At 75.4% G+C, this 49,445-nt stretch carries 41 protein-coding genes and 1 pseudogene (2 of these 42 running past the window's edge); 19 read left to right on the top strand and 23 right to left on the bottom strand.

Annotated features, from left to right (window positions below; translation table 11 throughout):
* The 5 genes from HCK00_RS04285 to HCK00_RS04265 all read right to left on the bottom strand — a co-directional run.
* Positions 1-658 carry the 5' portion of a hypothetical protein gene (locus HCK00_RS04285; protein WP_311765133.1) on the bottom strand. Its footprint begins 596 nt before the window's first position, so the window shows 658 of its 1,254 coding nt (coding positions 1-658); it begins with the start codon at positions 656-658; its stop codon lies off the left edge, out of view.
* Positions 659-739: 81 nt separating this feature from the next.
* A complete protein-coding gene (locus HCK00_RS04280; RefSeq protein ID WP_311765132.1) occupies positions 740-1,765 on the bottom strand; it encodes a C40 family peptidase in 1,026 nt (341 codons plus the stop codon).
* 206 nt (positions 1,766-1,971) lie between these two features.
* Complete coding sequence (locus HCK00_RS04275; protein WP_168100362.1) at positions 1,972-3,000, bottom strand: C40 family peptidase; 1,029 nt, start codon at positions 2,998-3,000, stop codon at positions 1,972-1,974.
* Between the two features lie 458 nt (positions 3,001-3,458).
* Positions 3,459-4,823, bottom strand: a complete 1,365-nt coding sequence (locus tag HCK00_RS04270; protein ID WP_168100361.1) for an NYN domain-containing protein — start codon at positions 4,821-4,823, stop codon at positions 3,459-3,461.
* A gap of 17 nt (positions 4,824-4,840) precedes the next feature.
* Positions 4,841-5,080: a hypothetical protein gene (locus HCK00_RS04265; protein ID WP_168100360.1), complete on the bottom strand. Its 240-nt coding sequence runs from the start codon at positions 5,078-5,080 to the stop codon at positions 4,841-4,843.
* Positions 5,081-5,449: 369 nt separating this feature from the next.
* Between HCK00_RS04265 and HCK00_RS04260 the strand changes: the two genes are divergently transcribed.
* Positions 5,450-6,223, top strand: coding sequence for a rhomboid family intramembrane serine protease (locus HCK00_RS04260; RefSeq protein ID WP_168100359.1), 774 nt, complete (start codon positions 5,450-5,452; stop codon positions 6,221-6,223).
* Positions 6,220-6,501, top strand: a complete 282-nt coding sequence (locus tag HCK00_RS04255; protein WP_168100358.1) for an Lrp/AsnC family transcriptional regulator — start codon at positions 6,220-6,222, stop codon at positions 6,499-6,501. The genes HCK00_RS04260 and HCK00_RS04255 overlap by 4 nt, the downstream gene beginning before the upstream one ends.
* A 177-nt stretch (positions 6,502-6,678) precedes the next feature.
* On the opposite strand, the gene trpD is transcribed toward HCK00_RS04255, so the two are convergent.
* The 5 genes from trpD to ctaE all read right to left on the bottom strand — a co-directional run bounded on the left by trpD (position 6,679) and on the right by ctaE (position 12,144).
* A complete protein-coding gene (gene trpD, locus HCK00_RS04250) occupies positions 6,679-7,743 on the bottom strand; it encodes an anthranilate phosphoribosyltransferase (protein WP_168100357.1) in 1,065 nt (354 codons plus the stop codon).
* Between the two features lie 211 nt (positions 7,744-7,954).
* Positions 7,955-9,586: a cytochrome bc1 complex cytochrome b subunit gene (qcrB, locus tag HCK00_RS04245; RefSeq protein WP_168100356.1), complete on the bottom strand. Its 1,632-nt coding sequence runs from the start codon at positions 9,584-9,586 to the stop codon at positions 7,955-7,957.
* Positions 9,583-10,647, bottom strand: coding sequence for a cytochrome bc1 complex Rieske iron-sulfur subunit (gene qcrA, locus HCK00_RS04240; protein ID WP_168100355.1), 1,065 nt, complete (start codon positions 10,645-10,647; stop codon positions 9,583-9,585). The genes qcrB and qcrA overlap by 4 nt, the downstream gene beginning before the upstream one ends.
* A complete protein-coding gene (gene qcrC, locus HCK00_RS04235) occupies positions 10,644-11,453 on the bottom strand; it encodes a cytochrome bc1 complex diheme cytochrome c subunit (RefSeq protein WP_168100354.1) in 810 nt (269 codons plus the stop codon). Before qcrC ends, qcrA begins: the two co-directional genes overlap by 4 nt.
* A 70-nt stretch (positions 11,454-11,523) precedes the next feature.
* Complete coding sequence (gene ctaE / locus HCK00_RS04230) at positions 11,524-12,144, bottom strand: aa3-type cytochrome oxidase subunit III (RefSeq protein ID WP_168100353.1); 621 nt, start codon at positions 12,142-12,144, stop codon at positions 11,524-11,526.
* 334 nt (positions 12,145-12,478) lie between these two features.
* On the opposite strand from ctaE, the gene HCK00_RS04225 reads away from it, so the two are divergent.
* Positions 12,479-12,880 (top strand): response regulator transcription factor, encoded by a 402-nt coding sequence (locus HCK00_RS04225; RefSeq protein ID WP_168100352.1) that lies wholly within the window; start codon positions 12,479-12,481, stop codon positions 12,878-12,880.
* A 48-nt stretch (positions 12,881-12,928) separates the two neighbouring features.
* Here HCK00_RS04225 and HCK00_RS04220 read toward each other — a convergent pair whose 3' ends face one another.
* The 4 genes from HCK00_RS04220 to ctaC all read right to left on the bottom strand — a co-directional run bounded on the left by HCK00_RS04220 (position 12,929) and on the right by ctaC (position 17,412).
* Positions 12,929-14,209: a L,D-transpeptidase gene (locus HCK00_RS04220; RefSeq protein WP_168100351.1), complete on the bottom strand. Its 1,281-nt coding sequence runs from the start codon at positions 14,207-14,209 to the stop codon at positions 12,929-12,931.
* Positions 14,210-14,330: 121 nt separating this feature from the next.
* Complete coding sequence (locus tag HCK00_RS04215; RefSeq protein WP_168100350.1) at positions 14,331-14,729, bottom strand: cytochrome c oxidase subunit 4; 399 nt, start codon at positions 14,727-14,729, stop codon at positions 14,331-14,333.
* Complete coding sequence (gene ctaD / locus HCK00_RS04210; protein ID WP_168100349.1) at positions 14,726-16,453, bottom strand: aa3-type cytochrome oxidase subunit I; 1,728 nt, start codon at positions 16,451-16,453, stop codon at positions 14,726-14,728. Before ctaD ends, HCK00_RS04215 begins: the two co-directional genes overlap by 4 nt.
* Positions 16,450-17,412 carry an aa3-type cytochrome oxidase subunit II gene (gene ctaC, locus HCK00_RS04205; protein WP_168100348.1) on the bottom strand — a complete coding sequence of 321 codons (963 nt, stop codon included), beginning with the start codon at positions 17,410-17,412 and terminating at the stop codon, positions 16,450-16,452. The genes ctaD and ctaC overlap by 4 nt, the downstream gene beginning before the upstream one ends.
* 239 nt (positions 17,413-17,651) lie before the next feature.
* On the opposite strand from ctaC, the gene HCK00_RS04200 reads away from it, so the two are divergent.
* Positions 17,652-19,082 carry a cysteine desulfurase/sulfurtransferase TusA family protein gene (locus tag HCK00_RS04200; RefSeq protein ID WP_168100347.1) on the top strand — a complete coding sequence of 477 codons (1,431 nt, stop codon included), beginning with the start codon at positions 17,652-17,654 and terminating at the stop codon, positions 19,080-19,082.
* A gap of 342 nt (positions 19,083-19,424) precedes the next feature.
* Here the strand turns inward: HCK00_RS04200 and HCK00_RS04195 are convergent, their stop codons facing one another.
* Positions 19,425-20,399 carry a carbohydrate kinase family protein gene (locus HCK00_RS04195; RefSeq protein WP_168100346.1) on the bottom strand — a complete coding sequence of 325 codons (975 nt, stop codon included), beginning with the start codon at positions 20,397-20,399 and terminating at the stop codon, positions 19,425-19,427.
* 180 nt (positions 20,400-20,579) lie between these two features.
* Here HCK00_RS04195 and HCK00_RS04190 point away from each other — a divergent pair, with 180 nt between their 5' ends.
* Together HCK00_RS04190 and HCK00_RS04185 are read left to right on the top strand one after the other, a co-directional pair.
* On the top strand, positions 20,580-20,837 hold the full coding sequence (locus HCK00_RS04190; protein WP_168100345.1) for a hypothetical protein: 258 nt from the start codon (positions 20,580-20,582) through the stop codon (positions 20,835-20,837).
* A gap of 256 nt (positions 20,838-21,093) precedes the next feature.
* Positions 21,094-22,842: a hypothetical protein gene (locus HCK00_RS04185; protein WP_168100344.1), complete on the top strand. Its 1,749-nt coding sequence runs from the start codon at positions 21,094-21,096 to the stop codon at positions 22,840-22,842.
* A gap of 353 nt (positions 22,843-23,195) precedes the next feature.
* Here the strand turns inward: HCK00_RS04185 and HCK00_RS04180 are convergent, their stop codons facing one another.
* Positions 23,196-23,552, bottom strand: a complete 357-nt coding sequence (locus tag HCK00_RS04180; RefSeq protein ID WP_168100343.1) for a HesB/IscA family protein — start codon at positions 23,550-23,552, stop codon at positions 23,196-23,198.
* A 267-nt stretch (positions 23,553-23,819) separates the two neighbouring features.
* On the opposite strand from HCK00_RS04180, the gene nadA reads away from it, so the two are divergent.
* Positions 23,820-24,998 (top strand): quinolinate synthase NadA, encoded by a 1,179-nt coding sequence (gene nadA / locus HCK00_RS04175; protein WP_168100342.1) that lies wholly within the window; start codon positions 23,820-23,822, stop codon positions 24,996-24,998.
* Positions 24,999-25,093: 95 nt separating this feature from the next.
* Here nadA and HCK00_RS04170 read toward each other — a convergent pair whose 3' ends face one another.
* The 4 genes from HCK00_RS04170 to HCK00_RS04155 all read right to left on the bottom strand — a co-directional run bounded on the left by HCK00_RS04170 (position 25,094) and on the right by HCK00_RS04155 (position 29,032).
* The gene (locus HCK00_RS04170) at positions 25,094-25,849 is read right to left on the bottom strand and encodes a response regulator transcription factor (protein ID WP_168100341.1); all 756 of its coding nucleotides are present in this window, start codon (positions 25,847-25,849) and stop codon (positions 25,094-25,096) included.
* Positions 25,846-27,276: a sensor histidine kinase gene (locus tag HCK00_RS04165; protein WP_311765131.1), complete on the bottom strand. Its 1,431-nt coding sequence runs from the start codon at positions 27,274-27,276 to the stop codon at positions 25,846-25,848. The genes HCK00_RS04170 and HCK00_RS04165 overlap by 4 nt, the downstream gene beginning before the upstream one ends.
* A 442-nt stretch (positions 27,277-27,718) precedes the next feature.
* Positions 27,719-27,997 carry a PspA-associated protein PspAA gene (gene pspAA, locus HCK00_RS04160; RefSeq protein ID WP_168100340.1) on the bottom strand — a complete coding sequence of 93 codons (279 nt, stop codon included), beginning with the start codon at positions 27,995-27,997 and terminating at the stop codon, positions 27,719-27,721.
* Positions 27,998-28,204: 207 nt separating this feature from the next.
* Positions 28,205-29,032 carry a PspA/IM30 family protein gene (locus tag HCK00_RS04155; protein WP_240965202.1) on the bottom strand — a complete coding sequence of 276 codons (828 nt, stop codon included), beginning with the start codon at positions 29,030-29,032 and terminating at the stop codon, positions 28,205-28,207.
* A 411-nt stretch (positions 29,033-29,443) separates the two neighbouring features.
* On the opposite strand from HCK00_RS04155, the gene HCK00_RS04150 reads away from it, so the two are divergent.
* Both HCK00_RS04150 and HCK00_RS04145 read left to right on the top strand, forming a co-directional pair.
* Positions 29,444-30,040, top strand: coding sequence for a DUF3043 domain-containing protein (locus HCK00_RS04150; RefSeq protein ID WP_206319865.1), 597 nt, complete (start codon positions 29,444-29,446; stop codon positions 30,038-30,040).
* Between the two features lie 116 nt (positions 30,041-30,156).
* Positions 30,157-30,915 (top strand): methyltransferase domain-containing protein, encoded by a 759-nt coding sequence (locus HCK00_RS04145; RefSeq protein ID WP_168100338.1) that lies wholly within the window; start codon positions 30,157-30,159, stop codon positions 30,913-30,915.
* Positions 30,916-30,997: 82 nt separating this feature from the next.
* On the opposite strand, the gene bla is transcribed toward HCK00_RS04145, so the two are convergent.
* Both bla and HCK00_RS04135 read right to left on the bottom strand, forming a co-directional pair.
* Positions 30,998-31,963: a class A beta-lactamase gene (bla, locus tag HCK00_RS04140; RefSeq protein ID WP_168100337.1), complete on the bottom strand. Its 966-nt coding sequence runs from the start codon at positions 31,961-31,963 to the stop codon at positions 30,998-31,000.
* Positions 31,964-32,311: 348 nt separating this feature from the next.
* Positions 32,312-32,521, bottom strand: coding sequence for a hypothetical protein (locus HCK00_RS04135; protein ID WP_168100336.1), 210 nt, complete (start codon positions 32,519-32,521; stop codon positions 32,312-32,314).
* A gap of 358 nt (positions 32,522-32,879) precedes the next feature.
* On the opposite strand from HCK00_RS04135, the gene HCK00_RS04130 reads away from it, so the two are divergent.
* From HCK00_RS04130 to HCK00_RS04100, 7 genes and pseudogenes are all read left to right on the top strand, one after another.
* Positions 32,880-34,085, top strand: a complete 1,206-nt coding sequence (locus HCK00_RS04130; RefSeq protein WP_168100335.1) for a bifunctional adenosylcobinamide kinase/adenosylcobinamide-phosphate guanylyltransferase — start codon at positions 32,880-32,882, stop codon at positions 34,083-34,085.
* A 439-nt stretch (positions 34,086-34,524) separates the two neighbouring features.
* Positions 34,525-35,568: pseudogene (gene cobT, locus HCK00_RS04125) on the top strand (nicotinate-nucleotide--dimethylbenzimidazole phosphoribosyltransferase); the annotation flags it as partial.
* Positions 35,569-36,309: 741 nt separating this feature from the next.
* On the top strand, positions 36,310-37,113 hold the full coding sequence (locus HCK00_RS04120) for an adenosylcobinamide-GDP ribazoletransferase (protein ID WP_168100334.1): 804 nt from the start codon (positions 36,310-36,312) through the stop codon (positions 37,111-37,113).
* 741 nt (positions 37,114-37,854) lie between these two features.
* Positions 37,855-39,384: a leucyl aminopeptidase gene (locus HCK00_RS04115; protein WP_168100333.1), complete on the top strand. Its 1,530-nt coding sequence runs from the start codon at positions 37,855-37,857 to the stop codon at positions 39,382-39,384.
* 542 nt (positions 39,385-39,926) lie between these two features.
* On the top strand, positions 39,927-41,315 hold the full coding sequence (lpdA, locus tag HCK00_RS04110) for a dihydrolipoyl dehydrogenase (protein ID WP_168100332.1): 1,389 nt from the start codon (positions 39,927-39,929) through the stop codon (positions 41,313-41,315).
* A 48-nt stretch (positions 41,316-41,363) separates the two neighbouring features.
* A complete protein-coding gene (gene sucB / locus HCK00_RS04105; RefSeq protein ID WP_168100331.1) occupies positions 41,364-43,142 on the top strand; it encodes a 2-oxoglutarate dehydrogenase, E2 component, dihydrolipoamide succinyltransferase in 1,779 nt (592 codons plus the stop codon).
* Positions 43,143-43,479: 337 nt separating this feature from the next.
* Positions 43,480-44,664 carry a helix-turn-helix transcriptional regulator gene (locus HCK00_RS04100; protein ID WP_168100330.1) on the top strand — a complete coding sequence of 395 codons (1,185 nt, stop codon included), beginning with the start codon at positions 43,480-43,482 and terminating at the stop codon, positions 44,662-44,664.
* A gap of 40 nt (positions 44,665-44,704) precedes the next feature.
* Here the strand turns inward: HCK00_RS04100 and HCK00_RS04095 are convergent, their stop codons facing one another.
* On the bottom strand, positions 44,705-45,628 hold the full coding sequence (locus tag HCK00_RS04095) for an SDR family oxidoreductase (protein ID WP_311765129.1): 924 nt from the start codon (positions 45,626-45,628) through the stop codon (positions 44,705-44,707).
* 384 nt (positions 45,629-46,012) lie between these two features.
* Between HCK00_RS04095 and HCK00_RS04090 the strand changes: the two genes are divergently transcribed.
* The 3 genes from HCK00_RS04090 to HCK00_RS04080 form a co-directional block, all read left to right on the top strand.
* Positions 46,013-46,558, top strand: coding sequence for a DUF4240 domain-containing protein (locus HCK00_RS04090; RefSeq protein ID WP_206319936.1), 546 nt, complete (start codon positions 46,013-46,015; stop codon positions 46,556-46,558).
* 141 nt (positions 46,559-46,699) lie between these two features.
* Positions 46,700-47,593, top strand: coding sequence for a TIGR01777 family oxidoreductase (locus HCK00_RS04085; RefSeq protein ID WP_168100327.1), 894 nt, complete (start codon positions 46,700-46,702; stop codon positions 47,591-47,593).
* 566 nt (positions 47,594-48,159) lie between these two features.
* Positions 48,160-49,445, top strand: the 5' portion of a protein-coding gene (locus HCK00_RS04080; protein ID WP_168100411.1) for an FAD-dependent oxidoreductase. The gene runs 10 nt beyond the window's last position; 1,286 of the gene's 1,296 nt are visible here — the first part of the coding sequence; it begins with the start codon at positions 48,160-48,162; its stop codon lies beyond the right edge, outside the window.

The following is a 49,445-nucleotide window of genomic DNA, read 5'->3' as shown; positions in this document are numbered from 1 at the left end:
CCGGTGAGCGCGGGACGAGCACGACGACCCGGCGTTCCCAGGCGCCGCGCCAGGCGGCGTCCACGGCCGGCACGGCCCGGCCGGCCGTCCGCGCCACCTCCGTCAGCCGCCGCTCCGGCTGGCCGACGCCCAGCACCAGGCTGTGCGGGCCGCGGACGGCCGTCACCCGGCCCTGTTCCCACAGGAGTTCGGGTCCGTCCGGGGCAGGCTCCTCGGCGGCCAGGTACCAGCGGCCGCCGCGCTCGGCGAGGGTCAGCCACCGGTCGGCGGTCGCCGGTCCGGCGTCGTGGCCCGCGAGCCGGTAGCTCAGCCGGGCCCGTACCGCGAGGCGGCGCCCCTCGCCCGCGGCGGGCGGGAAGCCTCCGGTGCCGGTGAGTTCGTAGCCGAGGGAGGCGAGGGGCACCTCGGAGAGGTTGCGCAGGGTCTCCCGCTGCCGGGCGCGGAGCCGGGTCGCGGAGGGCTCGACATCGGCCAGCAGCGCCCGCTCGTCCTTGCCGAGGAGGGCGGCCGACCGCCGGTCCAGCAGCCGCGCCACGTCCCCTTCGTCCGCCCGGGGGCCGCCGCAGCCGGGGAGCAGCGCCAGCAGCGCCGTGACCGCGAGCGCCACGGCCGTGCCGGTGGCCGCGCGCCGCGTCCCGTACGGCCCCGGAGGTGTCACGCCCCGATCGTACGGCGGCGCGGCGGCGACCGGGGTGTTCGGCGGGGGACGCCCGCGCGGGGCCGCGGTGGCCGGCCGCGCTCAGATCCGGGTGACCGTGGCGTTCGGCAGCATGCCCACCGGGTCGTACCGGACGCGTCCCCCGGGGCGCGGGGCGTGCACGACCTGCCCGCCGCCGACGTACATGCCGACATGGCTGGCGTCGGTGCGGTAGGTGACCAGGTCCCCGGGGCGGGCCTGGCTCAGCGGCACCCGGTGGCCCGCGAACCGCTGGGACTGGGAGGTGCGCGGAATGGCCACCCCCGCCTGCCGGTACGCCCACTGGGTCAGCCCGGAGCAGTCGAAGGCGGACGGGCCGCCCGCGCCCCACACGTAGGGCCGCCCGACGGCGCTCCGGGCGGCGGCCACCGCGGCGGCGGCGTGGCGCGAGGCGGCGGGGGCGCCGCCGAGGGCGCCGGGGCGCCCCAGCGAGCGGGCGGCGCGCGCCTCTTCGGCGCGCTGCCCGGGGGTGAGCCCGGCGAGCAGCCGCTCGGCGCGGGCCAGCCTGCTCTCCACGGCGCGCTGGTGGCGCCGGAGGGCCGTCCGGCTGCGTTCGGCCTCCGCCACCTTCCACGCCGCGCGCGTGCGCTGGGCCCGCAGCGCGGCCTGGGCCCGCCGCAGCGAGCGCAGTTCGGCCGCCTGGTGCGTGCCGATCCGGTTCAGGGTGGCGGCCTTCGCGAGATAGCTCTCCGGGTCGGAGGAGAGCAGCAGGCGCACCGCCGGGTCCACCCCGCCGGAGCGGTACTCGGCCCCGGCGAGCGAGCCGATGACCCCTCGCAGCCGGTTGACCCGGTCCTGTTCGCGTGCGACGCGGTCCCGCAGCCGCTCCGCCTCGGCGGTCAGCCGCCGGTGCCGCTCCCCCGCCGCGTTGTAGCGCTCGGTGGCCCGCTCGGCCTGGACGTGGAGCCGGCCGACCGCGGCCCGTACCTCCGCCGGGCCGTCCTGCGGCTCGGCGGTGGCGGGGGCCATGGGGACGACGGCGAGCGCCGCGGCGGCCGCCGCGGGAAGCACCGCGATCCTGCCGCGCTGGGTGAGGCCGGTCCTCCCGGCCCGGCGATGAGGTACCACTGCCGGACGCGCTCCCTTCCGCTGAGGTCCCGGACCGGTCGGGCCGGGACGCTGGAACTGCGCGGCAGAGAGTAGCCATCCACACGCGGAGGGTAAAGGCGGGGGCGCGGCGCGATGAAACGACCGCCCCACCTCAGACGCAGGTCACCCGGTGGGGCGGCGGAAGTCGGGGCTCACCCGATTCGCTCGATCGGGCGGTGTTGCGGCTAGCCGACGCGCACGCCGAACTGGAACGGCATGTTGTTGATCGACTCGTAGCGCACGCTGGCGCCGGGCTTCGGGGAGTGCAGGATCTGGCCGTTGCCCGCGTAGAGGCCCACATGGTGCAGGTCGCCGTAGAAGAAGACCAGGTCACCGGGTTTGAGGGCGCCCTGGCCGATCCGGGCGCCGTCACCGGCCTGCGCCTGGGAGGTACGGGAGATCCCCACCCCCGCCTGCGCGTAGGCCCAGGAGGTCAGCCCGGAGCAGTCGAAGGAGCTCGGGCCGGTCGCGCCCCAGACGTACGGGGAACCGATCTTGGACTGGGCGGCGGAGAGCGCGGCGGAGGCCCGCTGCGAGCCGGGGAGGGCGCTGCCGAGGTCCACCCGGCCGGCGGTGGCGCGGTCGGCGCGCTTCTCCTTCTCGGCGAGCGCGGCGCGCTCCTTCTCCGTCAGGGTGTTGAGCAGGGAGCGGGCCGCGGCGAGCTTCCCCTGGATCTCCCGCTTCTTCTCGCCGAGCGACTCGCGGGTGGTGGAGAGGTCCTCCAGCTTCCCGGCGGCCTCGGCGCGCTGCTGCTGCAGCGTGCGCTGCTTCTCGGCGATCTTGGTGAGCGCCTCGGCCTGCTTGCCGCTCACCTGGTCCAGCGTGGCGGCCCGTTCGAGGTACTCGTCCGGGTCCGAGGAGAGCAGGAGCTGCACGGCGGGGTCGATGCCGCCGGAGCGGTACTGGGCGGTGGCCATCGCGCCGAGGCTGTCGCGCAGGTCGTTCAGCTCCTCCTGACCGCGCGCCACCTTGTCCTGGATCGTGGAGACCTCACGTTCCAGCTTCCGCTGCTTCTCCTTGGCCCCGTTGTACTTCTCGGTGGCGACCTCCGCCTCCTCGTACAACTTGTCGACCTTGGCCTTGACCTCGCTCTTGGAGGGCTGCGGGTCGGCCTGGGCGGACTGGGACGTGAGGGCGACGGCGGCAGCGGCGGTGGCCGTGAGCACGCTGACGCGCGCTCGGCCCGGCTGTCTGGGACGACGGTGGGACGCCACGGAGGCGGACTCCTTCTCCTCCAGCCGCCTGCCGGGCGGGGTCGCCGACCCCGGCTCCGGCTGCCCGGTCCCCCGTCCTGCCCGGACAAGCCGGCTTCGGCGGTGCCTCCGCGGACACCCCGGATGGATGGTCGACCGCGCGGAAGGTCGAGCCCGACAGTAGTGAGATGACGTGATCGGTTCAAACGCTGGTGAGAAAAAATACCCGGGTGGAGGGAGTTTTTACCGAACGGCACACTTCCCGTCATCATCGCCCGGCGCCCGGGCACCCGGGCACCCCGGCGCCGGCTCCCGGGCCGTGACGGACCGCCGGCGGCGTTCCGCGGAGGCGGCGCCCGGCGGATCCGCCCACCGGAGGGCTCCGGAGCCCCGGTTCCGCCGGTGACTCCGGCGGGCGGCACCGGCCCGGCGCCGGGGACGGGCAGGCCCGGGGCGCCAGGTGCGGGCCCGCCCCGGCGTCAGGTGCGGGCGAGACGCTTCAGCAGCAGCGTCGAGGCGACCGGGCGCGCCCCGGCGCGCGCCACGCCGTCCGCCACCTCCCGGTCGGCCGAGACCACCACCACCGGGCGCCCGGGCGGTTCGGCGCGCACCAGGCGCCGGATGAGCTCGTCGGCGGTCTCCCCGGGCTTGCTGAAGAGGACCCGCACCCCGCGCGGCGGCGCCAGCAGGACCGGCGCGGCCAGTTCGGCGCCGTCGAACACGCAGGTCATCTCCGCACCGGTCTGCGCGGCCAGTACCGCCAGCCCGCCCAGCAGCCGGAGCCGCTGCTTCTCCAGCGGGAGCGTCGGATAGCCCGTCTTGGTGACGTTGTAGCCGTCCACCACCAGATGCGCCTGAGGGAGCGCCAGCAACTGGTCCAGCAGGGCAGGGTCGGTGTCCGACAGCGCCCGGGTGGCCACGTCCCGGGGGTTCATCCGGCCCGGCTCGACCGCCTCCACGGTGTCGGCCGGGCGCTGCGCGGCGGGCGGCAGCGCCAGTTCGCGGCGGAGCCCCTGCGCCGCGTCGAGCACCGTGTCCAGCAGCAGCCGCAACCGCATGTCCTCCACGCTGCGGCCCTCGCGCACCGAGCGGCGGCTGGCCTCCAGGGCCGACTCGGCCTCCGTGAGCCGGGCCCGCAGCCGGCGGGCCTCGCTCTCCGCCGCGGCCTTCTCCGCCGCTCCCGCGGCCCGTACGGACTCCAGCTCCGCCGCGGCCTTGCGGAGCGCGGCCTCGCCCCGGCGCACGTCGCTCACCGCGCTGCGGAGCTTGCGGTGGAGGACGTCCGCCTCCTTGCGGGCGCTCTCCAGTTCGGCGCGCGCCCGGTCCGCCTCGGCCCGCGCCGCCGAACGCGCCTCGGCGAGTTCCTGGCGCAGCCGCCGCACCTCGCGCCCGGCCTCCTCCTCGGCCTGCTCGGCCCGGGCCCGCTGCGCCTCCTCACCGGCCGCGGCCACCAGCTTGGGCCATCCCGCGGGCCGCAGGACGTACGCCAGCGCGGCCACCTCGGCGGGGTCCGCCGCGGCGGGCGGCGCGCCCGCGTCCAGGGCACCGGCCAGCTCCGGCTGCGCCTCGGCCAGCAGTTCGCCCACCCGCCGGCGGAACGCCGGGTGACTCTCCAGGGCGGCCGCCATGGCGTTCCCGGCGAACCGCGCCCGCCGGGTGGGGGTGAAGCGGGCGTACTGCCGGAGCTGCGGCGGGAGTTCGGCCATCGTCAGACCGCCGAACACCTCCGCGACAAGGGTGACGACCCGGCGCCGCACCCCTTCCGGCAGCGGCCGGTCGAGCACCTCGTCGGCGCCGGCGGCCCGCTCCGCGTCCTCGGGGCCGCCGCCTGTGTGCTCCACCACCTGTTCCCGCTCCGCTCTCAGCCGCTCGCGCCGGGACGGTCCACCAGTTCGACCTGGTCCACCGCGTCGCACCACCGGCAGCGGACCGAGTCGATGTTCTCGTCGAGTACCTTGCGCTCCTCGACCCGGGGCTCGCCCGCCAGGTCCAGGTGCACGTACTCGACCGCTCTGCTGGAGCGGGTCACGTCGAACCGGGTGAGATTGCCGCACAGGGTGCAGCGCCACCGGGTGCCGTCCGTCGGCCGGGGAACGCCCATCGTGTCGACCTCGCCTTTCTTCCGCTTCCGCCGGGTCCGCCGCGCGGGCCGGTCTGTGCTGTCTCCGTCCGGACCGGCCGGGGGTACCGTCCGGCCGGGACATCCCGGCCGGGCCGGGCCGGACGTCCTGACCGGGGCCGGGGCGGGCCGGCGGCGCCGGTGATTCCGGGTGGTGCGTTCTGCGTGTTCCCGCTTCCGCGGCCGCCTTCGCATACCGGAATACCGGGTGCCACGGCGCGCCCTCGGGCCGCGGGATGTTCGCACGCCACCCTACGGCCTCCCCGCCGGGCGGCGCCGGGCCCGCCCGCCCGGTGGACGCCCCGGCGAGGCGTTCCGCGCGCGCCCCGCCCGTTACGTCATGATCTGCCCATGTTGCGAAAGGCGCGCGGGGAGCCCGGGGAGCGTCCGGGCTCCCCGGGACCGCCCCCGCCGCCCGGGGACGGAGAAGCCCCGGCGGGTCCCGCGCCGCTGGTGACCCGGACGCTGATCACCCTGTGCGGCCTGGCCTTCGTGCTCGGCCCCGTCTCCGGTCTCAACCCCGCGCACGGCACCGGAGCGCGGCCGGCCGCAGCGCAGCAGGCGCACTTCCACCGCTGGGGCGTCGTCCCGGACGAACTCCTCAGCGGCGCGCCGGAGGCGCTGCTCACCCCGCTGACCGCCTTCTTCGTCCACGGGAGCTGGCTCCACCTGCTGGGCAACCTGCTCTTCCTGCACGTCTTCGGCCGGATGGTGGAGACCCGGCTGGGTGGGGCGCGCTATCTGCTGCTGCACGCCGGCACGGGCTATGTCGCGCTCCTCGCCTTCGCCCTCGCCGATCCCTCCTCGGGCCAGGCGCTGGTGGGGGCGTCGGGGGCGGTCTCGGGGGTGCTCGGCGCCTTTCTGGTGCTCTTCCCGCGGGCCCGGGTCACCAGCTTGTTCCCCTTCCTCCTCTTCCTTCCGCTGCGCTTCCCGGCCTGGCTGGTGCTGCCCTTCTGGTTCGCCTTGCAGTGGCCCGCAGCGCGGGGCGCCGAATCCGCGGGGGTGGCGCATCTGGCCCATCTCACCGGCTTCCTCGCCGGGTTCCTCTGGACGTGGGCCCGCCGGGGGCGGACGGCTAGAGTGAACGGCGCACACCGGGCGACCGAGGGAGAGAGCCAGCCGTGATCACCGCGATCGTGCTCATCAAGACCAGCGTGGACCGCATCCCCGAGATCGCCGAGTCGATCGCCGCCCTGGAGGGCGTCAGCGAGGTGTACTCCGTGACCGGCGGCTACGACCTGGTGGCGATGGTGCGGGTGGCCCGCCACGACGACCTGGCCGAGGTGATCCCCGGGCGGATCAGCAAGATCCCCGGGGTCGAGGTCACCGACACGCATGTGGCGTTCCGTACCTACTCCCAGCACGACCTGGAGGCGGCGTTCGCCATCGGGCTCGATTCCTGAGCGCGCCCCGCCGGGCGCCGGCTCCCCGGCCGGGCCTCCGGCGGCGCCCCCGGGAAGGCGGCAGGACCGGCCCGCCCCGGCCTCCGGGCCGTCCGGATCCGGCGCCCGGCCGGACGGGGCCGTGGCGGCGGGGCGCCGGCCTTCCGGACCCCGCCACCGGCCGGCGCCGGGCTCCGGTCAGGCGTTGCTGGCCGTGACCCAGCGCTCCAGCGTGCGCCGGGCCGCGCCGGAGTCGATGGACTCCGCGGCCTCGGCCATGCCCTCCGCGATCCGCTTGGTCAGCGGCTGCTCCGAGGGGCGGAGCGCGGCCAGCGCGGCCGCCGAGTTCAGCAGCACCGCGTCCCGGACGGGGCCCGTCTCGCCCGCCAGCAGCCGGCGCGCGACGTCCGCGTTGTAGGAGGCGTCCGCACCCCGCAGCGCCTCCACGGGCACCAGTTCCAGCCCCACGTCCCGCGGGTCGAAGGGCTCCTGCCGGACCGTGCCGTCCCGGACGATCCACACCTGCGAGGTGCTGGTGACCGTCAGCTCGTCCAGGCCGTCGTCGCCCCGGAAGACCAGCGCGGACGAACCGCGCTCGGCGAGCACACCGGCGACGACCGGTGCCATCGCCGCGCTCGCCACGCCGGTGGCCTGCGCCGTCACCCGGGCCGGGTTGGTGAGCGGGCCGAGGAAGTTGAACGGGGTGGCGATGCCCAGCTCCCGCCGGGCGGGGGCCACATGACGCAGCGCCGGGTGGAACTTCACCGCGAAGCAGAAGGTGATGCCGGCCTCCTCGGCCACCTCCACCACCCGCCGCGGGGTGAGTTCCAGGTTGACCCCCAGCTTCTCCAGCACGTCGGAGGCGCCGCTGGCGGAGGACGCGGCCCGGTTGCCGTGTTTGACGACCCTGGCGCCCGTGCCCGCGACGACGATCGCGGACATGGTGGAGATGTTCACCGTGCGGGCGCGGTCGCCGCCGGTGCCGACGATGTCGACGCTCTCGCCGGGCACGTCGATGAGGCGGGCGTGCCCGTACATGGCCCGCACCAGACCCGACATCTCGGCGACCGTCTCGCCCTTGGCCCGGAGGGCCACCGCGAAGCCGGCGACCTGGGCGTCGGTGGCCTCGCCGCGCATGATCCGGTCCATGGCCCAGGCGGTCTCGTCGGCGCTCAGGTCCACGCCGTCGAGCAGCGTGGTGAGCAGATCGGGCCAGGTACGCGCCGCCACGCTGCCGCCGCCTGCCGGGGTCACGACGTTCATGGTCCGCTCCTGGGGTCCACGGGACGGGGAAGAGGGGGCCGGCCGCGGCGGGCCCCGGCCCAGCCTAACGGGGCGGGAGCCCGCGTACGGGCCCGGTGGACCGGACCGGGCGGAACGGGCCGGGCGGACGGGCGGAACGGGCCGGGCCCCGGCCGTCCCGCGAGGGGGACGGCCGGGGCCCGGGTGGCGACGGCCGGCGTGTGCCGGGGCGTCAGTGGTGACCGTGGCCGCTCTGGATCTCCTTGAACTCCTCCGGGGTGGCCTTGGGGATCTGCGTCCCCTCGCCGTACCAGGCGCGGGAGAGCCGTGCCCGGAGCTTCTGGCTCCGGGGCACCTTGCGGCGCACCCCGTTCTCGTCGGTCTCCGCGGCGGGCTCGATCGGCTTGCGCTGCTCGTGCTGGGTGAGGGTGTGCAGCTGCTCCTGCGAGAGCGGCTCGTGCACCTCGACGAACTCGCCGTGCGGCAGGCGCTTGATGATGCCGGCCTCGCGGCCGTGCAGCACCTTCTCCCGGTCGCGGCGCTGGAGGCCCAGGCAGATCCGCTTGGTGACGATGAAGACGAGCACCGGGACCGCGAAGAAGGCGATCCGCACGAACCAGGTGACCGCGTTGATCGACATGTCGAAGTGGATGGCGAAGATGTCGTTGCCGCCACCGAGCAGCATCACCAGGTACCAGCTGATCCACGCGGCGCCGATCCCGGTCCGGGTCGGGGCGTTGCGCGGACGGTCCAGGATGTGGTGCTCCCGCTTGTCGCCCGTGATCCACGACTCCAGGAACGGGTAGACCGCGATGACCGTCAGCACCAGCGGGAAGACCACCACCAGCGGGATGGCCACGCCCAGGTTGAGCGTGTAGCCGCCCGGGATCACGAACTCCCAGGCGGGCATCGCCCGGATCAGCCCCTCGGAGAAGCCCATGTACCAGTCGGGCTGCGCGCCGGTGGAGACCTGGTCGGGCCGGTAGGGGCCCAGCGCCCAGATGGGGTTGATGGTGAAGAGCGCGGAGAGGATCGCGATCACACCGAAGACCAGGAAGAAGAAGCCTCCCGCCTTGGCCATGTAGACCGGCAGCAGCGGCATGCCGACCACGTTGGTGTTGGTCTTGCCGGGGCCCGGGAACTGCGTGTGCTTGTGGTAGAAGACCAGGATCAGGTGCGCCACCAGCAGCCCGAGCATGATGCCCGGCAGCAGCAGGACGTGCGCGGCGAAGAACCGCGGGATCACGTCGTGGCCCGGGAACTCCCCGCCGAACAGGAACATCGACAGGTAGGTGCCGACGACGGGCACCGCGAGGATCGCGCCCTCCATGAAGCGGACGCCCGTGCCGGAGAGCAGGTCGTCCGGGAGCGAGTAGCCGGTGAACCCGGTGAACATGCCGAGCACGAACAGCAGGAAGCCGAACAGCCAGTTGATCTCGCGCGGCTTGCGGAACGCGCCGGTGAAGAACACCCGCATCATGTGCACGAACATGGAGGCCAGGAAGATCAGGGCCGCCCAGTGGTGGATCTGCCGGATGAGCAGACCGCCGCGCACCTCGAAGCTGATGTCCAGCGTCGAGGCGTAGGCCTCGGACATCCGGACGCCCTGCATCGGGACGTAGGCGCCGTGGTACTCCACCTCACCCATGCTGGGCACGAAGAACAGCGTCAGATACACACCCGTGAGGATGATGATGATGAAGCTGTAGAGCGCGACCTCGCCCAGCATGAAGGACCAGTGGTCCGGGAAGATCTTGCGCATGTTGGCCTTGGCCAGGCTGTAGATGCCCAGCCGGCCGTCCGCCCAGTCGGCGATCCGCTCTCCAGCGGGCGCCTTGCGCCGGTTGTCGGTCGCAGTACTCATCCGCGCTCCCAGAAGCTCGGGCCGACGGGTTCCGAGAAGTCCCCGAGTGCTTCGAGGTAGCCGTCCTGGTTGACGCCGATCCGCAGCTGCGGCAGGGCGTGACCGGCCGGGCCGAAGATCACCCGGGCCCCGTCGGAGAGGTCGAAGGTGGACTGGTGGCACGGGCACAGCACGTGGTGCGTGTTCTGCTCGTACAGGGTGACGGGGCAGCCGACGTGGGTGCAGATCCGCGAGTAGGCGACGATCCCGTCGTGCGACCACTCCAGTTCCTGCTTGTCCTTGATGTCCTCCGGCTGGAGCCGGACGATCATCAGGGCGGCCTTGGCGATCTCCGTCTGGAAGTCGTGCGCGTCGTCCTCCAGGCCCTCGGGCTTGGCGAAGGTCAGCGACCCCACCGGGATGTCCTCCGGGCGCAGCGGCTGGTTGGTGTTCTGGTTGACCAGCAGCTTGCCCTTGCCCCACAGCGTGTGACGGAGCTTGTCCCCCGGCAGCGGGCCGAGGTCACGCAGGAGCACCACGCCGGAGAGCGGCACCATGGCCATCGCGCCGAACATGGTGTTGCGGATCAGCTTCCGGCGGCCGAAGCCGGACTCCGCGGCGCCCTGCCGGAAGTCCTCCATGACCTTGGACCGGACCTCGGGCGTCGCTTCGATCGGGTGACGCTCGTCGGCGACCTCCACGTCCGACATCAGCGTGCGGGCCCAGTGGACCGCGCCGGCGCCGATGCAGAACAGCGCGACGCCGAGGGTGAGGCCCAGCGCGAAGTTCAACGCGCTGACGTGCCCGAACGGCCAGATGTAGACGAGCTTGTCGATCGGCAGGACCACATAGCTGGCGATGAAGCCGACGGTGGCCAGCATCGACACGACGAAGAGCAGCGCGATGGTGCGCTCGGAGCGCTTGGCGGCCCGCTCGTCGATGTCCTGGATGCGGTGCTGGTGCGGCGGCAGACCCGGGTCCGCGAACGGGTTGTCCGTGGTGTCCACGGCGGAGCCGTGAGCAGCCGGCTCACCCGGCAGGGATGCGTGGGACACGTCTTTGTTGGATCCAGTCTGACTCATGACTTCCTGGCCTTTGCGGTCCGGGCGGCGACCCAGACGGCGACGGCGATCATCGCGCCGAGGCCGAAGGTCCAGGCGAACAGTCCCTCGCTGACGGGGCCGAACCCTCCGAGGTCCAGGCCACCCGGGCTGGCGGACTTCTCGCTGTTGACCTCGCCGAGGTAGGCGATGATGTCCTTCTTGTCCTGCTCGGTCACCGTGGTGTCCGGGAAGACGGGCATCGCCTGCGGGCCGGTCAGCATCGCCTCGTAGATGTGCTTCGGGGTGACGTCCTCCAGCGCGGGGGCGTACTTGCCGCTGGTCAGGGCGCCACCCTTACCGGTGAAGTTGTGGCACTGCGCGCAGTTGGTGCGGAAGAGCTCCCCGCCCTTGGCGATGTCCGCGCCCTCGGGGTTGTACTGGTCCTCGCTCGGCACGGCGGGGCCGGGGCCGAGGGAGGCGATGTACGCGGCCATCTGGTCGATCTCGGCCTGCGTGTAGACGACCGGCTTCTTCGGCGCCTGGGCGCCCTGCTGCTGCAGGGGCATCCGGCCGGTGCCGACCTGGAAGTCGACGGCGGCGGCGCCGACCCCGACCAGGCTGGGGCCGTCACTCGTGCCCTGACCGCCGGTGCCGTGGCAACTCGCGCAGCCGGTGGTGTAGAGCTGCTTGCCCTCCTTGATGGCAAGCGACTGGGCGGTGGTGTCGGCCTGGGCCTTGTCCGCGGGTGCGAACGCCGCGTACAGCCCCCCGGTGACCGCCAGCGCGAAAAGTAGGACGACAAGCGCCGCCAGCGGATGGCGCCGTCGTGCGGAGAGCTTTTTCACGGATTACCCCGGTGTCAGGATCTTCTGCTCGATGCTTCTGGCTTGGTGTAACGCGGTCCGGCGGGACCGGCTACTTGATCAGGTAGATCGTGGCGAAGAGGCCGATCCAGACGACGTCGACGAAGTGCCAGTAGTAGGACACAACGATGGCCGACGTGGCCTGTTCGTGGGTGAACCTCTTGGCCGCGTAGGTCCGGGCCAGGACCAGCAGGAAGGCGATGAGCCCGCCCGTCACGTGCAGTCCGTGGAAACCGGTGGTGAGGTAGAACGCCGAGCCGTAGGGGTCGGAGGAGAGGGAGATGCCCTCGTGCTTGACCAGCTCGGTGTACTCGAAGATCTGGCCGCCGATGAAGACCGCGCCCATGATGAAGGTGATCACGAACCAGCTGCGGAGCTTCTTGACGTCTCCGCGCTCGGCGGCGAAGACGCCGAGCTGGCAGGTGAGCGAGGAGAGCACCAGAATCGTGGTGTTGGTCGCCGCGAACGGGAAGTTCAGCGTGTCGGCCTTCTCCCCCCAGAACTCGGCGCCGGTCACCGATCGCAGGGTGAAGTACATCGCGAAGAGGGCCGCGAAGAACATCAGCTCGGAACTCAGCCAGATGATGGTTCCGACGCTGGTGAGATTCGGTCGGTTGACCGACGGGTGCGCGTGCCCGGTGTCTACTGTCGTTGCTGTCGCCACGCCCGACATTATGTCGGTCGCCCTCCCGGCCCTCACCACGGGGGTGGGGTTCGGTGTGTCCGCCCCGTCCGCCCCGGTGACGGGGGTGGTGCGGCGGCTCCCCCGCGAGGTGCCCCCGGGGCCCGTCCCGCCCGGCCGGGGCCGCCGGGGGGCGCCGCCCGGCGGCGTGGGGGCGATGCCGGTCGCGGCGCCCGGCGGGCACTCCCGCCCGGATCACCCCGCGGCCGGGGCCGGACGGATCTTGACTGTCCGGACCCTCCTCGCCGGGGCCCCGCGCGGAGTAGCATCCGGCAGACGGCTCACACCCACCGTGCCGCCCTCACGCCGCAAGCCTGGAGGAACGATGCAGCCGACCGCCACGGTCCTGGTCTACAGCGACAACGCGACCACGCGGGAGCAGGTGCGCCTGGCGGCCGGGCGCCGTCCGGCGGCCGACGTGCCGCCGGTGGAGTTCGTCGAGTGCGCCACGCTGCCCGCGGTGCTCTCCGCCCTGGAGGCGGGCGGGATCGACATCTGCGTCCTGGACGGCGAGACGGCTCCCGTCGGGGGCATGGGCGTCTGCCGGCAGATCAAGGACGAGATCTTCCACTGCCCGCCGGTGCTGCTGCTCATCGGCCGGCCCCAGGACGCCTGGCTGGCCACCTGGAGCCGGGCCGAGGCCGCCGTCACCCACCCGGTGGACCCGGTGGAGTTCGCCGGCGCCCTGGCGGGGCTGCTGCGGAGCCGGACCGCCGTGGGCGCCTGACGCCCCGGGCCATCGGGGGCCCCGGGCGGGGCCCCGCCCGGGTTCAGGTCACAGCTGCGGGCGGAGCCGGGCCGGCTGCGCCGGGCCGGCCTGCTGCCGCCGCACGGGGCCGCGGAGGGCGCTGCCCTCGGACCACTTGGCCCAGGTGAGGTTCCAGTCGCCGAAGCCGTTGTCGAAGGGCGTCATGTCCTCGCCCTCGCTGCCCACGACCCGCACGATGTCGCCGGGGCGCACCGCGTCGAAGAACCACTTGGCGTTCTCCATGCTCATGCCGGTGCAGCCGTGACTGACGTTGGCCGAGCCGTGGGAGCCCACGGACCAGGGCGCCGCGTGGACGTACTCGCCGCTCCAGGTGAGCCGCACGGCCCACTGCACCGGCAGGTCGTAGGACTCGGAGCTGCCGGCGGCGATGCCCACGGTGGTCGAGCGCATCCGGACGAACGGCTCCTTGGCGAGCACGATCTTCGTGCCGTTCCGGGTCTCGAATCCGGGCTTGCCCGTGGTGACCGGCACCGTCTTGACCACCTTGCCGTCCCGCCTGAGGGTCAGGGTGTGGTTGCGGGCGTCGGTGACGACCTCCACCCGGGGCCCGGTGCGGATGCGCAGCGGCTTGGACGCCCCGCCGCGGGAGCCGCGGCCGGTGTCCACCCCGTCGAGGGTGCTGCGCGCCTCGATGGTGGCGCGGGCGGGCCAGAACGCGCGGGGCCGGTAGTGCAGGGTCTTGTCGTCCACCCAGTGCCAGGCGCCGGAGACGGCGGGGCGCGAGCTGACGCGCAGGGAACTCTCCACCCGGGCGCGGGCGGCGCGGTCCTTGACGGGCCGGCTGAGTTCGGCGGTGATGGGCTGCCCGACGCCGTAGGTGCCCTTCTCGGGGCCGAAGGTGACGCGCAGCCGCCGTTCCGCCGAGGCGGTCCGGAAGTCGATGACCCGGAGGCCGGGGGCCCCGTCGCCGTCCTCGGTGCTCACCCGGAGGGTGTAGCGGACCCCGGCGGCGAGCCGGGAGGTGCTGCGCCAGCGGGAGCCGTCCTCGCTGAGCTCGCCGCGTATTCGGTGGCCCGCGGTGTCGCCGGCGGTGACGTCGGTGATCCGTCCGCCGCTCTTGGCCGTCAGCTCCAGCGGCCTGTCCGGGTCGAGGGCGCGCTCGGCGTCCCCGTCGCCGTCACCGCTGAAGGCTATCTGCCCGGTGGCGTCGTACGGCTTGGCGCTCAGGGGGTGGCCCGAGCCGCCGCAGGCGGCCGCGCCGGTGACGAGGCCGCCTATCAGCAGCCCACTGCCCAGGACGGTGCGTATGCGCGTTCCGTGGTGCTGCGCGCGGGTCAGAGGAGTCATGGGCTCAACGTACGAAATGCCGGAATCCCCGGCGTGGTCTGAGTGGGCCGAACGGGTGGGGGCCCGGAAGCGGATGCTTCCGGGCCCCCACCCGTTCAGGTGATTCCGGGGTCGCCGGTGCTTACTGCGTGGCGTTCTCGCCCCGGTAGTACTCGAACACCCAGCCGAAGAGTCCGATGAGGAGGATCGGCAGGGAGAAGTACAGCAGCCACCAGCCGAACACCACGCCCAGGAAGGCCAGCGCGCTGCCGATGCCCAGCGCGAGCGGCTGCCAGCTGTGCGGGGAGAAGAAGCCCAGCTCACCGGCGTCGTCCGCGACATCCGCCGTCTCGTTGTCCTGAGCCCCGGTGTCCACCCGGCGCGCGGTGAACGCCAGGTAGAAGCCGACCATCAGGCAGAGCCCGAAGGTGAGGAAGAGCGCCGTGGTGCCCACCGGCTCCTTCGACCACAGGCCGTAGACGGCACAGGTGGCGAGGAAGAAGAGCGCCAGCCAGAGGAAGATGTGTCCCTGGACCTTCACTTCGCGGCCTCCTTGTCCCCGGCCAGGGCCTTGCCGGCCAGCGCCTCACGGGCTTCGAGCTGGTCGATCTCCGCGATCTCCGGGTGGTGCAGGTCGAAGGCCGGGGATTCGGAGCGGATGCGCGGCAGGCTGAGGAAGTTGTGCCGCGGCGGCGGGCAGGCGGTCGCCCATTCGAGGGACCGGCCGTACCCCCACGGGTCGTCCACCTCGACCTTCGGCGCGTAGCGCGCCGTCTTCCAGACGTTGTAGAGGAACGGCAGGATCGACAGGCCGAGCAGGAAGGACGCGATCGTCGAGACGGTGTTCAGCGCGGTGAAGCCGTCGGCGGCGAGGTAGTCCGCGTAGCGGCGCGGCATGCCCTCGACACCCAGCCAGTGCTGGACGAGGAAGGTGCCGTGGAAGCCGGTGAACAGCGTCCAGAAGGTGATCTTGCCGAGCCGCTCGTCCAGCATCTTGCCGGTGAACTTGGGCCACCAGAAGTGGAAGCCCGCGAACATCGCGAACACCACGGTGCCGAAGACCACGTAGTGGAAGTGGGCCACCACGAAGTAGGAGTCGGAGACGTGGAAGTCCAGCGGCGGCGAGGCCAGGATGACACCGGTCAGACCACCGAAGACGAAGGTGATCAGGAAGCCGACGGTCCACAGCATCGGCGTCTCGAAGCTGAGACTGCCCTGCCACATCGTGCCGAGCCAGTTGAAGAACTTCACCCCGGTCGGGACCGCGATGAGGAAGGTCATGAACGAGAAGAACGGCAGCAGCACACCGCCGGTGACGTACATGTGGTGCGCCCAGACGGTCACCGACAGGCCGGCGATCGCGATCGTCGCGCCGATCAGGCCGATGTAGCCGAACATCGGCTTGCGGCTGAAGACCGGGATGATCTCCGAGACGATGCCGAAGAACGGCAGCGCGATGATGTACACCTCGGGATGGCCGAAGAACCAGAAGAGGTGCTGCCACAGCAGGGGCCCGCCGTTGGCCGCGTTGAAGATGTGCGCCCCGAACTGCCGGTCGGCCTCCAGCGCCAGGAGCGCGGCGGCGAGCACCGGGAAGGCGAGCAGGACCAGCACACCGGTCAGCAGGACGTTCCAGGTGAAGATCGGCATCCGGAACATCGTCATGCCGGGGGCGCGCATGCAGATGATCGTGGTGATGAAGTTGACCGAGCCCATGATCGTGCCGAAGCCCGAGAGGGCCAGGCCCATGATCCACAGGTCACCGCCGACACCCGGCGAGCGGACGGCGTCCGACAGCGGGGTGTAGGCGAACCAGCCGAAGTCGGCCGCGCCCTGCGGGGTGAGGAAGCCGGCCACGGCGATCAGCGAGCCGAAGAGGTACAGCCAGTACGCGAGCATGTTCAGCCGCGGGAACGCCACGTCGGGCGCGCCGATCTGGAGCGGCATGATCCAGTTCGCGAATCCGGCGAACAGCGGCGTCGCGAACATCAGCAGCATGATCGTGCCATGCATCGTGAACGCCTGGTTGAACTGCTCGTTCGACATCAACTGCGTGCCCGGCCGGGCCAGCTCGGCGCGCATGAAGAGCGCCAGGACCCCGCCGATGATGAAGAAGAGGAAGGAGGTGACGAGGTACAGCGTCCCGATGGTCTTGTGGTCGGTGGTCGTCAGCCACTTCACGACCTGACTGCCGGGGCTCCTCCGGCGCACGGGCGGAGCGGCGTCGACCGCCGCGGCACCCCGGGGTTCGTTGAGGATGCTCATGGGTTGTTCGTCTCCGCATTCTTGGCGGCATCACTCTGCGGGATGCCCGCGGGGATGTAGCCGGTCTGGCCCTTGTCCGCCAGGTCCTGAAGGTGCTTCTGGTACCGCTCCGGGGAAACCACCTTCACGTTGAAGAGCATCCGGGCGTGGTCGGTGCCGCACAGCTCGGCGCACTTGCCCATGAACGTGCCCTCCTTCTCAGGAGTGACCTCGAAGACATTGGTGTGTCCGGGGATGACGTCCATCTTCATCAGGAACGGCACCACCCAGAAGGAGTGGATGACGTCCCGGGAGGTCAGGACGAACTTGACCGACTCGCCCTTCGGCAGCCACAGGGTCGGCCCCGGGTTGCCGTTCTGCGGGTTGCGGTCCCCGGGGACGCCGGCGTCGTAGACGCCCTCGGCGCCCTCCGGGACCCCTTCCAGCTTCTTGTCCGCGATGGAGGCGACCTCCTTGGGCAGCTTGCCGGGCGTCGCCGGGTCGCCGTCCACGTCCTCCATGTAGTTGAAGCCCCAGCTCCACTGGTAGCCCACCACGTTGATCACGTGGTCGGGCCGTTCGGAGGTCTTGAGGAGCGCGCTCTGGTCCCGCGCGGTGAAGTAGAAGAGGACCGAGACGATGATCAGCGGGACCACCGTGTAGAGGGTCTCGATCGGCATGTTGTACCGGGTCTGCCGGGGGATCTCGACCTTGGTCCGGGACCGCCGGTGGAAGATGACACTCCACAGGATCAGGCCCCAGACGAGCACGCCCACGGCGAGCGCGGCGGCCCAGGACCCCTGCCAGAGGGCGAGGATCCGGGGCGCCTCCTCCGTGACGGGGGTGGGCATTCCGAGGCGGGGGAAGTCCTCGGATGTGCAACCGGTGGCGGTCACCAGGACCAGGCCCGCGGCAAGCGCCTGCGGCAGCTTCCGCCGCATCGGGCGCCGCGACGAGCGGTCGGAGCCGTTGGGACTCACGTAGCGCCTTCCCGAGAGTCTCGCCCGCCGACCTGCGCCCGCTCTGCGTTCGGTCGCCGGCCCTTGTCGCGGGCAGGGGTTTGGATGTTTATGCGGTCCAAACCCTACTGGACGCCATTTGGGGTCGCGCGAGGAGGGTACCCAACGCGCCGCGCGTCTTCCCGGAGACGCGGAACGGGCGCGGGACGGCGGACTCCGGCCCGCCCGGCGCACCCCGCGCGAGGGGTTAGCGTGCGGGCGTGGCCTACTTCGACTCCGCGTCCTCCGCGCCCCTCCACCCCGTCGCCCGCCAGGCCCTGCTCGCCGCGCTCGACGAGGGCTGGGCGGACCCCGCACGGCTGTACCGCGAGGGGCGGCGGGCCCGCCTGCTGCTCGACGCGGCCCGGGAAACCGCCGCGGAGGCCGCCGGCTGCCGCCCCGACGAGCTGGTCTTCACCTCCTCCGGCACCCGCGCCGTGCACGACGGGATCGCCGGGGCCCTCGCCGGCCGCCGGCGCGTGGGCCGGCATCTGGTGGTGTCGGCCGTGGAGCACTCCTGCGTCCTGCAATCCGCCGCGGCCCACGCGGCGGACGGCGGCACGGTGACGGAGGTCGGGACCGACCGCGCCGGGCGTGTCGCCCCCGGCGCGTACGCGGCCGCGCTGCGCCCGGACACCGCCCTGGCCTGCCTGCAATCCGCCAACCACGAGGTGGGGACGGAACAGCCGGTCGCCCAGAGCGCCCAGGACTGCCGGGCCGCCGGGGTGCCGCTGCTGGTCGACGCGGCCCAGTCGCTGGCCTGGGGACCGGTGCCGGGCGACTGGTCGCTGCTGACGGCGAGCGCGCACAAGTGGGGCGGGCCCCCCGGGGTGGGACTGCTGGCCGTTCGCAAGGGTGTGCGGTTCGCCCCGCGCGGCCCGGCGGACGAGCGGGAGTCCGGGCGCGCCCCGGGGTTCCCGGACGTCCCGGCCGTGGTGGCCGCCGCCGCCGCGCTGCGCGCCGTGCGCCAGGAGGCGGAGCGCGAGGCGGCACGGCTGCGGGCGCTGGTGGAGCGGATCCGGGCCCGGGTGCCGGAGCTGGTGCCGGAGACCGAGGTGGTGGGCGATCCGGTGCGGCGGCTGCCGCATCTGGTCACCTTCTCCTGCCTGTACGTGGACGGCGAGGCGCTGCTGCACGAGCTGGACCGGGCGGGCTTCTCCGTCTCCTCCGGCTCCTCCTGCACGGCGTCCACACTGGTGCCGAGCCATGTGCTGCGCGCGATGGGGGTGCTGTCCGAGGGCAACGTGCGGGTGTCGCTGCCGCCGGGGACGGCGGAGGCCGAGGTGGAACGCTTCCTCGGTGTGCTGCCCGGCGCGGTGGCGGAGGTCCGCGCCCGGCTGGGCGCGCCCGCCCCGGCGGACGGCGCTCCCGGGGGCAGGCGGTCCCCCGCCGCCCGGCCCGGAGGGGAGGAGTCCGCGGGGGACGAGCCGGTGCTGACCGTCGACGCGCTCGGCCGGCGCTGTCCCGTCCCCGTGATCGAGCTGGCGAAGGTGATCGGGGACGTACCGGACGGGGCGGTGATCGCCGTCCTCGCCGACGACGCGGCGGCGCGGCTGGACATCCCGGCCTGGTGTGCGATGCGCGGACAGGAGTATCTGGGCGAGCGCCCGGCGGAGGGCGGGACGTCCTACCGGGTGCGCCGCCGGGCGTGACCCGCCGGACGGGAGATGCCCCGGCCCCGGCGTGTCGCGGTCCGGGGAGCCGCCCGGGTGGCACCCACGGGCGGCGCTCCGGGCCGCGACGCCTCACCGGCGCGGCCCCGCGCGGCGGGAGGGCGGCCCCCTGGAGCCGGGCAGGCGCTCCGGGGCGGCGGGCGGGACCGCCCCGGGCGGGCGGGCCCCCGCCTCTCCTCCGTCCACGGAGGCCCGGGGCCGGGGCCGGGCCGGAAGCGGTACTGATCGAGGCCCCGGGGCGGCACAGAGTCTGCGCGGCCCGGGGCGGCGGGAGAGCGGCCGCCGGAGCCGGGCAGGCCCCGGGGCCCCCTTCCGGGCGGCTCAGGCCAGGTGGCTCCGTACCTCGGCCGCCGCCTCGTGGCCGTAGGCCTTGGTGAAGCGGTCCAGGAAGTGGCCGCGGCGCAGCTCGTACTCCTGGGTGCCGACCGTCTCGATGACCAGGGTGGCCAGCATGCAGCCGACCTGCGCGGCGCGTTCGGTCGTGACACCCCAGGCGAGGCCGGAGAGGAAGCCGGCGCGGAAGGCGTCGCCGACGCCGGTCGGGTCGGCCTTCCTCTCCTCCTCCGCGGTGCCGACCTCGATCGTCTCCCCGTCCTTCCGCTCGATCCGCACCCCGGCGGGGCCGAGCGTGGTGATCCGGCTGCCGACCCGGTCGAGGATCTCCTCCGCGCTCCACCCGGTCTTGGACTCGATGAGGCCCTTCTCGTACTCGTTGGAGAAGAGGTACGCGGCTCCGTCCACCAGGACGCGGATCTCCTCACCGTTCATGCGGGAGATCTGCTGGGAGAAGTCCGCGGCGAACGGGATCTTCCGGGTCCGGCACTCCTCGGTGTGGCGGAGCATCGCCTCGGGGTCGTCGGCGCCGATGAGGACGAGGTCGAGCCCGCCGACCCGGTCGGCCACGGCCTTCAGCTCGATCAGCCGGGCCTCGCTCATGGCACCGGTGTAGAAGGAGCCGATCTGGTTGTGGTCGGCGTCCGTGGTGCAGATGAAGCGGGCGGTGTGCAGTATCTCGGAGATCCGCACCGAGGCGGTGTCCACGCCGTGCCGCTCCAGCCAGGCCCGGTACTCCTCGAAGTCCGCGCCGGCGGCCCCGACGAGCACGGGACGGACCCCCAGCTGGCCCATGCCGAAGGCGATGTTGGCGCCGACCCCGCCGCGCCGTACCTCCAGACCGTCGACCAGGAAGGAGAGCGAGACCGTGTGGAGCTGGTCGCCGACGAGCTGGTCGGCGAAGCGGCCGGGGAAGGTCATCAGGTGGTCGGTGGCGATGGAGCCGGTGACAGCGATACGCATCGGAGGGCATCTCCTGCGGGCAGTGGAAAGCGGACGTTTCACGCTACCGGTTCCCGGGCCCTGCCCCGGCAGCCGAGAACTACCCGATAGTAGGGCTTTCTCCGCCCGTCGCGGGACGCATACGGTGCCGGTGGCAGGCATTCCGCCTCTCCGCCGCCCCCGGCCCCTTCAGGAGTTCTCATGCCCCTCGCCCCGCTGCCCGGCGGTTCCGTGCCGCCGCGCACCGCCGATTCCGCCCCGCTGGAGCTGGACGGCGGCCTGGCCGAACTGCGGGGTGACTGCTTGCGGATGGCGCCGCACTGGAGGACGTCCGGACCCGGCCCGGAGGCCGCCGAGCCGGTTCCGCCGTCCCGCATCCGCGGGGTGCGGGTGCCGTCGTCCTCGGCGCGCCTCGTGGCCGGCATGTCCGAGTACGGGGAGCCGGCTCCCCGGTCGTGAACGGCCGGCTCGCCGGCTCGCCGGCTCGGCCGGTCCCACGGGTTCAGCCGGTCCCACCGGTTCCTGCCCGCCCGCACGGCGGGCCTCCGCACCGGAGAGCCCGGCCCGGCCCGGATGGCGGTGACCGTCCGGACGACGTGGGAACCGTACACGCGTGCGCTCCGTCCCATCGGCGTGTCCCGGTCAAGGGGCATGACCGACGCGTGAATCCGCGCGGGTCCCCGGATCCGCGGGGCGGAGTGATGGGAGCGATGCGGTGACCACCGAGCGATCTCCGGAGGACACACCCGAGCCGGACGCCCCCGGCACGGCCCGCAGGCGGCGTTCCGTGCTCGTCGCCGCCTCGGTCGCGGCGGCGGTGCTGGCGGCCGGGGGCGGCGGCGCCTACTGGGCCTCGACCGCGGGCGGTGGCGGCTCCGGCCCCGCCGCCGATCCGCCGCCCCTGCGCCTCGACGGCTGGAGCGGGGCGGAGACCGGGGCGGATGTCGCCCCGGGCGAGCCCGGTCCGGTGCCCGGCGCCGAGTACGCGGCCGCGGGCGACCTGCCGGACGGCCCGGACAGCGCCCCCGTGTACCGGCCGCGCGGGGAGGTCCCGCGCGCCGCCGCCGAACGGCTGGCCCGCGCCCTCGACGTGGACGGCAAGGCCCGTCTCGCCGGGGACACCTGGCAGTTCGGCCCCCGCAAGGACCCCTCGGGGCCCCGGCTGGACGTCGCCCGGCAGGCGGCCGGCACCTGGACCTTCCACGCCTACGGCCCCGGCGGCGGCTGCGGCGGCACCGGCGAGCCGTCCCCGGGCGGTGGGACGAGCGGGGCGGAGAAGGCCCCCGACGGCACCACGAGCTCCGCCCCGTCCTGCTCCTCCTCCGCCGGCGACCCGCCGGAGAAGGGCGCGGGGAAGACGGAGGACGGCCCCGGTGACCCGCTCTCCGCCGCGGCGGCGGAGAAGGCCGCCGCGCCCGTGCTGAAGGCCCTCGGCCTGGCCGGCGCCGCACTGGACTCCTCCGCCACCACGGGCGCCGTCCGCACCGTGAACGCGGCCCCCGTGCTGGACGGCCACCCGACCTACGGCTTCCACACCGCCCTGCGGATCGGCCCGGACGGGGCGGTCGTGGACGGCAGCGGGCACCTGGCGGAGCTGCGGAAGGGCGCGGAGTACCCGCTCCTGGGCGCCGGGGAGGCCCTGAAGCGGCTCAACGCGGCCGGTGACGCCGGGCGGTCCGGCAGCGGTGGCGGGGACTGCGCCTCGGCCGTCCCGCACCGGGACGGCGACGGCCCGGCGGCCCCGCCCTGCGCGGGGCCCGGCGCGCCCGAGACGCTGCCGGCACCGGAACGGGGGGCGGCCGGACGGGAGCCCGGGGCGGCTCCGGAGGGCGACCCGGGAGAAACCGAGCCGACCGGGCAGAGCGAGCAGACGGAGCAGCAGGGGAAACAGGGGAAGCGGACGGAGCCGGGGGACGGCCCGGCCGGTGAGGGAGCGGAACGGTCCCGGGTGACGGTGCGCGAGGCCGAGTTCGGCTACGCCGCCCAGTTCGTCGACGGCGCGCAGGCCCTGGTGCCGTCCTGGCTGTTCCGGGTGGAGCCGGCCGGCGCCGGTGACCCCTACACCGTGAGCCATCCCGCCGTGCGGCCGGAGTTCGTCGCCGGGGACGCCCCGGGCTCCCGCCCCTCCGCCCCCGGCGACCGGCCGACGTCCGGGCCGGCCGAGCCCGCGGAGCCCGGTGAGCCCGGCGGCGACACCTCACTGACGCAGGTGACGAGCTACGAGGCGGACGGCCGCACCCTCACCGTGCGGTTCTGGGGCGGGGTGTGCACCGACTACACGGTGACCGCCGAACCCCGCGGCGAGCGGGTGGAGGTCCGGATCGAGGGCACCGAGAAGGAACCGGGCCGGATGTGCGTGAAGAAGGCGGAGCGCATGACGGAGAAGGTGACGCTCGACGAACCGCTGGGTGACCGGGCCGTGGTGGACGCCCGCAGCGGCGACCGGGTGCCCGAGGGGAAGTGACGCGGCCGCCGTCGCCCGGCGGCCCGGCCGGACGCGGGGCCGGCGGCCGTGACCAGGGGAGCGCGGGCCCCTGTCACAGGGCGCCGCTGAGGCCACGGCGGTGAGAGCGGCGGCGCCGGTGCCCCCGCACGGCGGCCCCGGGACCGGCCGGGGACGCGGAGCCGGCACGGCGCCGGCCCAGAGCGCGCACGGAGCGGACACAGCACAGCCCGGACATGGCGGAGGCGGCGAACCTCAGGGTTCGCCGCCTCCGCCATGTCACGGTTCAGGCCACCGGCCCGGCCACCGGGGGCCGGGCCCGCCGGTCCGGGGCCCGGTGCCCTCCGGTCCGCGGGCCGCCGGGGGCCGGCCGGTCAGCTGAAGGAGTCGCCGCAGGCGCAGGAGCCGGTGGCGTTGGGGTTGTCGATGGTGAAGCCCTGCTTCTCGATGGTGTCGACGAAGTCGATGGAGGCGCCGCCCAGGTACGGGGCGCTCATCCGGTCGGTGACGACCTTGACGCCGTCGAAGTCCTTCACGACGTCCCCGTCGAGGGAGCGCTCGTCGAAGAAGAGCTGGTAGCGGAGACCGGAGCAGCCGCCCGGCTGGACCGCGACCCGCAGCGCGAGGTCGTCCCGCCCTTCCTGCTCCAGCAGCGCCTTGACCTTGCCCGCGGCCGCGTCGGACAGGAGGATGCCGTCGCTCGTGGTGGTCTTCTCGTCCTGCACGGACATCTGCTCTCTCCCGGGTTGTACGGATCGCTTGCCGTCGGCTCAACCCACGGCGCCCCGGATTCATTCCGGGTGGCGGTGCGCTTTCTCCGTTCATGCTCGCACACCCCGCCCGGACGGGGCAGCCTCACCGTTCGCGGGCGCGGGGCCGGGCGGACGGATGCGTCACATCGACACGATCCCCATCGTCAATCTGACGTGAAGCAGCTATGATGAATAGCGTCAATCAGACGAAAAGGGTGTCTGCCGAACAGGAAAAAGGTGCGCGCAGTGACCACCGCACAGCCTCTCGACGTCTCTCCGACACCGCTCGCGCTCCTGTTGCTCGGCCGCGAGGCCGACCCCAGGAGCGAGCGCGGTGTGGAGTGCCCCGGCGACCTGCCCGCGCCGTCCGACCCGGACCTGGTGGAGCGCGCCCGGGCGGCCAAGGCGCGGCTCGGGGAGAAGGTCTTCGTCCTCGGCCACCACTACCAGCGGGACGAGGTGATCCAGTTCGCCGATGTCACCGGGGACTCCTTCAAGCTCGCCCGGGAGGCCGCGGCCCGCCCGGAGGCCGAGTACATCGTCTTCTGCGGTGTCCACTTCATGGCCGAGTCGGCGGACATCCTCACCTCGGACGCGCAGCGCGTCGTCCTCCCCGACCTCGCGGCCGGCTGCTCCATGGCCGACATGGCCACCGCCGAGCAGGTCGCCGAGTGCTGGGACGTCCTGACGGAGGCGGGGGTGGCCGGCTCCACGGTGCCCGTCTCGTACATGAACTCCTCCGCCGACATCAAGGCGTTCACCGGCCGGCACGGGGGCACCATCTGCACCTCCTCCAACGCCCGGCGGGCGCTGGAGTGGGCGTTCGGCGAGGGTGAGCGGGTGCTCTTCCTCCCCGACCAGCACCTCGGCCGCAACACCGCGGTCCGGGACCTGGGCCTCTCCCTGGACGACTGCGTGGTCTACAACCCGCACAAGCCGAACGGCGGGCTCACCGCCGGCGAGCTGCGGGCGGCGAAGATGATCCTGTGGCGCGGCCACTGCTCGGTGCACGGCCGGTTCTCCCTGGACTCCGTGAACGAGGTGCGGGAACGGATACCGGGCGTCAACGTCCTGGTGCACCCGGAGTGCCGGCACGAGGTGGTCGCGGCGGCCGACCACGTCGGCTCCACGGAGCACATCATCCAGACCCTGGAGGCGGCGCCCGCGGGTTCGAAGTGGGCGATCGGCACGGAGCTGAACCTGGTCCGCCGGCTCGCGGCCCGCTACGCGCCCGAGGGCAAGGAGATCTCCTTCCTCGACCGGACGGTCTGCTTCTGCTCCACGATGAACCGGATCGACCTGCCGCACCTGGTGTGGGCGCTGGAGTCGCTGGCGGACGGGAAGGTCGTCAACCGGATCGAGGTGGACCCGGAGACGGAGACGTACGCGAAGGCCGCGCTGGAGCGGATGCTCGCCCTGCCGTAGCCGGCGCCGTCGCCCGAGCAGGGCACCCGTCACCGGCAGGGGCCGTCGCGCGCCGCGGCGGCCCTTTGCCGGTGACGGGCCGAGCCCGTCGCGCGTCAGGGCGGGGGCAGCGGCCGGGCCCCGCCCCGGTGCACCGGCCGGACCAGACCGGACCGGTAGGCCACGACGACCAGCTGGGCCCGGTCCCGGGCGCCGACCTTGGTCATCGTGCGGTTGACATGGGTCTTGACCGTCAGCGGACTGACGGAGAGCCGTTCGCCGATGTCCCGGTTGGACAGCCCCTCCGCGACCAGGGCCAGCACCTCCCGCTCGCGGGAGGTGAGGGCGTCCAGCCCGCCGCCGTCCGCCCCGTCCCCGCTCCCGCCGTCCCCACTCCCGCCGTCCCGGCCGCCCCGGCCGTCCCCGTCCGCGGCCGGGCGGTCCTGGGCGAGGAAGGAGGCGATGAGCGCGGTGGTCGCGACCGGGGAGAGCAGCGACTCCCCCGCGGCGACGGTGCGGATCGCCGTCAGCAGTTCCACCGGTTCGGCCCCCTTGCCGAGAAAGCCGGAGGCACCGGCGCGGAGGGCGGCCACGACGTACTCGTCCGCCTCGAACGTCGTCAGGACCAGGACGCGCACCCCGGCCAGGTCCGGGTCGGCGCCGATCAGCCGGGTGGCGGCGAGCCCGTCCGTGCCGGGCATGCGGATGTCCATCAGCACCACGTCGGCGCGGCGTTCCCGGGCCAGCCGGACGGCCTCCGCGCCGTCGGACGCCTCTCCCACCACCTCCAGGCCGGGGTCGGAGTCGATGAGCACCCGGAAGGCGCTGCGCAGCAGGGCCTGGTCGTCGGCGAGCAGCACCCGGATCGTCATGACGCGCTCCTGGGCCGCCGGCGCTCCGGCGCGCCCACCCGGCCGGGGCCGTCACCGGCGGCGGGGAGCCCGCCCGCGGTGAGCGGAAGCCGGACGCGGACCCGGAAGCCGCCGCCGCGGCACGGGCCCGCCTCGCACGCCCCGCCGAGCGCCGCCACCCGCTCCCGCATCCCGAGCAGGCCGTGACCGCCCACCGGCCCGGCGGAGTCCCCGCCGGTCCCGGCCCCTCCCAGCCCTCCGGCGGCTTCCGTGCCTCCGGAGGACCCGGTGGCCGCGCCGCCGTCCCCGGCCGGGCCGCCCCCGCCGCCGTCGTCCACCACACCGATCTCCAGCACGCCCTCGCCGCGCGCGATCCGCACCGTGGCCGTGGCTCCCTCCCCCGCGTGCTTGTGGGCGTTGGTCAGCGCCTCCTGCACCACCCGGTAGGCGGTGAGGTCCACCGCGGCGGGCAGGTCCCCGGCCACCTCCGCGGCCTGGTCGGGACGGCGGCTGAACCAGGGGCCACGGGACCCGTCGGAGGACACCTCGACCTCCACGGGCAGCCCGCTGCGGGTGAACCCCTCCACGAGCTGGTCGAGCACCCCCAGCCCCGGCGCGGGTTCGGTCGGCGCCTCGGGGTCGCCGTACTGGCGCAGCAGGCCGACGGTGGCGCGGAGTTCGTCCAGCGCGGACCGGCTCGCCTCACGGACGTGCGCCAGCGCCTCGCGGGCCTGGTCGGGGCGGCTGTCCATGACGTGCGCGGCCACCCCCGCCTGCACGTTGACCAGGGCTATGTGGTGGGCCACGACGTCGTGCAGCTCCCGGGCGATCCGCATCCGCTCCTCCGCGACCCGGCGCCGCGCCTCCTCCTCCCGGGTCCGCTCGGCCCGTTCGGCACGCTCCCGGATCGCGTCGACGACGGCGCGGCGGCTGCGCATGGCGTCCCCGGCCGCCGCGGCCATGCCCATCCAGGCGAGCACGGCCAGGTTCTGCTGCCCGTACCAGGGCCGGGGACCGCAGAGCATCGCGGCGGCGCCGAGCAGGACCACCGCGGGGAGGCCGAAGCGGAGGGTGGTGGAACGGTCCGTGCGGCTCGCCAGGGTGTAGAGGGCGACGGCCGAGGTGGCCGCCATCGGGACGCCGTGCTCCCCGGCCCCGGCGGCCAGCTCCAGCAGGCTGAGGACGACGGTGGCGGTGAGGACCCGGGCGGGCGCGCGGCGGCGGAGGACCAGCGCCGCGCAGGCGGCCACGGCGAGGACCACGCTGAGCGCCCCGGGCTCACGCCCGCCGAACCGTGGCTTCCCGTACGGCTGGTGCTCCACCGACAGCGCGAAGAGGATCAGCACCAGCAGCGCGACCGCGAGCACCGCGTCGAGGAGCAGGGGGTGCGGGCGGGGCAGCCGGCTCCGCGCGGGGGCCGGCCCCGGACCGGCGGCGAGGGTCGTCACGGCGGGAACGGTACGGCGGCCGCCGCCCGGCGGCGGGCGGGCCCGCCCCGGTGGGACGGGCGGGGGCGGAGGGCCGGGGCGGCGCGTCGCGCGGCGGCCGGCCCCGCGCACCGGGCCGGTGCCGCTCCCGCGGAACGCCGGACCGCGCGCGGGCACCCGGGCTCCCCGGCGCGGGCCCGCACGGCGGCCCGTACGGGGAACGGCCCCACTGCCGGTGTCCCGGCGGCCCGCGCCGGGGCGGCGCGGAACTCCGGGACGGCCGGGACGGCGGCGGACTCCGGGACGGCCGGGAGCTCCGGGGCGGCGCGAAGCGGCGCCGGGGCCCCGCCGGGGCACCGGCGCGCGGGCACAGCGGCGGAGCGCGGGCCGTGCCCGCGGCGCGAAAGCCGCGAGCGGCGGGTCAGCCCCGTTGTCAGGGCCGGGATGGGCGCGGACACAGGCGTTACGTGGGGATGAGGCCCTCGTCGCCCAGCATGTCCCTGACCTCGTCCAGGCTCGCCTCGGGCGACGGCAGGATCAGCTCGGACGGCTCCAGGGCGTCGTCGGGCAGCGGCTCGCCGAACTCCCGCACGGCGTCCAGGAGGGCGTGGAGGGTGCGCCGGAAACCGGCCTCGTCACCGCTCTCGACCTCCGCGAGCAGTTCGTCGTCCAGCCGGTCGAGTCGGGCGAAGTGGTGGTCGGCCAGTTTCACCTGCCCCTCGCCCATGATCCGTACGATCACGACGACCTCCTCCGATGGTGCGATGGTGCCGGCGCGCCTGGTGCCGCCGCTGAAGGCCGGCAGGTGCCGCCGAGTGCTGACAGATGGCTCACGGATGGTGACGGGTACTCAAGGGTGCTGCTGAGGTGACGGCCGGGGGCCGCCGGCCCGCCGTGGGCCCGGACGGCGGTGCCGGGGCCCGGCTCGCACGGCCGGGCCGCCGCCCGGTCAGTGCTTGCCGAAGTCCGGCCCGCTCCGCTGCGGGTTCTCCGGCTGCTGCGCGGGCTGCGCCTGGGGCGCGGACTGACCGGGCTGGCCGGACTGCCCGCTCTCGATCGCCTGCTGCGGGGAGGAGCCGGCCAGCTCGGCCTTCATCCGCTGGAGCTCCAGCTCCACGTCCGAACCGCCGGAGAGCCGGTCCAGCTCGGCCTGGATGTCGTCCTTGGCCATGCCGCTGGGGTCCTCCAGGGCGCCGGAGGCCATCAGCTCGTCGATCGCGCCGGCCCGCGCCTGGAGCTGCGCGGTCTTGTCCTCGGCCCGCTGGATCGCCAGGCCGACGTCGCCCATCTCCTCGGAGATGCCGGAGAAGGCCTCGCCGATCCGGGTCTGGGCCTGGGCGGCGGTGTAAGTGGCCTTGATCGTCTCCTTGCGGGTGCGGAAGGCGTCGACCTTGGCCTGGAGCCGCTGGGCGGCGAGGGTGAGCTTCTCCTCCTCGCTCTGGAGCGTCTGGTGCTGGGTCTCCAGGTCCGTCACCTGCTGCTGGAGCGCCGCCCGGCGGGAGAGCGCCTCGCGGGCGAGATCCTCACGGCCCAGGGCGAGCGCCTTGCGGCCCTGCTCCTCCAGCTTGCCGGACTGGTTGCGCAACTGGCCGAGCTGGAGCTCCAGCCGCTTGCGGGAGGTGGCCACGTCGGCGACGCCGCGCCGGACCTTCTGCAACAGCTCCAGTTGCTTCTGGTACGAGTAGTCGAGGGTCTCGCGCGGGTCCTCCGCCCGGTCCAGGGCCTTGTTCGCCTTCGCGCGGAACATCATCCCCATCCGCTTCATGACACCGCTCATGGGTCTCGCGCGCCCCCTTCTCCGGGCTCGTCCTCGGACAGTCCTCAGGACCCAACAGTACGGGCCCTGCCTCCATTACCGCATTGATCGGCCGCCGATGCGCTCATCCTGCAGGACGATCACAGGACGGGCCTCTCCGGCGCAGGGAGTAGGCGCCGGCCCCGGGAGCGGCCACCGCGACCGGCCAGGCGGGCCCCGGCGGGCGGCGGCCGGCCGGAACACGGGCCCCTCCGTCACGCCGTCACGGCCCCGCCGCCGCCCCGCCGCCCGCTCCTCCCACCGCCCTGCCACCCGCCCCGCTCACCGGCCCGCCACCGCCCGCCCACGCGCCCGGCCGGTGACGCGCCGCCGGTGACCGTTGCGGGATCGTGCCCGGGACGGGCTGGGGCTCGTCCGGGACACCCCGTACCCTTGGGTCCCGTGTTCCGTAGCCGTTCGAAGGATGAGCAGGCCGCCACCGCCACGGTGGCCGCGAGCTCCCAGCAGCCCCGTGACCCGCAGGCCCCGAAGGGTCGTCCGACGCCGAAGCGTTCGGACTCCCAGGCGCGGCGCCGGACCCTGGCCACCAAGCCCGGCGACCGCAAGGAAGCGGCCCGCCGCGCCCGCGAGGCCCGCCGCGCCGACCTGGCGCGCCAGCGGGAGGCGCTGGCCAAGGGGGACGAGCGCTATCTGCCGGCCCGTGACAAGGGCCCGGTGCGCCGCTTCGCCCGGGACTTCGTCGACTCCCGGTTCTGTGTGGCGGAGTTCTTCCTGCCGATGGCCGTGGTCCTGCTCGTGCTGTCCATGCTGCCGTCGATGCAGGCCACGGTGACCCTGGTGTGGATGGGCATGATCGTGATGATCGTGACCGACTCCATCGGCCTGGGGATCCGGTTGCGGAAGCAGCTCTCCGTGCGCTTCCCCGAGGAGTCCCGCCGCGGTGTCGTCTTCTACGCCGTGATGCGCAGCCTGCAGATGCGGCGGCTGCGTCTGCCGAAGCCGCAGGTCAAGCGCGGAGAGCGGCCCTGAGCACGGAGAGTGCCCAGGATCCCGGCCGGACCGCCGGGGACACCTGGCATCCCGAAGCGGCCACGAGCTGGCTCGGCGGGCCGGAGGGGGTCCGCACCATCGTCCGCCGGGAGCTGGTGGCCCGGCAGCTCGAGGAGCAGATAGCCGCGCGCTTTCCCGTCGGGCAGCGCCTGCGCGTCCTCGACGTCGGCCTCGGGCACGGCACGCAGGCGCTGCGGCTGGCCCGCGCGGGGCACCGCATCACCGGGCTGGAGTCGCACGCGCCGCTGGTCAAGGCCGTCCGCACCGCGCTGGCCGCCGAACCGGAGGGCATCCGGGAACGCTTCCAGCTGATCGAGGGCGACAGCCGGGAGACCGGGGTGCACTTCCTGCCCGGCAGCTTCGACGTGGTCCTCTGCCACGGTGTGCTGATGTACACCGAGCACCCGGACGCCTTACTCGCGGGGCTCGCCCGCGTCCTGGCCCCGGGCGGCCTGCTCTCCCTCCTCGTCCGGAACGCCGACGCGCTGGCCATGCGCCCCGGCCTGGCGGGCGACTGGAACACGGCGCTCGCCTCCTTCGGCGCCACCGCCTACCGCAACCCGTCCGGCCGCGCCGCCCGTGCCGACCGGCTGGACGCCCTGACCACCACCCTCACCGGCATCGGGGCACCGCTGCACGTCTGGTACGGCGTCCGGGTCCTCACCGACCAGATGGCCGACACCGCGCAACCCGCCGATGTGCGCCAGCTCGAACTCATGCTCGCCGCCGAGGACCGCGCCGGCCGCACCGACCCCTACCGGTCGGTGGGCGCGCTGCTGCACCTGTGCGGGGTCCGGGGGGCACCGGGTGGCGCCGGGCCGGCCGGGTCCGGGGAGCCCTCTCCCACGGGCTGAGCCGCCGGGCAGCCGGGCACCCTCCGCGGCCCGCGCGGGTGACCACCATGGGCCGCGGAGGGGCGGCGGAACGGGCCGCCGGTCAGCTCAGCGCCGCCGCCAGGACGGAGGCGGCCTTGGCGACCAGCGGGTCGTCGGCCCCGGCGTCCGGGTCGGGCTTGGTGGTCAGGACGGTGAGGACGACCGGCGGGCGCCCCGGGGGCCAGGCGATCCCGGCGTCGTTGTTGGTGCCGTACTCACCGCCGCCGGTCTTGTCGGCGAGGGTCCAGTCGCCGGGCAGGCCCGCGCGGAAGCGGTGCTCGCTGGTGGTGTTGGCGAGCAGCCAGCCGGTGAGCCGGCGCCGGTCGCCCGCGTCGAGCGCGTCGCCCAGCACCAGGCTGCCGTAGGTCCGCCCGATGGCGCGCGGGCTGGTGGTGTCCGTCACCCGCCAGGGCTCCGCGGAGTTCAGCTCGGGCTCCCAGCGGTCGAGCCGGGTCACCCGGTCCCCCAGGGATCGGACGAAGCGGGTGATGGCGGTGGGGCCGCCCAGCTCGTGGAGGAGGAGGTTGGCCGCCGCGCTGTCACTGTGCGTGATGGAGCAGGCGCACAGTTCCTCGACCGTCATGCCCCCGGCGAGGTTCTCGGGCCGGCTGGTGACGGGGACGTGCCCCGCGCGCTGGACGTCGCGCTCGGTGTAGTGGATACGGCGGGCCAGGAACTCGCCCTCGCGGTCCAGGTCACGGAGGACCGCAGCCGCGCCGAGGGTCTTGAACACGGAGCACATGGGGAAACGCTCGTCCGCCCGGTACGCCACCGTCCGGCCGGTGGCGGTGTCGTGGGCGTAGGCGCCGAGCCGGGCGCCGTGTTCGCGCTCCAGGGCGCGCAGTTCCCGGCGGGCGGCGGTGGCGGCGACCGGCGGCGTGGCGGCGGCGCTCGCGGCCCCGGCCGGGGAGGCGGCCGGGGAAACGGCCGGCGAAGCGGAGGCCGGGGAGGCGGCGGCGGCCAGGACCGCTCCGGCTCCGGCGGCCAGCAGGGATCGGCGGGAGGTACGGGCTCCGGGGCGTCGCACGAGGCGGGCCTCACTTCCGGGAGTCGGGGACAGTGCGTCTACCTTTGACAGGACGCCCCACCGGCCCCGCCGGTTGCGAGCGCCCCGCGGGCCCCCGGGGCAACAGGCCCGCCGCGTGGCGCCGTTGGCCCGTCCCGTCCCGTCCCGGTGGCGGGGCGCGGCCGGGACCGCCGGTGCCCGCCGCCACCGCTGAGCACTGCCGGCCACCGCTGAAGGCGCTGAGCACCGCTGAGCCTGCCGGCCGCCCCCGGCGGTCACCGGCCCGCCGCGATCGACGGGCCCGCACGGCGGCACCGGCACCGGCACCGGGGGAGCGGGCCGCGGCGGCCCGCTCCCCCGGCCGGCGCGTCAGCCCTCGGCGGCCTTGAGGCTCATCGGGCCGTAGATCTCCGTGCCGTCCTCGAAGAGCGTCACCTGCTCGGTGCCGCCCTCCAGGAGTTCCCGCCACACCTCGCCGATCCAGGACTCCGCGTCGCCCTGGGTGCTGAACTCGCCCGGTTCGACCGAGGGCGCCGTCTCCGTCCCGTCGGCCTTCTCGAACCGCCACGTCCACGCCATGTACGCCTCCCGGCTGCCGGCTGCTGATCAGGCTGTCGCGGGCCACCCTACGGCGCGCCGCTCCCCCGGTGGTGCCGGCCGGGCGGCGGGCCCCGCCGGGCGGGAGGGCCGGCGGGGCCCGGGGGTCGGGCGGCGCCCCCGTGCGGCCGGACGGGCGTTCCCCACCACGCACCGGGCGGCCCGGGCGGGTCCGGCGACGCCCCGGGCGCCCGGCCACGGCGCGGGCCGCCCGCCCTCGCTCCACGTCCGGAGGCGGCGCCTCCCGGCGGGCGCCCCGTTCCCGCCCGCCGGGGGACGCCGGGGCGGGAAACGGGCAGGCCCCGCGCGCTCCGGTGGCCCGGCGCGAGACGATCGGGGGGTGGACCTCACTCTCCTCGGCACCGGGGCACCGGGCGGGCTGCCGCTCCCGGGCTGCCCCTGCGCGACCTGCGCGACGGCCACCGGCCCCCGTGCGCGGGCCGCCACCTCGGTCTTCGTGGACGGCGCGCTGCTGCTCGACCTGACCCCGGGCACGGCCCTGGCCGCCGCGCGCGCCGGGCGGACGCTCGGCGGGGTGCGGCAGGTGCTGCTGTCCCACCCGCACACCGGCCCGGCGGTCGAGGTACCCCCCGGGCTGCCCGCCCCGGGCCGCGCCCCGGACGGCCGGGAGCTGGCGCTGATCAGCGGCCACCGGGTACGGGCCGTCGCGGTGGACGCGCCGGGCACCGGCTACTCCGTCACCGGGCCCGCCGGCCCCGAGGGGCCCGAACTGCTGTACCTGCCGCCGGGAGCGGCCCCGGCCGGGATGGAACCCCGCACCCACCCCTACGACCTGGTTCTCCTCGACGTGCTGGGCCGCCCCGACGCGCTGGCCCGGCTGCGTTCGCTCGGCGCCGTCTCCGCCGCCACCGACGTGATCGGCGTCCACCTCGGCCATGACGTCCCGCCCGGGGACGAGGCCGAGCGGCGGCTGGCGGCCGCCGGAGCCCGGGCGGTGCCGGACGGGACGGCGCTGGCCGTCGGTGCGCACCGCGCCACGCCGGCCCCGCCCCGCCGCACCCTCGTCCTGGGCGGGGCCCGCTCCGGCAAGTCGGCGGAGGCCGAGCGGCGGCTGGAGACGTTCCCCGAGGTGCTGTACGTGGCCACCGGTGGCACCCGGGACGGCGACGCGGAGTGGGCGGAGCGGGTGGCGCTCCACCGCGGGCGGCGCCCGGCGGGGTGGCGGACCACGGAGACCTGCGAGCTGGCGCCCCTGCTGACCGGGGACGGCCCGCCGCTGCTCATCGACTGTCTCTCCCTCTGGCTGACGCACGCCATGGACGAGGCGGGTGCCTGGGACGACCGGCGGTGGCGGACGGGCGGGGAGCGCGCGCTGCGGGAGCGCACCGCGGAGCTCACCGCGGCGGTGCGCGCCACCCGGCGCACGGTGGTCGCCGTCTCCAACGAGGTGGGGTCGGGCGTCGTCCCGGCCACCGCGTCGGGGCGGCGGTTCCGGGACGAGCTGGGGCGGCTCAACACGGCCGTGGCGGCCGAGTGCGAACGCGTGCTGCTCGTGACCGCCGGGCGGGTGCTGGACCTCGGCTGACGGGCACGCGCCCGGGCCCGGGCCTGCGGGGGCGCGGGGGCGGGGGCGCGGCGAGTGGTGCCGCCGGCACGCCGCCGGACGCCCCGGCCGTCCCGCTCACGAGGGCCCACGGCGCCCGTGGCGCGCCCGGGGCCGGCGCGGGGCGATCCCGGCGGCAACGGCAGCAACGGCGGCCGGGGACGACGCGGCTGACGTACCGTCCGGGGACGGGCGGCCGGCCGAATCGGCGGAGACGCGGATGGGGGCGTGAGCACGGGCGCGGACACGGACGCCGGTGCGGACGGCCGCGGGGACGGCCCGCCGGGAGCGCCGGACCCGCGGACGGGGCGCCGGGCGGACCGCGGGCGGCGGTCCTCCGCCTGACGGGCCGTCGGCGGACGCCCGGCTGCCGGGCGGGACACCGTCCGGTCACCCCGGCGCGGGAGGATAGGTTCGGAGGATGAGCGGTCTCAATCTCGAAGAGTTCGGCGATCTGATCGAGCGTCCCGACTCCGGTGTCCGGCGTGACGCGGAGGAGCGCAGGGAGCGGCTGGTGCTCCGGCCCGGTGCGCTGGGGCGCCTGGACGACCTGGGCGAGTGGCTCGCGGCGGCCCAGCGCGCGGTGCCGGTCCGGCCGGTCCGGCGGCCCCGTCTGGTGCTCTTCGCCGGGGACCACGGGGTGGCGCGCCTCGGCGTCTCGGGCCGTCCCGCGGGCGGCGCGCACCACCTGGTGGGCGCGGTGCTGCGCGGGGAGAGCCCGGCGGCCGTGCTGGCCCGGCGGTTCGGCGCCGGGGTGCGGGTGGTGGACGTGGCGCTGGACTGCGACCCGGCGGGCCTGCCCGAGGAGGTCGTGCGCCACCGGGTGCGGCGCGGTTCCGGCCGGATCGACGTCGAGGACGCGCTCACCGCGGAGGAGACCGAGCGGGCGTTCCGCGCCGGGATGGCCGTCGCCGACGAGGAGGCCGACGCCGGTACGGACCTCGTGGTGCTCGGCGATCTCAGCGTCGGCGGCACGACCGCCGCGAGCACCCTGGTCGCCGCCCTGTGCGGCACCGACGCCTCCGTGGTGACCGGCCGGGGCGGGGCGGGCATCGACGACCTGGCGTGGATGCGCAAGTGCGCCGCGATCCGGGACGCCCTCCGCCGGGCCCGCCCGGTCCTCGGCGACCACCTCGCGCTGCTGGGCACGGTCGGCGGCGCGGATCTGGCCGCCACCACCGGGTTCCTGCTCCAGTGCGCCGTGCGCCGCACCCCGGTGATCCTGGACGGTGTCGTCTCGGCCGCCTGCGCGCTCGTCGGACAGCGGATCGCCTTCCGGGCGCCGGACTGGTGGCTGGCCGGGCACGTGAGCGGGGAGCCCGCGCAGGAGAAGGCGCTGGACCGGCTGGCCCTGGAGCCGCTGCTGGACCAGGGGGTCACGGCCGGGGAGGGCACGGGTGCCCTGCTGGCCCTCCCCGTGGTGCAGGCGGCGGCCGCACTCCTCGCCGAACTGCCGGAACGGGACGGCCACGACCCCGCGGCCGGCGCCCCTGCCGGCGCGGACGCCACCCCCGGCGGCGCGGAGGGCCCTGACGGGGCGGACGGCTCCGGCGGTGCGCTCGGCGCGGACGCCTCCGGCGGTGTGCTCGGCGCGGACGGCACGGCCGGTTCCCCGGCCACGGAACCGGCCGGGGAACGCGCGGCGGACGGGACGGAGCCCGGGCCGTCCACCGGCGACGCCACCGCGGACGGTGCCGGCAACGCCGGCCTGGCGGACACCACCCCCGGCCCCGCCGGGAGCGCCCCGGAGGAGAATCCCGCCACCGGCCGGACCACCGTGCGCCCGGCCTCCACGGACGGCGGGACGGCCTGACGGACCTCCCGGGGCCGGCCCGGCCCGGCGGCGGGAGAGCCGGCGCCCCGGGCCCGCGGCGGAGCCGCCCGAGGCCGCGACCCGGTCCGGCGGCAAGCCGCTCGGCCCCGGGGAAGCACGGCAGCGGGCGCCCCGCGCGACCGCTCGTCCACGCGACCGCACGGCCCCGCGGCCCCGCGGCCAGGCAGCCGACAGGCCCGGCGACGGGACGGCGGCGGCACCGGCGGACAGCCGGCGGTGGGACGGCGGCGGAACGGCGGGCGACGACCGGCCGGCGGCACACCACGACCGGCGGCCGGCCGCCGCCGGGGCCGGGCCGGCCCGGCCCCGGCGGCGGAGAGCGGCGGGAGAGCGGCGGACCGGTGTCGCCGGTGGCCCGGATAGCCTGCGCCCATGACCCAGCCGACCGCCGACCCGGGGCCCGCCTCGGCGGGTGACGCCCTCCGCTTCGCGTTCTCGACCCTGACGGTGCTGCCGGTGCCCGTCCGCCGCTGGGACCGGGCCGCCGCCCGCGCCGGCATGGTCTGCGCACCCGTCGCGGGTGCCGTGACCGGGCTCTGCGCGGCGGCGGCCGGAACGATCCTGCTGCTGCTCGGCGCGGGCCCGCTCACCGCGGCGGTCGCCACGGTGGCCGTGCCGGCCGTGCTCACCCGCGCGCTGCACCTGGACGGGCTCGCCGACACGGCCGACGGCCTGGGCAGCGGGAAGCCCGCGGGCGACGCCCTGCGGATCATGAAGCGGTCGGACATCGGCCCCTTCGGCACCGTCACCCTCGTGCTGGTCCTGCTGGCGCAGACGGCGGCGCTCGCGGAGCTCTACGGGGAGGGCCCCGCGCACGGCGCGGCCGCGGCCGTGGTGGCCGCCGTCGCGGGGCGCGCGGCGCTCGTCCCGGCCGTCCGCGCCGGGGTGCCGGCGGCCCGCCCGGAGGGGCTGGGCGCGGTGGTCGCGGGCACGCTCTCCACGCGCGCCGTGGTCCTCACGCTGCTGGCCGCCACGGCGGCCTGCGCCGCGGCCGGGGCACCGCTCGGGGCCGGGGCGGCGGCCCACGCCGCGGTGGCCGCGGTGGCCGGGCCGGCCGCCGCCGCCCTGCTGCTCCGCCGCTGCCTGCGCCGGTTCGGCGGGGTGACGGGGGACGTGCTCGGTGCGCTGGTGGAGACGGCGGCCACCGTCTGCCTGGTCGTGCTCGCCCTGGGGTGAGGGACCCCGGCGGCCACCCGGCCCTCCCCCAGGGGTGGAGCACCACCACCGGGGCCCGGCGGGGACGGGCCGGGCCGCCTCGTCCGTCCGCCGCCGCTCCCCCGGTCCGCCCCGCGCCCCCGGCCACCGGCCCGTGACGCCCGCTCCTGCCGGCCTGGCCCTCATCGCTCCGGTCTCGCCCTGAGGCACCCCCCAGCACGACCACCCGCGGCGGAACGGGACGGACCGGAGCGGACCGGGGCCCCACCCACGTCAACACCGGGCGCGGCCCGGGAGGTCGGGGCGGAGCGTGGACCGGAGCCACGCCCACGTCAACACCGGGCCCGCCCCGGTGGCCAGGCCGGTGACGCCCGGGCCGGCCCCCGGCGGGCCCGGTGGCGAGCCACGGCCGGCGGCGGGGCGGTACCGGACGCGCCGGCACCGCCCATGCCCCGTACCACCTGTGCCCCGTACCACCCGTGGTCCGCCGGTGGGCCACCACCGGTCCGCCCGTGGTCCGCCCGTGGTGCCACCGGGGCCGCCCTTCCCGTGCCCGCGCCGGGGCCGTTCCCCGCCGCCGCGGGCGTCCGCGGCCCGTTCCCGGGCTCTCACCGGGGCGCCCGGCGCGGCGTAGGGTTCCGGTGGCGGCCCCCGCACCCGGCCGCCGGGCCGCGCCGGAAGCCCGGCACTTACGATGCCCCCGGGCGCGGCCGGCCCATCCACCGGCCGAGGAACTCAACGGAAGAGAGAGACCCCACCACCGTGACTGAACTGACTCTCAGCACCTCGTCCCCGGCCTCGCTGCGCGCGGACGCGATCGTCGTCGGCGTGGCCAAGGGCGCCAAGGGGCCGGTCGCCGCGCCCGGAGCGGAGGCCGTGGTGTCGGCCTTCGACGGCAAGCTGGCCGCCGTCCTGGAGACGCTCGGCGCCACCGGCGGTGAGGGCGAGGTGACGAAGCTGCCCGCGCCGGCCGGTTTCAAGACCCCCGTCGTGCTGGCGGTCGGCCTGGGCGAGGCCCCGTCCGAGGACGGCCGCTTCGACGGCGAGACGCTGCGCCGGGCCGCCGGGGCGGCGTCCCGCGCGCTGGCCGGCGCCAAGAAGGGCGCGTTCGCGCTGCCGGCCGAGGACGCGGCGGACGCGGCGGCGGTGGCGGAGGGCGCCCTGCTCGGCGCGTACACCTTCACCGCCTACCGTTCCGCACCGCAGGGCGGCCGCAAGAAGGACGACAAGAGCACGCCGCTGGCCGAGGTGATCCTGCTGGGCTCCAAGCCGCGGGACAAGGCGGTCAAGGCCGCGACGGAGCGGGCCGCCGCGGTGGCCGCCGAGGTCCACCGCGCGCGTGACCTCGTCAACACCCCGTCCAACGACCTCTACCCGGAGACCTTCGCCGCCGCCGTGGCGCAGGCCGCCAAGGAGCACGGCCTGAAGGTGGAGGTGCTGGACGAGAAGGCGCTCGCCAAGGGCGGCTACGGCGGCATCCTCGGCGTCGGCCAGGGCTCGGCCAACCCGCCGCGGCTGGTCCGGCTCTCCTACACGCACGCGAAGGCGGACAAGACCCTCGCCCTGGTCGGCAAGGGCATCACCTACGACTCGGGCGGCATCTCGCTGAAGCCGGCCGGTCACAACGAGACCATGAAGTGCGACATGAGCGGTGCCGCCGCCGTGTTCGCGGCCGTGGTCGCCGCGGCGCGGCTGGGGCTGGCCGTCAACGTCACCGGCTGGCTGGCGCTCGCCGAGAACATGCCGTCGGGCTCCGCCACCCGCCCCGGCGACGTGCTGCGGATGTACAGCGGCAAGACCGTGGAGGTGCTCAACACCGACGCGGAGGGCCGGCTGGTGCTGGCCGACGCGCTCGCCCGGGCCGGCGAGGAGAAGCCGGACGCGATCGTCGACGTGGCCACGCTGACCGGTGCGATGGTGCTCGCCCTGGGCGTGCGCACCTTCGGCGTCATGTCGAACGACGAGGCGTTCCGCACCGCTCTCCACGAGATCGCGGAGGAGGCCGGCGAGCAGTCCTGGCCCATGCCGCTCCCGGCGGAGCTGCGCAAGGGCATGGACTCCCCGGTGGCGGACCTCGCCAACATGGGCGAGCGGATGGGCGGCGGTCTGGTCGCCGGCCTGTTCCTGAAGGAGTTCGTGGGCGAGGGCGTCACGTGGGCGCACCTGGACATCGCGGGCCCGGCGTTCCACGAGGGCGCCCCGTACGGCTACACCCCCAAGGGCGGCACCGGCGCCGCGGTCCGCACCCTGGTGCGGCTGGCGGAGCGGACGGGGGCCGGCGACCTCGGCTGAGCGCCGCCGTCCCCCGTTGCCGCACCGCCCCGCGGCCCCCGCCGCGGCCGGCGCCCCGCGCGTCCGTCCGGACCGCCGCCGTTCCCCCGCGGGGCGGCGGCGGCCGGGGCCGGGGGCGCTCTCCGTGCGGGACGGCCGCCTCCGGGGCGCGCGGCCCATCACGCGTGGTTCGCCGCGCGTGGTCCGCCGCGCGGTTCGATCCCGTGTTCGCCCTGGACGAAATCCCCCGGTGGCATCCTGGAACCGGGGACGGGGCAGGCGGCAAGGGCAACCAGCCGGTGCGCACGGCGCTCCACGGCCCGGTCCCCACCGTCCCTACGCGCGAGTAACGCCGCGTCGCGAGGCGGCGGGTCTCCCGGAGCCCGGCCCGGCGTCCCGTCGGCCGTCAACAAATGCGAAGATGTTGTCCCGGCAGGACAGGGCCCGGCTCCCGGACGGAGCGAGCCGCTACGGACGGGCTCCAGAACTCAGCGGCCGAACGACAGCCGCCGCCCGGTCACCGCAAGACCGGCTCCGGCGCACCCATGCATGGAGGACGTGACGTGGCGAACGACGCCAGCACCGTTTTCGACCTAGTGATCCTCGGCGGTGGCAGCGGAGGTTACGCCGCCGCTCTCCGCGGGGCGCAGCTGGGCCTGGACGTCGCACTGATCGAGAAGGACAAGCTCGGCGGCACCTGTCTGCACCGCGGCTGCATCCCCACGAAGGCGCTGCTGCACGCCGGTGAGATCGCCGACCAGGCCCGCGAGTCCGCCCAGTTCGGCGTGCAGGCGACGCTCGACGGCATCGACATGGCGGGCGTGCACAAGTACAAGGACGGCGTGGTCTCCGGCCTCTACAAGGGCCTCCAGGGCCTGGTCGCCTCCCGCAAGGTCACCTATGTGACCGGCGAGGGCCGGCTGTCCTCCGCCACCTCGGTGGACGTGGACGGGCAGCGCTACGAGGGCCGCCACATCCTGCTGGCGACCGGCTCGGTGCCCAAGTCGCTGCCCGGCCTGGAGATCGACGGCGACCGCGTCATCTCCTCCGACCACGCGCTCACCCTGGACCGGGTGCCGAAGTCCGCGATCGTCCTGGGCGGCGGCGTCATCGGCTGCGAGTTCGCCTCCGCCTGGAAGTCCTTCGGCACGGACGTCACCATCGTCGAGGCCCTCCCGCACCTCGTCCCGGTCGAGGACGAGAGCAGCTCGAAGCTGCTGGAGCGCGCCTTCCGCAAGCGGGGCATCTCCTTCTCCCTCGGCTCCCGTTTCTCCGGTGTCGAGTACACCGACGGCGGGGTGAAGGTCTCCCTGGAGAACGGCAAGACCTTCGAGGCGGAGCTGCTGCTCGTCGCCGTCGGCCGCGGCCCGGTCTCGCAGGGCCTGGGCTACGAGGAGGCCGGGGTCGCCACGGACCGCGGCTACGTCCTGGTCGACGAGTACATGCGGACCAACGTCGAGACGATCTCCGCCGTCGGTGACCTCGTGCCGACCCTCCAGCTCGCGCACGTCGGCTTCGCCGAGGGCATCCTCGTCGCGGAGCGGCTGGCCGGCCTGAAGACCGTGCCCATCGACTACGACGGCGTGCCGCGTGTCACCTACTCCCACCCCGAGGTTGCCTCCGTCGGCGTCACCGAGGCGAAGGCCAAGGAGCTGTACGGCGCCGACAAGGTCGTCGCCCTCAAGTACAACCTCGGCGGCAACGGCAAGAGCAAGATCCTGAAGACGGCCGGCGAGATCAAGCTGGTCCAGGTGCGGGACGGCGCCGTGGTCGGCGTCCACATGGTCGGTGACCGGATGGGCGAGCTGATCGGGGAAGCGCAGCTGATCTACAACTGGGAGGCGCTGCCGGCCGAGGTCGCGCAGCTCATCCACGCCCACCCCACGCAGAACGAGGCGCTCGGCGAGGCCCACCTGGCGCTGGCCGGCAAGCCGCTGCACTCCCACGACTAGTCCCGGGCGCGCCCACATCCGCACCATTCGATAGGAGCAACCGAAACCATGGCGGTTTCCGTAACCCTCCCGGCGCTCGGCGAGAGCGTGACCGAGGGCACCGTCACCCGATGGCTGAAGGCCGAGGGTGAGAGCGTCGAGGCCGACGAGCCACTGCTCGAGGTCTCGACCGACAAGGTCGACACCGAGATCCCCGCCCCGGCGGCCGGTGTCCTCTCCTCCATCAAGGTCGCCGAGGACGAGACCGTCGAGGTCGGCGCCGAGCTGGCCGTCATCGACGACGGCTCCGGCGGCGCCGAGGCGCCGAAGCAGGAGGAGGCCCCCAAGCAGGAGGCCGAGCCGGAGGCCCCGAAGCAGGAGGCCCCCCAGCAGGAGGCGCCGCAGCAGGAAGCCCCGCAGCAGGAAGCCCCGCAGCAGGAGGCCCCGGCGCCGTCCGGTGGCGGCGAGGGCACCGCGGTCACGCTCCCCGCGCTGGGCGAGTCCGTGACCGAGGGCACGGTCACCCGGTGGCTGAAGGAGGTCGGCGAGTCGGTCGAGGCCGACGAGCCGCTGCTGGAGGTCTCGACCGACAAGGTCGACACCGAGATCCCCGCCCCCACCGCGGGCACCCTGCTGGAGATCCTCGTCGCCGAGGACGAGACGGCCGAGGTGGGCGCCAAGCTGGCGGTCATCGGCGAGGCGGGCCAGGCCCCGGCCGCCGCGCCGAAGCAGGAGGCCGCCCCCGAGCCGGCCCCGAAGCAGGAGGCCCCCAAGCAGGAGGCGCCCGCTCCGGAGCCGGAGCCCGCCCCGGAGCCGCAGGCCCCGACCGCCCCGGCCCCGCAGCGCGCCGAGGCCCCGGCGCCCGAGCCGGAGCCCGCCGCCCCGGCGCCGGCTCCGGCCCCCGCGCCGGCTCCGTCGGCCCCGTCCGGCGGTGAGGGCGCGTACGTCACCCCGCTGGTGCGGAAGCTCGCCGCGGAGCACGGGGTGGAGCTGTCCTCGGTGAAGGGCACCGGTGTCGGTGGCCGGATCCGCAAGCAGGACGTCGTCGCCGCGGCCGAGGCCGCCAAGAAGGCGCCCGCCGAGGCGCCGGCCGCCGCCAAGGCGCCCGCGCCGGTGGAGCCGTCGCCGCTGCGCGGCCAGACGGTGAAGATGAGCCGGGTCCGCAAGGCGACCGCCAAGCACATGGTGGAGTCGCTGAAGGTCTCGGCGCAGCTCACCACCGTCGTCGAGGTGGACGTCACCCGCGTCATGCGGCTGCGGGCGCGTGCCAGGGACCAGTTCCAGGCGCGTGAGGGCGTCAAGCTCTCCCCGATGCCGTTCTTCGTGAAGGCCGCCACCGAGGCGCTGAAGGTCCACCCGGCCCTCAACGCCAAGGTGAACGGCGACGACACGATCACCTACCACGACGTCGAGAACATCGGCATCGCGGTGGACACCGAGAAGGGCCTGTTCGTCCCGGTCATCCACAGCGCGGGCGACCTCAACCTGGCCGGCATCGCCAAGAAGACCGCCGACCTGGCCAACCGGACCCGCAACGGCGGCATCAAGCCGGACGAGCTGTCCGGCGGCACCTTCACCGTGACGAACACCGGCTCGCGCGGCGCGCTGTTCGACACCCCGATCCTCAACCAGCCGCAGGTCGGCATGTTGGGCATCGGAGCCACGGTGAAGCGCCCGGTGGTCGTGAACCACCCGGACCTGGGCGAGACCATCGCGGTCCGCGACATGGTCTACCTGGCGCTGACGTACGACCACCGGCTGGTGGACGGCGCCGACGCGGCCCGCTTCCTGGGCACCGTCAAGGCGCGCCTGGAGGAAGGCGCGTTCGAGGGCGACCTCGGGCTGTAAGGCCCCGGGCGTCACCGATCAGCACGGCGGTGCCCCCGCCCCGGTTCCGGCCGGGACGGGGGCACCGCCGTTTCCGCCTGCCCCGGGAACGACCGAAAGCCCCGGCTCCCGCTCCGGCGCCGGGCCAGGCCCTCCGAGGGCGCCGGGCACGCCTTGGGGGGCGCCGGCCGGTGCCCCACCAGCCCACCCGGACGTCCGCCGGGCCGGGAGCGCCCACGGCCGGTCTCCGCCGGCCCCGGCGTCCACCGAGGGCGCCCGGGCCCGGCGCGGGAGGGAGCCGCCGGCGCTCCCCGGGCCCGCCGCGCGGGGGCCCGCCCGCGCGCGGCATGATGGCGCCATGCGCGCGGCCCGGCTGATCAGGATGGTGCTGCTGCTCCAGTCCCGCCCGTCGATGACGGCCGCCGAACTGGCGCGGGAGCTGGAGGTGTCGGTCCGCACCGTGACCCGGGACGCGCTGGCCCTCTCCGAGGCCGGGGTCCCGGTCTACGCCGACCGCGGCCGGGCCGGCGGCTACCGGCTGATCGGCGGCTACCGCACCCGGCTGACCGGCCTCGCCCGCGGGGAGGCCGAGGCGCTGTTCCTCTCCGGGGTGCCCTCCGCGCTCCGGGACATGGGCCTGGCCGACACCGCCTCCGCCGCCCGGCTGAAGGTCACCGCCGCGCTGCTGCCCGAGCTGAGCGACACCCCGTCGAGCGCGGCGCAGCGCTTCCACCTGGACGCGCCCGGCTGGTGGCACGAGCCGGTGACCCCGCCGGCGCTGCCGCTGGTCGCCGAGGCGGTGTGGGGCGACCGGCTGCTCACCGCGCGCTACCGGCGCCGGCCCGGCAGCGGCGGCGCCGAGGTGGAGCGCGTCCTGGAACCGTACGGGCTGGTGCTCAAGGCGGGCGTCTGGTACCTGGCCGCCCGGGCGGTGGCGGCCCCGGGCCCGTCCCCCGCGTCCCCGTCCCCCGTGCCGCCGGACGGTGAGGCGGCGGACGGGGACCCGCCGGGCAGCGAGCCCTCCGGCGGTCCGCCCGCACCCGCCGGGCCGGCGGACGGGGGGCCGGTGGCCCCGGCCCCGCCGGAGGGCGCCGCACCGCCGCCCGGGACCGGCGCCGCCCTCCCCGGGGCGCTCGCCCACGGCTACCGGGTCTACCGGGTCGAGCGCCTCACCCGCGTCGAGGTGTCCGGGCGGCGGTTCGTCCGCGACGAGGAGTTCGACCTCCCCGGTTTCTGGCGCGAGCGGGCCGCGGGATTCGCCCGCGCCATCCTGCGGGACCGCGTCGTCCTGCGCCTCACCCCGGCCGGGGCGCGGCAGCTGCCGCAGGTCGCGGACGCGGCGGCGGCCAGGGAGGCGCTGGCCGCCGCCGGGGCGGCCGACGAGCGGGGCCGGGTCACCGTCCGGCTGCCCGTGGAGTCGCTCGACGTGGCGTACCACCAGCTGCTGGCCCTGGGCCCGGACGGCGAGGTGGTGGAACCGGCCGCGCTGCGCGCCCGGTTCGCCGAGGCCACGGCGCGCGCGGCGGCGCTCTACGCACGGTGACCGCCGTCGTCCGTCCGCCGCCGCGCGCCCCGGCGCCGGGTCAGCGGTACTCCGCGTCACCCGCCTCCCGCCCGCCGACGGTCACCTCTTTGAGGTACCGCCAGGCGTCGGGCCGGCTGCCGTCGGTGTCCGTGAAGCCGTAGACCCGGGAGAGCTGCCCGCTGGAGAGGGACTGCCCGTTCCAGCGCGCCACCTCCGGGTCGGCGGCGAGCGCGGCGAGCGCGCGGCCGACGAAGACCGGCGACTCCGAGATGGCGAAGCCCGGCTCCTTGGCGACCGCGTCCCGCCAGTTCTCCTCCGTCACCCCGAAGTGGTCGAGCATCTGCTCGGAGCGGAGGAAGCCCGGGGTGAGGGAGACGGCCGTGCACCCGTACTCCTTCAGCTCGGTGCCGAGGCCCTGGGCCATGCGCAGCGGGGCGTACTTGGTGAGGTCGTAGTAGAAGCTCTCCCGGTACTCCCGGTTGGTCTCGGCGGTGCCGTCGGTGACCTCCACCAGCAGGCCGCCCGGCCGGCGGATCAGCAGCGGCAGCGCGTAGTGGCTGGTGACGATGTGGCTCTCCACGCCCAGCCGCAGCATCCGCAGCCCGCGCTCCAGCCCGATCTCCCACATCTTCGTCCCGAAGTCGACCAGATGCTCGCCACCCCAGACGTCGTTGACGAGGACGTCCAGCCGCCCCTGCTCCCGGTCGACCCGTTCGACGAGGGCGCGCACCTGCTCCGGCTCCAGGTGGTCGGTGGGCACCGCGACACCCGTGCCGCCCGCGGCGGTGACCAGCTCGGCGGTCTCCTCGATGGTCTCCGCGCGGTCCACCTCGCTGCGGTGTTCCCGGGTGGTGCGGCCGGTCACGTAGACCGTCGCGCCCCGGGCACCGAGCTGGACGGCCATGGCGCGTCCCGCTCCGCGCGTGGCGCCCGCCACGAGCGCCACCCTGCCCGCCAGTGTGTCCGCTGCCTCTGTGTTCACCGCTGCCGTTCCTCTCGTCCCACGGTTGACGCGGGTCACCCGCCGATGCCGGGTCCCCGCACGCCGGCCGCGCGATGCCGTCCACCGCGCGGTGCGGACGACCCTGCCAGGCAATGCGGACATCTTCTGTCGTCTTTCCCGCGGCCTTCTCACGGCTTTCCCGCGGCCCGCCGGTGGTCCGCCCGTGGCCTGCTCCGTGAGCCGTTCCGTCCTGCCGTCCCCCGGGTCCACCACGGTCACCGCCACCTCCCCGCCACCACCTTTCCCTCCCCTTTGATGCATTTCCTCCCGTTTTCCGTTCATCACTCCGGCCGGTAACGACATGGCCGCATCCGGCACGCTGTGCGTGCGTGCGGGGCGGCCGGGGCCGATGCTGGTCCCGTGATGGATGAGACGGAGTTCTGGGCCCTCGTCGACGGCTCCCGCGAGGCAGCCGGCGGCGACCCGCTGGAGCAGGCCGACGCCCTGGTGGAGCGGCTGGTGCTGCTGGACCCGGACTCGGTGGTGGACTTCGCCCGGCACGTCGAGTCCCGGCTGGCCCGGGCCCACCGCTGGGACCTGTGGGCGGCGGCGCGGCTCGTGACGGGCAGCGCGGAGGACGAGGCCTTCGACTCCTTCCGCTGCTGGCTGGTCGGCCAGGGCCGCCGGGTCTTCGAGGGGGCGCTGCACGACCCCGACAGCCTGGCCGGGCTGCCGGCCGATTCGGGCGTCGAGATCCTCGCCGACGGTGGCGGCGACGGAGGTGACGCCGACGAGCTCGGCTACGCGGCCTACGAGGCGTACGAGCAGCTCACCGCCACCGAACTGCCCGACCTCGGGCTGCCGGAGCCGCCGGACGAGCCCGAGGGCACCCCGCTCGACCTGGACGACCCGGCGGCGCTGACGGACCGGCTGCCCCGGCTCGCCCAACGCTTCCCGCCGGAGCCGTGACCGGGGCCGCCGCTCCACCCCACCGCCGCTCCGCCCCGCCTCCCCGCCACCCCGCCTCCCCACCGCCCTTCCGCCCCTCCGACCCTCCGCCCCTCCGCCGCGGAGCGGGCTTTCCGGCGGCGCGGAGGGCAGGATGAGACCATGCGCATCGCGGTCACCGGTTCGTCCGGTCTCATCGGCTCGGCACTCCTCCACTCCCTGCGTACCGCCGGCGGGCACGACACGGTGCGGCTGGTGCGCCGCGAGCCCCGGGCCGCGGACGAGGTGCGGTGGGACCCCGGGCAGGGCCTGGTGGACACGGCGGCGCTCGGCCGGTGCGACGCCGTCGTCCACCTGGCGGGCGCGGGCATCGCCGCCCACCGCTGGACCGACGCGTACAAGCGGGTGATCCGCGACAGCCGCGTGGAGGGCACCGCGACCCTCGCCCGCGCCCTGGCCGGCCTGGACACCCCGCCGCGCGTGCTGATCTGCGCCTCCGCCGTCGGCTACTACGGCGACACCGGGGACCGCCCGGTGGACGAGAGCGCGCCCCCGGGCGAGGGGTTCCTCGCGGAGGTCTGCCAGGAGTGGGAGGCCGCCGCCGCGCCCGCCGCGGAGGCCGGGATCCGGACGGTGTTCGCCCGCACCGGGCTGGTGGTGTCGCGCGAGGGCGGCGCCTGGGGGCGGCTGTTCCCGATCTTCCGCGCGGGACTCGGCGGCCGGCTGGGCGACGGCCGTCAGTACTGGAGTTTCATCGCGCTCCGCGACCACCTCGGGGCGCTGCGCCATCTGCTCACCACCGAGTCGCTGTCGGGCCCGGTCAACCTGACCGCCCCCGACCCGGTGACCAACCGGGAGGTGACGGCGGCCATGGCACGGGTGCTGCGGCGGCCCGCCGTGTTCCCGGTGCCCGCCGTCGCGCTGCGGGTGGCGCTCGGGGAGTTCGCGGACGACGTGCTGAGCAGTCAGCGGGTGATCCCGCGGGCGCTGCTGGACTCCGGTTTCTCCTTCTCCTGCCCGGACGTGGAGAGCGCGATCCGTGCGGCGCTGAGCTGAGGGCGGGGCGCCGGCGGAGCGCGCCCGCCGCCGCCACGGGCGGGCACCACGGCCGGCGGCACGGCCGTCGCGGGACGGAGCCGGTGCGACGGCCCGGCCCGGGCGGGAAGCCCCGGGGCGGCCCTGGCCCGCCGTCCCCCACGGGCGTGATCCGCGGGGACGGCCGCTGACCCGGGCGGAACCGGGCCCGGCCGGGCCGGCCACCGCCGGGCGCGGCGGGCCGTGGCGCGGCGGCGCAGGTGGGGAGGGGTCACGGCGGGACGGGCCGGCCGGCCCGCGGCTGCCGACCGGGCCTGGCGGACGGGCGCTTGCCCTGCAACCTCCGTGCGCCCGTGCCCGGTTGGTGCGCGACTGTGCGGTCCGGCAATCGTTCCTACGCTCGGGACCGGGATAACCGGGTAGCCGCCGGGCGTCGGGGGCAGGAGGTCCGCAGCGACCGCCGGACCACCCGGAGAGGACCCAGCCGACCTCGGGGAGGGCACGTGCTCAGCACCGCATGTCACAGCAGCGCCGGCCGCACACGGCCCGGCACGGACCGCACGGATGTCGTCGTCGTGGGTGCCGGGATGGCCGGGCTCACGGCCGCGGCCCGGCTCAGCGGCGCCGGCCTGGGGGTGACGGTCCTGGAGGCGGCGCCCCGGATCGGCGGCAGACTCGCCACCGAGGAGGTCGGCGGCTTCCGGCTGGACCTGCCCGGGCAGCTCCTCGACCCGTCGCTCCCCGCCCTGACCGGCGCCCCGGAACTGGCCGGGCTCGCGCTGCGGCCCCTCTCCCCCGGGCTGCTGGTGCACAGCGGGGGCCGCCTCAACCGGTACGCCGAGCCCCGGACCACCCGGACCAGCCGGGCCGCTGCCCGGGCGCTCGCCTGTGCCGCCCGCGCCCCCCGTGCGCCCCGCGCGCCACGAGCCGCCCGTGCCAACGCCCTTGACCAGGCGAGAATCGCCGGGTATCTCGGGCGGCTGGCCGCCACCCCCGCCGAACGGCTGCTGGCCCGGCAGGAACTGCCCGCGGCCGCCTTCCTCGGCAGCCGCGGCCTGCCGCCCCGCACCATCGACGGCTATCTCCGCCCGCTGCTCACCGCCCTCCTCAGCGACCCCGACCTCACCACCTCGGGGCCGTGCGCCGATCTCGCCCTGCGCGGCTACGCCCGGGGACGGCTCAGCCTGGTCGGGGGCGGCACCGCCGCGCTGCCCGCGCTGCTCGCCGCCGCCCTGCCGCCGGGCACGGTACGGACCGGGGTCCGGGCCCTGTCGGCCTCCACCACCTCCGTCCGCACCGACACCGGCGAGGAGATCCGCTGCCGCGCCGTGGTCGTCGCCACCGGTGGCCGCGCCGCGGCCGGGCTCCTCCCCGGCCTCCGGCTGCCGGGCTTCCACCCCGTGACGGTGGTGCACCACGCCGCCCCCGAGCCGCCCTCGCCCGAGCCGGTGCCGCTGCTGGACGCCGACCGCACCGGCCCGGTCTCCCACACCCTGCCGGTCAGCGCGGCCGACCCGGACCGCGCCCCGGCGGGCCGGGCACTGATCAGCTCCACGGTCCTCGGCGCCGCCGCCGCTGAACCGGCCGCCGTCCTCGACCGGAGCGTGCGGGCGCAGCTCGGCGCGTTGTACGGGGTGGACACCGCGGGGTGGGAGCTCGTCGCCGTACGGCACGATCCGGAAGCCGTCCCCGCCATGCCCGCGCCGCACGACCACCGGCGCCCGGTGCGGCTGCTGCACGGCCTGTACGTGTGCGGGGACCACCGGGACACCAGTACGGCCCACGGTGCCTACGTCTCCGGTGGCCGGGCCGCGGCGGCGGTCCTCCGCGACTTCGGCCTGCGCCCCGGGACCACCGCCGAGCCGCTCGCGAC

Source organism: Streptomyces zingiberis (genome assembly GCF_012034935.1).
Lineage (GTDB): Bacteria > Actinomycetota > Actinomycetes > Streptomycetales > Streptomycetaceae > Streptomyces > Streptomyces zingiberis.
The sequence above is the reverse complement of the archived record's forward strand: the minus strand, read 5'-3'. Positions and strand labels throughout refer to the sequence as shown.

Coding starts and splice junctions, on each gene's coding strand:
- HCK00_RS04220 (WP_168100351.1), bottom strand. CDS start 14,209: ATGACTCCTCTGACCCGCGCGCAGCACCACGGAACGCGCATACGCACC.
- HCK00_RS04090 (WP_206319936.1), top strand. CDS start 46,013: ATGGATGAGACGGAGTTCTGGGCCCTCGTCGACGGCTCCCGCGAGGCA.
- HCK00_RS04225 (WP_168100352.1), top strand. CDS start 12,479: ATGCAGCCGACCGCCACGGTCCTGGTCTACAGCGACAACGCGACCACG.
- ctaD (WP_168100349.1), bottom strand. CDS start 16,453: ATGAGCATCCTCAACGAACCCCGGGGTGCCGCGGCGGTCGACGCCGCT.
- qcrA (WP_168100355.1), bottom strand. CDS start 10,647: ATGAGTCAGACTGGATCCAACAAAGACGTGTCCCACGCATCCCTGCCG.
- HCK00_RS04155 (WP_240965202.1), bottom strand. CDS start 29,032: ATGAGCGGTGTCATGAAGCGGATGGGGATGATGTTCCGCGCGAAGGCG.
- ctaE (WP_168100353.1), bottom strand. CDS start 12,144: ATGTCGGGCGTGGCGACAGCAACGACAGTAGACACCGGGCACGCGCAC.
- HCK00_RS04190 (WP_168100345.1), top strand. CDS start 20,580: ATGCCCCTCGCCCCGCTGCCCGGCGGTTCCGTGCCGCCGCGCACCGCC.
- HCK00_RS04265 (WP_168100360.1), bottom strand. CDS start 5,080: ATGGGCGTTCCCCGGCCGACGGACGGCACCCGGTGGCGCTGCACCCTG.
- HCK00_RS04135 (WP_168100336.1), bottom strand. CDS start 32,521: ATGGCGTGGACGTGGCGGTTCGAGAAGGCCGACGGGACGGAGACGGCG.
- HCK00_RS04180 (WP_168100343.1), bottom strand. CDS start 23,552: ATGTCCGTGCAGGACGAGAAGACCACCACGAGCGACGGCATCCTCCTG.
- HCK00_RS04260 (WP_168100359.1), top strand. CDS start 5,450: ATGTTGCGAAAGGCGCGCGGGGAGCCCGGGGAGCGTCCGGGCTCCCCG.
- HCK00_RS04100 (WP_168100330.1), top strand. CDS start 43,480: ATGCGCGCGGCCCGGCTGATCAGGATGGTGCTGCTGCTCCAGTCCCGC.
- HCK00_RS04195 (WP_168100346.1), bottom strand. CDS start 20,399: ATGCGTATCGCTGTCACCGGCTCCATCGCCACCGACCACCTGATGACC.
- sucB (WP_168100331.1), top strand. CDS start 41,364: ATGGCGGTTTCCGTAACCCTCCCGGCGCTCGGCGAGAGCGTGACCGAG.
- trpD (WP_168100357.1), bottom strand. CDS start 7,743: ATGAACGTCGTGACCCCGGCAGGCGGCGGCAGCGTGGCGGCGCGTACC.
- qcrB (WP_168100356.1), bottom strand. CDS start 9,586: ATGAGTACTGCGACCGACAACCGGCGCAAGGCGCCCGCTGGAGAGCGG.
- HCK00_RS04085 (WP_168100327.1), top strand. CDS start 46,700: ATGCGCATCGCGGTCACCGGTTCGTCCGGTCTCATCGGCTCGGCACTC.
- HCK00_RS04170 (WP_168100341.1), bottom strand. CDS start 25,849: ATGACGATCCGGGTGCTGCTCGCCGACGACCAGGCCCTGCTGCGCAGC.
- HCK00_RS04120 (WP_168100334.1), top strand. CDS start 36,310: ATGACCCAGCCGACCGCCGACCCGGGGCCCGCCTCGGCGGGTGACGCC.